Origin of the sequence: Acidiferrimicrobium sp. IK (assembly GCF_025499425.1) — a bacterium.
In the GTDB taxonomy this organism is placed as follows: Bacteria; Actinomycetota; Acidimicrobiia; order Acidimicrobiales; family Palsa-688; genus Acidiferrimicrobium.
Window position 1 is genome coordinate 453,261 of record NZ_JAIMCB010000001.1, and the last position, 57,535, is coordinate 510,795.

Below are 57,535 nucleotides of genomic sequence, written 5' to 3' on the forward strand. Positions count from 1 at the left end.
GCGGCCGGATCCCGGTCCAGTTCAAAGAAGCCCCGAGTGGGCGTTGAGCGCCGCGCCGCCCCCGCCCGACCCCGACGCCGTCCGCGACCCCCACGAAGTTCGAGACCCACACCCAGCTCGAGAACGAAGCCTGCAGCCATGAGCACAACCGACACCAGCAACACCGGCACCGGCGACCCGGCCCCCGACGAACCCAAGCGGGGGTCGCTGGCTGACCGCCTGCTCGGGCGGACCGTCCCCGGCGGCCCGCAGCTGACCAGCATGTTGCAGCACAAGACCTCCGAGGGCGCCCAGGAGCTGCTGGCCCGGGCCCGCACCCAGGCCGCGGAGCTGCGCCGGGAAGGCGGGGTGCTGCGCCTCCCGGAGGGCGCCGCCCTCGACCCCGAGGACATCGACATCGACGTCCCGAGCGACGAGACGATGATCCTCAACATCGGCCCGTCGCACCCCTCCACCCACGGGGTGCTCCGGCTGATGGTGGAGCTCGACGGCGAGACCATCCTGCGCTCCAAGCCGGTGATCGGCTACCTGCACACCGGCATGGAGAAGACCGCCGAGGAGCTGATGTACCACCAGGGGTCGACCAACGTCACCCGGATGGACTACCTCTCGCCGTTCTTCAACGAGCTGGCGTTCTCGCTCAGCGTCGAGAAGCTGCTCGGTGTGGAGGTCCCGCCCCGGGCCACCTGGATCCGGATGCTCATGTGCGAGCTCAACCGGGTCAGCTCCCACTTCCTCTGGATGGCGACCAACGGGTCCGACATCGGCGCCATCAACATGCTGGTGTACGGCTGGCGGGAGCGGGAGATCCTGCTGGCCTTCTTCGAGAAGGTCACCGGCTTGCGGATGAACCACAACTACATCCGCCCCGGCGGCGTCGCCGCCGACCTCCCCGACGGCTGGCGCGACGACGTCGCGGCGATCTGCGAGGCCATCCCGAAGCGGATGGACGAGTACGACAACCTCCTGACCGGCCAGCCGATCCTCCAGCAGCGCCTGCAGGGGGTCGGTGCCCTCGACGCGCAGACCGCCCTCGACCTGGGCTGCACCGGCCCGCTGCTGCGGGGCTCGGGCGTGGCGTGGGACGCCCGGCGCGACACCCCCTACCTGGCCTACGACGAGGTCGACTTCGACGTCATCGTCGGCAGCGAGGGCGACTGCTGGGACCGGTTCGCGGTGCGGATCAACGAGATCCGCGAGTCGATCCGGATCTGCCAGCAGATCCTCGACCGGATGCCGGAAGGCGATTTCCGGGTGCAGGACAAGAAGGTCACCCCGCCGCCGAGAAGCCGCATCGACGAGTCGATGGAGGCGCTCATCCACCACTTCAAGCTCTACACCGAGGGCTTCAAGGTGCCGGTGGGGGAGGCGTACGTGCCGGTGGAGTCGGCCCGCGGCGAGCTGGGCTGCTACATCGTCTCCGACGGCACGTCGCGCCCGTACCGCTGCCACGTGCGGGCCCCGAGCTTCGCCAACCTCCAGTCGTTTTCGACCATGGCCCGGGGCGGGTTCATCGCCGACGCGATCGTCTTGGTGTCGACCATCGACCCGGTCCTGGGCGACGTCGACCGTTGAGCCCCCTCTCGACCGGGCGTCTCGAGCGCTCGTTTGGACCGAACCAGTTCGCCTCGGCAAGGATCGTCTGACGTGGCCAGGTTGACCCCCGCCAATGAGGAACGTGCGCGCCAGCTCATCGCCCTCTACCCCCACCACCGCTCGGCGCTGATCCCGATCCTGCACATCCTGCAGGGCCAGGACGGCTACCTGAGCGAGGACGGCATGCACCACGTCGGCGAGCTGCTGGGCCTCACCGCGGCCGAGGTGCGCGGCACCGCGACGTTCTACGACATGTTCCACGTCGAGCCGGTCGGCAAATACGTGGTGGCGGTGTGCACCAACATCGCCTGCATGCTCCAAGGCGCCTACGAGCTGCTCGAAGCCGCCGAGGACCAGCTCGGCATCGCGCCGGGAGGCACCACCCCCGACGGCATGTTCACCCTCGAAGACGCCGAATGCCTGGCGCTGTGCGGCAACGCTCCGTGCGCCACGGTCAACTGGCGGTTCTTCGGGGACCTCGACCCCGAGCGTTTCGCCCAGCTGACCGAGGACCTGCGCGCCGGACGCCTCGACGCCGAGGTCCCGCCCCACGGGGTGCTGTCGCGGGTGGACCGCAACGTCGGCCTCCGGGCGGCCGGCCAGAGCGTCCACGGCGCCGGGGGGCCTCCGGTACCGGCCCGCTCCGGGCAGAACTCCGCCAGCCCCGAGCCGCTCGCCGTAGAGCCCGACGCCGACGGCGGCCAGCCCGCCGGGCCCCACGACGCCGGCGTGGAGCTTCGCACCACGCTGAGCACCACCGCGGTCATCGCCCACGAGGGCGGCCGGGGCCTGGACCGCACCGGTACCCGCACCACCGCCGCCCCCGACGGCCGCAACCCCCAAGGCAGCGCGGATAGTCAGGGCAGCACCGACAGTCAGGGCCAGGAATGACCATCACCGACGCGCCGCACATCGTCACCCGCCGCCTCGGCACGCCCCGGTCCTGGACCCTCGAGACCTACCTGGCCGACGGCGGCTACCAGGGTCTGCGCAAGGCGCTGTCGATGACGCCCGAGCAGATCCACGAGCAGGTCAACACCGCCAACATCCTCGGGCGGGGCGGCGCCGGCTTCGAGGCCGGCCGCAAGTGGGGGATGCTGGCCAAGCCCACGCCGGTGTACCTGACGATCAACGGCGACGAGAGCGAGCCGGCCACCTTCAAGGACCACATGCTCATTGAGGGCGACCCCCACCAGCTGATCGAGGGGGCGCTCATCTGCGCGTACGCCATCGGCGCGGACCAGGTGTTCCTGTTCGTGCGCGGCGAGTTCCCGCTCGGCATCGAGCGGCTGCAGGCCGCCCTCAACGAGGCGTACGCCTACGGCGCGGTCGGCCGGGACATCTTCGCCAGCGGCTGGAACATCGACGTCGTGGTCCATCCCGGCGCCGGCGCCTACATCTGCGGCGAGGAGACCGCCCTGCTCGAGTCCCTCGAAGGCAAGCGGGGCTACCCCCGGATCAAGCCGCCGTTCTTCCCGGCCGTGGTCGGGCTGTACGGCGCGCCGACGATCGTCAACAACGTCGAGACGGTGTCCAACCTGCCTTGGGTCATGCTCAACGGCGGCGACGCGTTCGCCGCGTTGGGGGAGGGCCGCTCCAAGGGGACCAAGCTGTTGGCGCTCGCCGGGCACGTCAACCGGCCCGGCAACTACGAGCTGGAGTTCGCCAAGGTCAGCTTCCGCGACTTGATCTTCGACCCGTCGCTCGGGGCGGGCATCCGCGACGGCGGGGAGCTGAAAGCGTTCATCCCGGGCGGGGCGTCGTCGCCGTGGCTCGGCCCGGAGCACCTCGACGTGCTCCTCGCCAACGAGAAGATCGCCGAGGTCGGCACCATGGCCGGCTCCGGGTCGGTGGTCCCGATGGACCACACCACCTGCATGGTGCGCGCCGCGTGGCGCATCGTCCGGTTCTTCCACCGGGAGAGCTGCGGGCAGTGCACGCCGTGCCGGGAGGGCGGCGGGTGGCTGGAGAAGATCCTGCAGCGCATCGAGAACGGTCAGGGCCGCGAGTCGGACCTGGACCTGCTCATGGACGTGTGCGACAACATCTCGCCCGGCGTCCGCTGGCCCCCGGCCCAGACGACGATCTGCGTGCTCGGGCCGTCGATGCCGCCGGCGATCTCGTCGGGCATCCGCATGTTCCGCGACGAGTTCCTCGCCCACATCCGCGACGGGCGCTGCCCGTTCCCCCCCGACCGTCTCCCCGGGAAGCTGGCCAGTGTCTGATACGCAACCCCTCGACGCTCAACGACAGGGCGTGACCCAGCGGGTGGAGCTCACCCGCAAGGACCGGCCCTACACCCCCCCGTATGTGACGCAGAGCGCGGTGGGCACCTCCCCGCCGAACCCGCCGGCGACCGGCGAGACGGTCACCTTCACCCTCGACGGCCAGGAGCGCACCGCCGCCAAGGGGACGCTGATCATCACCGCGGCCGACGAGGCCGGCGTGTACATCCCCCGCTTCTGCTACCACCCGCGGATGAAGCCGGTCGGCATGTGCCGGATGTGCCTGGTGGAAGTCACCGGCCCCCGGGGCGCGACGTTGATGCCGGCGTGCTACAACCCCGTCGCGGACGGGATGGTGATCTCCACCACCTCGGAGATGACCAAAAAGGCCCAAGACGGGGTCCTCGAGTTCCTGCTCGTCAACCACCCGCTCGACTGCCCGGTGTGCGACAAGGGCGGGGAGTGCCCGCTGCAGGACCAGACGCTGGCCTACGGGCCCGGCGAGAGCCGCTTCGTCGAGGAGAAGCGCCACTGGGACAAGCCGATCCCGCTCTCGACGCTGGTGTACCTGGACCGGGAGCGCTGCATCCAGTGCGGGCGCTGCGTCCGTTTCGCCGACGAGGTGGCCGGCGACCCGCTGATCGACTTCGCGGAGCGGGGCGACACCACCGAGGTGGCGACGTTCCCGACCGAGCCTTACGCCGACTACTTCTCCGGCAACGTGGTGCAGATCTGCCCGGTGGGGGCGCTCACCGCCAAGCCGTACCGGTTCCGGGCCCGGCCGTGGGACCTCGAGCAGGTGGAGAGCACCTGCACCTCCTGCTCGGTCGGGTGCCGGGTCGCGGCGCAGGCCAGCTCCGACGAGCTGACCCGCTACATCGGCGTCGACGCCGACCCGGTCAACTGGGGCTGGCTGTGCGACAAGGGCCGGTTCGACTTCCAGGCCGTCAACAGCCCCGAGCGGCTGCGGGCGCCGATGATCCGCCAAGGCGACGAGCTGGTCGAGGTGTCGTGGCCCGAGGCGCTGGCCGCCGCAGCCGACGGCCTGGCCGCCGCGGCCCGCATCGGCGACGGCGACCAGGTGGCGGTCATCGGCGGCTCCCGGCTGCCCAACGAGGACGCCTACGCGTGGGCCAAGCTGGCCCGCCTGGCGCTTCGCACCGACCACGTCGACGCGCAGCTCGGCGACGGGCTGCCGGCGGAGACCGTCCTCGGGCTGCCGAAGGCGACCATCGACCAGGCCGCCGCCGCGCCGGTCGTCATCACGCTGTGCGGGGACATCAAAGAGGAGCTGCCGGTCCTGTACCTGCGCCTCCGCGACGCGGCCCAGAAGGGCCAGGCGATCATCGAGCTGTCGCCTTCCAACACCGGGATGACCCGCTACAGCGCGGCGTCGCTGCGCTACCGGCCCGGTCAGGCCGCGGCTTTGGTCCGCTCCGTGCTGGCCGGCGAGGTGCCCGAAGTCAGCGCCCTGCTCGACGCCGCGGCGGGCAAAGCGGCCGGGGGACCGGCGGTCGTCGTGGTCCTCGGACGGCCGTCTCTGGCGGAGACCGGCGAGTCGGTGGCCGAGGCCGCCCGAGCGCTGGCCGGCCTCGAGGGCGTGGCGTTCCTGTCCGGGCTGCGCCGGTCCAACGTGCACGGCGCCCTCGACATGGGCTTGGCCCCCGGCGTGTTGCCCGGCCGGGTCGGTCTCGACCAGGGCCGGGAGTGGTACTCGCAGCACTGGGGCGGGGAGCTTCCCGCGGCCAAGGGCCTCGACACCGCCGGGATCCTCGAGGCCGCGACCCACGGCCGCATCGGCGGTCTGGTGCTGCTCGGCGCCGACCCCCTCACCGACTTCCCCGACGGGGGAGCGGCCCTGCGGGGCATCGCCCAGGCCCGTTTCGTCGTCGCTGTCGACACGTTCCTCACCGACTCGGTCCGCAAGGCTGACGTCGTGTTGCCCGCCGCCACCTACGCCGAGCGGCGCGGGACCTTCACCAACCTGGAGGGCCGGGTGTCGCGGCTGGGCCAGATCGTCACCAGCCCGGGCAGCGCGTGGCCGGACTGGATGATCGCGGTGGAGCTCGCGGCCCGCATGGGGCACGACTTCGGGTGGTCCAGCCTGGAGGACATCTGGGCCGAGATCGAGGCGGTGTCGCCGCTGCACGCCGGGGTCAGCTACGACCTGCTCTCCAGCCGGGAAGGCCGCGACGGGGTGCCGGTGCCGCTCGGCGCCGGCGGGGCGCTGCGCATCGCCCGGCGCCTGGACCCGATGGCCGACCCCGGGATCCAGTCCACCGAGGCGCACCTGATCTCGCCGACGGAGTTCTTCGGCGCCGGCGCCGGCCGGCTGTCGGCGTTCAGCGACGCCCCCGCCGAGGCGGCCACCGGGCCCGGCGGCGACGAAGCCGAGCCGGCGTCGGCCGCCAACGCCCCCACCCCCGAAACGCCCGCTGAGTCAGCGTCCGAGTCCGGACCCGACACCGCCCCGCCGGCTGAGAGCCCCGACGGGCCGCGCCCCGCCATGCTCGCAGCGCCCGCCGCCGGCCCGGCCACCGCGTCATCCTCCGCTCCGGCCGACACCGGCGAGCTGCTCCTCGTTAGCGGCCGGACCCTCTGGGACGGCGGCACCGCGCTGGCCCACTCGCCGTCGCTGGCCGGGCTGCACCCGGCACCGACCGCCCGGATCCATCCCGACGACGTCGCCCGCCTGGAGCTCACCGCCGGCGCCGCGGTCCGGGTCAGCACCGCCCGGGGCTCGCTGGATCTGCCCGTCACCGTCGACCCGAGCCTGGCCCCGGGAACGGTCGCGGTCACCTTCAACCTGCCCGGAGCCAGCGCCGCTTCGCTGATCGACAGCCGCTCGGAGTGCACCGCGGTCACCCTCTCCGTCGTCCCTGCCCGCTCCGTCGACTCCGTAGGAGGTTCCGGCGAATGACCGGCGATCCGCTGTTCGCGCACGGCCTCAACCTGGCGGTGTGGATCATCCTCGTCGTCAAGGTCATCGCGGTGTTCGCCATCGTGATGGTCTCGGTGCTGTTCATGGTCATGTACGAGCGGTGGGCGGTGGCCTGGCTCGGCGTCCGCCACGGACCCAACCGGGCCGGCCCCCGAGGCTCGCTGCAGTCGCTGGCCGACGGCGTGAAGCTGTTCTTCAAAGAGGCGTTCACCCCGGCCCGGGCCGACAAGGTCATCTACAAGGCGGCGCCGTACATCGCGCTGGCCCCGGCCATCCTGGCCATGTCGATCGTGCCTTTCGGCGGGACCATCACCGTCGCCGGCCACACCACCCGCCTGCAGCTGGTCGACCCGCCGTGGGGGATCCTGTTCTTCCTCATGTGCTCGGGGGTGGCGGTCTACGGCATCATGCTCGCCGGTTGGTCGTCGGGAGCGAAGTACTCGCTGCTGGCGTCGGTGCGCGCCAGCGCCCAGATGGTCTCCTACGAGGCGGTGCTCGGCCTGACCATCGCCACCGTCGTGGTCGTCACCGGGTCGGTGCACACCAGCGCCATCGTCGCCGCCCAGCACGGCGGTTTCCTCTGGCACTGGAACATCATCCACACCGCGCTGATCCCCTTCGCCCTGTACTCCATCGCGGCGACCGCGGAGATCACCCGGGCGCCGTTCGACCTGGTCGAGGCCGAGGAGGAGATCTCCGGCGGGTTCAACATGGAGTATTCCTCCATCGGGTTCGCGCTCTTCTACCTGGCCGAGTACGCCAACCTGGTCGTCCAGGCCGCGCTGATCACCACCTTGTGGCTGGGCGGCCCCGACGGGCCCCGCATCGCCGGCAACAGCGTCGGGCCGCTGTGGTTCTTCATCAAGGTGATGGTGCTGCTCTACATCTTCATCTGGATCCGGGCCACCCTGCCCCGCGTCCGCTACGACCAGCTGATGGAGCTGGGCTGGAAGCGGCTCATCCCCGCCTCCCTGGCCATGCTCATGATCGTCGCCGGCTTCCAGGTCGGACGGTGGTGGGGGCTGGCCGCGTTCGGCGGGTCGCTGCTCGGCTTCGCCCTGCTCTTGCGGGCCATCGACGTCGGGCAGGACGCCTCCGCGATGGAGGTCCAGATCAGCGCCGACGCGGAGATCCCGTCGGGCAGAGGAGCGTCCTCATGAGCGGCGTCGACGGGTTCTTCAACTTCTTCAAGGGCTTCTTCGTCACCGGCAAGCTGCCGTTCAAGCCGAAGGTCACCGTCCAGTACCCGGAGGTCAAGCGGCCCAAGCCGGAGCGCTTCCACGGCCGCCACGTCCTCAACCGCTACGAGGACGGCATGGAGAAGTGCATCGGCTGCGAGCTGTGCGCCGGGGTGTGCCCGGCCCGCTGCATCTACGTGCGCGGCGCCGACAACCCGCCCGACGCGCCGGTGTCGCCGGGCGAGCGGTACGGGTTCGTCTACGAGATCAACTTCCTGCGCTGCATCCACTGCGACATGTGCGTGGAGGCGTGCCCGACCGAGGCGATCACCGAGTCGAAGATGTTCGAGTGGTCCTTCGTCAGCCGCCAAGACGCCATCTACACCAAAGCCGAGCTGGTCGTAGACGACGAAGGCAACCCCCGCCAGCTGCCGTGGGAGGACTGGAAGCCAGGCGACGAGCGCAACACCTCGGCGTGGATGCGCGCCACCAGCCCCGCCGGCGTGGCCGCCAAGGAAGGCCAGCCGCTGTGGTCCGGTGAGCTGGGCTACGGCGTGCGCCCGGCCCAGGCCGGCCAGTCCGACCCCGCGGCCGCCGACCACGCCGCCCCGTTCGACAAGGCGGTGCGCGAGCTCGCCGGCAACGCGCTGCGGGGCATCGGAGTCGAAGGCAGCGCCCCCCGGGGCATCGAGAACGCGCCCCAAAAGCCCAAGCACCAGAAGGGAAACAAGAAGTGATCGCCGCCCTCCTGGCCACCCCCCAACCGATGTCGGTTCACCTGGCCCACGCGTCGGCGTGGGCGGTGTTCGCGGTCGGGGCGGTGCTGATCCTCTCCGGCGCGCTCGGCGTGGTCCTGCTACGAAACCCGGTGCACTGCGCGTTGATGCTCGTGATCACCTTGTTCGGGATCGCCCTGGAGTTCATCGACCAGTCCGCCGACTTCCTCGCCGCGGTGCAGATCATCGTCTACGCCGGCGCGGTGGTCATCTTGTTCCTGTTCGTGATCATGTTCCTCGGCGTGGACCGCCGGGAGCGGTTCATGCGAGAGCCGTTCAGGGGCCAGAAGCCCCTGGCGGTGATCCTCGGCCTCATCACGCTGGCGGAGATCTTGGTGCTGTCCCGGGTCGGCAACTGGTCCACCGGCCAGCACGGCGTCGCCGGCGACCTCAACGGGCCGGGCGAGAACATCCAGAAGCTCGGGCAGTCGATCTACACCCGCTACCTTCTCCCCTTCGAGATGACCTCCGCCCTCCTCGTGATCGCCGTGGTCGCCACCGTGGTGCTGGCCCGCCAGCAGAGCCGGGCGCCGAGCGAGCTGACCAAGGACGAGCAGGCCGGTGTGGCTGCCGCGGCGGCCGACAAGGCGGAGGCGAAGCGATGACCGTCCCCGGAGCCTGGTACCTGGTGCTGGCCGCGATCCTCTTCGGGATCGGCGCCACCGGCCTGCTGGTCCGGCGCAACGTGCTGATCATGTTCATGTGCGTCGAGCTCATGCTCAACGCGGTGAGCCTGACGTTCGTGACCTTCGCCAGGATGCTGAACGACATCGGCGGGCAGGCCTCGGTGTTCTTCATTCTGGTGGTGGCGGCCGCCGAGGTCGTGGTCGGCCTCGGCATCATCGTCGCCATCTTCCGCCGCCGGCCCGAGGCGACGGCCGACGACCTCCACATGCTGAAGGGCTGATCGAGCAGTGAACGCGGCATACATCGTCCTCGCCCTGCCCCTGGCCGGAGCGCTGTTGTTGGTCTTCGGCGGCAAACGCCTCGGCGACCCGCTCGCCGGCTGGCTGGCCACCATCCTGTCCTTCGGGTCCTTCGCCGCGGTGCTGGTCACCTGGCTGACCCTCCTCGGCGACAACGCCGCCGGCAACGGGCGCCTGATCGAGAAGAACATCTTCACCTGGCTGCCCGTCGCCGGGCTCCACGTCAACTTCGCGCTGCGCATCGACCCGCTGTCGATGACCATGGCGCTGTTCGTCACCGGCGTCGGCAGCCTCATCCACCTGTACTCCATCGGCTACATGCGCGGCGACCGGGACTACCCGAGGTTCTTCTTCCTGCTGAACCTGTTCCTCGCGTCGATGATCGTCTTGGTCATGGCCAACAGCTACCTGTTCAGCTTCGTCGGCTGGGAAGGCGTCGGTTTCTGCTCCTACGGGCTGGTCGGGTTCTGGTTCGACCGGGAGAGCGCGGCGGTGGCGGCCAAGAAGGCGTTCGTCACCAACCGGGTCGGCGACTTCGGGTTCATGGTCGCCCTGTTCTTGATGTTCAACCACTTCGGTTCGTTCAACTACTCCACCGTGCTCGGCACCGCGTCCAGTGGCCTCCTCGGGGGCCACGCCACCTTGAACGGCACGTTCGCCACCGGCCTGGGACTGATGATCTTCCTCGGCGCGGCCGGCAAGTCGGCGCAGATCCCCCTGTACATGTGGCTGCCCGACGCCATGGAGGGCCCGACGCCGGTCTCCGCCCTGATCCACGCCGCGACCATGGTCACCGCCGGCGTGTACCTGGTGGCCCGCTCCGCCCCGATCCTGCACTTCAGCCACAGCTCGCAGTGGGTCATCGCCTGCATCGGCGCGGCGACCATGTTCTTCGCGGCGACCATCGCCTGCGCCCAAAACGACATCAAGCGGGTGCTGGCCTACTCCACCCTCTCCCAGCTGGGGTACATGTTCATGGCCGAGGGGGCCGGCGACTACACCTCCGGGCTGTACCACATGATCAACCACGCCTTCTTCAAGGCGCTGCTGTTCCTCGGCGCCGGGTCGGTGATCCACGCCCTCCACGACGAGCAGGACATGAAGAAGATGGGCGCGCTGCGCAAGTACCTGCCGATCACCTTCCCGACGTTCATCATCGGGTACCTGGCCCTTTCGGGCATCCCGCCCTTCGACGGCTTCTGGTCCAAGGACGACATCCTGGCGTCCGCCTACCACATGAACTTCTTCCTGTGGCTGGCCGGCGCGGTGACCGCCGGGCTGACCGCCTACTACATGAGCCGCCAGGTGGCGTTGGTGTGGTTCGGCAAGGCCCGCTGGTCCGAGGCTCGAGGCGACAGCGCCCACGCGGCGGTCGGCAACGACCCGGCCGCGGAGGGCTCGACGGTCGCGCCGGGCGGCACCGGGACCGAGGAAGCCGCCCACGCCCCCCACGAGGGGGCGCACGGCGAGCACAGCGGCAGACCCCACGAGTCACCGCCCGTGATGACCCTCCCGCTGATCATCCTCGCGGTCCTCTCGACCATCGGATGGTTGATCAACGCCAACTTCGGCGGCTTCAACCACCTCGAGAAGTTCCTCGAGCCGGTCTTCCCGACGGCCATCGCCCCGGCCATCCACGTGGCCACCAACACGAAGTGGGTGCTCGGCATCATCACCACCGCGCTGGCCTTCATCGGGCTGTTCGCCGGCCTGCGCACGTGGCGCAAGGTCGAGGTCCCCGCCCTCGAGCCGGCGTTCCTGGCGCACGGCTGGTACATCGACGAGGCGCTGGCAGCCACCGTCTCCGGGCCGATCGAGTCCGGCGCCGACGCCATGGCCTACGAGCTCGACGCCCGCGGCGTCGACGGCGCGGTCAACGGCGTCGCCTCCTTGATCACCGGCACCGGCCGCCAGCTGCGCCGGGTCCAGACCGGCTACGTCCGCAACTACGCCCTCGGCCTGGCCGGCGGCCTGGCGGTCATCTTGGCCTACGTCGCCGCACGAGTGGGTGGAGCATGAGCACCCTGAGCTTCCCGATCCTCACCGTCGCCATCTTCTTGCCGCTCCTCGGCGCGGCGGTCGTCGTCCTCCTGCCCCAAGGAAGGGCGTCGCTGGTCCGCCCGGTCGGGCTGGCGTTCGCGGTCGCGGAGCTGGCCGTCGCCGGGACCATCGTCGCCGAGTTCAAGGCTCACGACGCCGGGTTCCAGTTCGTCAGCCAGCACGCCTGGCTCGGGCAGTTCGGCATCGGCTGGAAGGTCGGCGTCGACGGCATCTCGCTGTTCCTCGTGGCCATGACCGCGGTGCTGTTCCCGGTCGCCATGTACGGCCCCAAGCTGGTCGGGGACGCCAAGTCGTTCATGGGGTGGATGCTGCTGCTCGAAGCGGCGCTCATCGGCACGTTCCTGGCGATGGACCTGTTCCTCTTCTTCGTGCTCTTCGAGGTGACCCTCGTCCCCGGCTACTTCCTGATCGCCGGGTGGGGCGGCTTCCGGCGCAACTACGCGGCGATGAAGTTCTTCATCTACACCTTCGCCGGCTCGGCGTTCCTCTTCGTCGGGATCCTGGCGCTGGTGTTCCTCGTCGCTCCCCTCAACGGCGGCCGGGAGACCTTCGACCTGATCACCCTGGCCCGCTACGCCAGCCACCTGCCGACCTCCGACCAGGAGCTGATCTTCGCGGCCATGGCCGTGGCGTTCGCGGTGAAGATGCCGGTCGTCCCGTTCCACACCTGGATGCCCGACGCGTACACCGAGGCGCCGACCGCCGGGTCGATGATCCTCGCCGGCCTGCTGTTCAAGCTCGGCACCTACGGCATCTTGCGCTTCGGGGTGTACCTGCTCCCCAAGGCGGCCATCGACCTGGCGCCGGTGCTTTTGACCCTCGGCGCCGTCGGGATCGTCTACGGCTGCATCGTCGCCGCGGTCCAAAAGGACCTGAAGCGGCTCGTCGCCTACGGCTCGGTCGCCGACGTCGGCTTCATCGTCCTCGGCGTGTTCGCGTTCACCAGCCAGGGCATCTCCGGCAGCGTCTTCGAGATGGTCAACCACGGCCTGACCACCGGCGCGTTGTTCTTCCTCGTCGGGATGCTCCTCGACCGGCGCGGCACGCTTCGCATCTCGGAGCTGGGCGGCATCCAGAAGTCGGCGCCGATCCTCGCCGGCGTGTTCATCGTGGTGGTCATGGCCGCGGTCGGCCTCCCCGGCCTTAACGGCTTCGTCGGCGAGTTCCTGGTGCTGGTCGGTACGTTCATCACCCACCGGTGGTGGGCGGTGGTCGGCACCTCCGGCGTGATCCTCTCCGCGGTGTACCTGCTGTGGGCCTACCAGCGGGTGTTCCAGGGCCGGGCCACCGGCGCCAACGAGCACGTGATCGACATGACGTGGCGGGAGAAGGCGGCCATCGCACCGCTGATCGTCGGGATCGTGTTCCTCGGCGTCTACCCCAAGCCCCTCCTTGACCGGGTGACGCCGGCGGTGTCCAACCTCGTCGCTCACGTCCAGTACGCCGACCCCGGCTTCCACATCCCGAGCAAGGGCGTCGGCACCGTGTACGCGGTGCCCGCCGACCAGAACGTCAACGGTGGTCAGCAGACGCCGACCGGGGTGCAGACCGCCGCCGTCACGCCCGGAACAGGAGGCACCCCGTGATCGGGCTGTTGTCGCACACCCTCGTCGGCCAGACGGTCCAGGCGCCGGCCACCGGCTGCCAGGTCACCCCCGGCAAGGTCACCGGGCTGTGCCAGGCGTTCAACTCCTTGCACATCCCCGTCGAGTACCGCACGATCCTCCCGCTGCTGGTCCTCTCCATCGGCGCACTCGTGCTCCTCGTCATCTCCGCGGTGCTGCCCAAGCGGTCCCGGCCCGGCCTGTACCCGCTGCTGACGGTGATCATCTCCGGCCTGGCCGCCGGCGCGTCGGTGTTCCAGTGGATCGACGTCGGCAACCACGCCGCGACCAAGGCCATCGGCAACCAGATCTTCTACGACCGCTTCAGCGTGCTGTTCATGCTGCTGATCAGCGTGGCCACCCTCTTCGGCGCGCTCCTCTCCGACAGCTACCTGCAGCGGGAAGGCCTCGACGGTGTCGAGGCCTACGTGCTCATGCTGCTGGCGTCGACCGGGGCCATGCTGATGGCCGCGTCGGCCGGGACGATCATGCTGTTCCTCGGCCTGGAGATCATGTCGATCGCCCTGTACGTGATGACCGCCTACCACCGCAGGCGGGCCGCGTCGGGCGAGGGCGGCCTCAAGTACTTCATCCTCGGGTCGTTCTCCTCCGCGATCTTCCTCTACGGCGCGGCCCTGGCGTACGGCGCCACCGGCACCACCCAGTTCGACGAGATGAGCGTCTTCCTGGCCCGCACCACGCTGCCGAACGACGGCATCCTCCTCGGCGGGATGGCCCTTTTGATCGTCGGTCTCGGGTTCAAGGTGGCCGCGGTCCCGTTCCACTTCTGGAGCCCCGACGTCTACGAGGCGGCCCCGACGCCGTTCACCGGGTACATGGCGGCGGTGGCCAAGGCAGCCGGCTTCGCCGGCCTGTTCCGGGTGCTGCTCGAGGGCTTCCACAGCCAGGAGGCCAACTGGCGGCCGGCGATCTGGCTGATCGCGGTGCTGACCCTGCTCGTCGGGTCGGTCCTGGCCATCGCCCAGCGCGACCTCAAGCGGATGATGGCGTACTCGTCGATCAGCCAGGCCGGTTACGTCCTGATCGGCCTGCAGTCGGCCAGCAGCCAGGGGACCGCCGGCGCCTTGTTCTACCTGCTGACCTACACCTTCATCATCGCCGGCACGTTCGCGGTGATCGGCTTGGTGCAAGGGGAGGGAGAGGCCCGCAACGACCTCGGCGCCATCAGAGGCCTGGGCCGGCGACGGCCGGGCCTGGCGCTGGTGATGCTGCTGTTCCTCCTGGCCCAGGCCGGCGTGCCGTTCACGTCGGGGTTCTTGGCCAAGTTCTACGTGATCGCCGCCGCGGTCAACCGGGGCCAGTACGCCCTGGCCATCATCGGCATGCTGGCCGCGGCGATCGCCGCGTTCTTCTACCTGCGGGTCGGGCTGCTCATGTACTCCTCGCCGGAGGTGGACGAGACCAAAGAGCCGACCGACGGCGCCGCCCTGGCCGGCCTGCGGCCGATCCCCGGCTTCGACACCCCCCGCGAGCCGGCGCTGTCCCAGGGGCCCGGCGCGGTGGCGGCCAGCAGCGACGGGGACGGCGCGGTGGCCCTCCTCGCCCCGCCGGAGGGCCGGGTCGAGATCCCCTTCACCGTCGGGATCACCCTGGCGGTGTGCGCGGCGTTCACCATCTTCGCTGGGGTGTCGTCGCCGGTGCTGGACTTCGCCAAGCACGCCACCACCTACTTCTAACCCGGCCCGCTCCCGAAGAGCCCCGACCGGTGGTGCCGCGCGGCCGGCGCCGAAGAGCAGGCCTGGCGGGGCCGGCGACCCGTCGAGGAGAGCATCTGTCGCAAACCCGCGCTGGCGTGCGGGTTTGCGACACCTGCTGATCGCCGCGTCGTCGCGAGCGCGCCAAACTGACCCCGACCCGCCGCCGGGCCGCCGGCCGACCCGCCAGCGGTGATTTCACGTAGCCGTGACCGGCCCGCCATCGTCGGGCCGCTCAGGGGTGCTCGACTGCCGAGGTGGCGACCGACGCGGACGTGATCGTGGTCGGCGCCGGCCACAACGGCCTGGTGTGCGCCGCGTACCTGGCCGCGGCCGGCCTCGACGTGCTGGTCCTCGAACGGCGGGGGGAGGTAGGCGGCTGCGCGTCCACCGTCGACGCGCTCGGCGCCCGGGTCAACGTGTGCAACTGCGACCACTCGATGATCCGGGCCAGCAGGGTGATCGAGGAGCTGGACCTGGCCGCCCACGGGCTGCGCTACGTGGAGATGGACCCGGTCCGCCACTACCTGACGGTCCCCGCCGGCGAGGCGGCCGAGGGCTGGACGATCTTCCGGGACCCCGAACGCACTTTGGCCGGCTTGGGCCTGACCCATCCCCGCCAGGTCGACGCCTACCGGGCCTACCTCGACGCGACCACTCCCGTCGCCCGCCTCCTCCTCGAGGTGACCGCCATCACCCCGACGCCGACGGGCGTCGCCCGGCGCCTGGCCGCCCGCCGGGGGGAGGGCGTCGCCCGGCTGCTGAGGCTGTCGCGCATGGCCGTCGGCGACGCGGTACGCCAGTGGTTCGACAGCGAGGCGCTCGCCGCGCCGGTGTGCGCCACCGGCCCGGCGGTGTGGGGGCTCCCGCCCGGCGCCCCGGGCACCGGCCTGGGCGCGCTCGGCTACGCCCTGGCCCACCTGGCGCCGACCGGCCGGCCGGTCGGGGGGAGCGGGGCGCTCACCGACGCGCTCGGCGCGGCCGTCGTCGCGTCGGGCGGCCGGGTCCGCTGCCACGCCGACGTGGTCCGCATCGACTGCGAGGGCCCGGCGGTGCGCGGCGTGGCTCTCGCCGGCGGCGAGGAGCTCACCGCCCCGGTCGTCGTGTGCGCTGCGGACCCCCGCCAGGCGCTGGTCGGCTGGCTGACCGGGGCGCCGCCCGCCGCCCACCGGATGCTCGCCCGCTGGGCGGCGCGCTCGCACCAGGAAGGCTACGAGTCGAAGCTGGACGCGGTGGTCGACGCCCCGCCGCGCTATCCCGCCGACGACCGGTTCCGGGCCGCGCTCGGGTTGGCCGACCGGGGCGGCGAGACGACCATCATCACCCCCGGTCTGGACGGGATCGCCGCCGCCCACCGGGCCGCGGCGAGCGGCGCGGTCGCCGACCAGCCGATCTTCTTCGCCAACGTCCCGGACCTGGCCGACCCGAGCGTGGCCCCGCCCGGAGGCGGCCACACCTTCAGCCTCGAGGTGCTCTTCACGCCGTGGCAGCTGAAAGGCGGCTGGGACTCCACCGTCGAGCCGGCCCGGTGGCTGGAGGCGTTCGCCCGTCACACCCAGCCCGGGTGGCTGGAGGGGGTGCGACGGTGGCGGGCGGTCACCCCGCCCGACTACGAACGGGACTTCGGGCTCCGCCAGGGTCACGCCCCGTCGTTCCCCGGCGGCCCGCTCGCCGCGCTCGCCGGCCGGGACCGGGAGCTGACCCGCTACCGGACCCCGGTCCGGGGTCTGTTCCTCACCGGCGCGGGCACCTTCCCCGGTGCGGGGGTGTGGGGCGCCAGCGGACGCAACACGGCCCGGGCGGTGGAGGCGGCGCTGCAGCGCCGGCCCCGGGGCCGCCGGCGGCGGCCCCGGGGCAGCCTCGAGGCGGGCTAGGAGCCCGTCGTCCCCGCCGGCAGCTTGATGCTGGTGTCGATGAACTGGTTGGTGAACAGGTCCGACGCGCTGAGCCCGGCCTTCGGGGCTTTGCCGGCCTTGGTGTCGATCGGGGTCAGCTGGGTGATCAGGTTGGAGATCCGCGACGCGTCCTGGCTGCCCATGACCCCGTCGCTGCCGTTGGCGATGATCCCGTCGGCGACTTGGGTCTTGGCCGAGTACGCCGCGACGTTGGCGTCGTACACCCACCCGTTGTTGTACGCGGAGACCAGCTTGACGATCAACGCGTCGGCCGGCCCCGGGTTCTCGGCGTAGTCGACCTGGGCCTGCTGGATGTCGGGGATCAGCTTCTTGAAGCACGCCGCGTACTTGGTGACGTTGGCCGGGAGGGTGGCGAGCGCCTCGGCGTAGGGGTCGTAGCCGGTCGAGGAGATCAGCGCGTACTTGAGGGGCTTGTCCCACTGCGGCAGCTCATGGGCGTAGATGTAGGGCTCGGCGGTGGCGAAGCCCTGCTGCACGTCGGCGCCTCCCGACGCCACGAACTGAGTTGGCGTCGAGTTGTAGGCGGTGTCGAGCTGCCCGGCTTTCAAGATCCCCTTGCCCACCAGGTAGTCGGTGTAGGCCTGCCCGGACTCGACTAGCACCTTGGCGTTGGACTGGCCGATGCTGGCCACCGTCGACAGCTGGGGGTACTTCGACGGGTCCCACATGAACATCAGCGGGCTGTGCTGGCGGGGCGCGACCAGCGCCACTGTCGGCTGGCCCGACGAGTCCCGGATGGCGGCGTCGGTGCTGACGTAGCCGAGCAAGATCGAAGAGTCGGTGTACATCTGGGCGTCGACGTTGTTGTAGCCGATAGCCGGGCCCCCGACGCGCACCTGGATCTTCACGCCGGTGTCTTGCCCCTTGACCATCATCTCCGCGGTGTAGGTCTTCTTGCTGGTGTCGATCGTCCCGTTGGGCCCGAGGGCCAGCTGGTACAGCTCGCTGTGGTCGGCTTCGGGGTCCCAGTCGGTCTGGGTAACGATGGTGCTCGGGCACACACCTTTGAGCGACACCGCGGAGGTCGGCGAGCCGGTGGTGGGCGCCGCGGCGGTCGTCGCGCTCGACGACGTGGTGCTACTCGAGCCGCATCCGGCGACGGCGACGCTCAAGGTGGCGGCGATGCCGGCGACGGCGCGGCGGGAGGGACGATGCATGGAGCTCCTTTTGTCGGTGCTGCTGGGGGTGGGGGAGGGGCGGGTGTGGGTTCAGGCGGCCCGGCCGCGGGCGGAGTCGTACCAGGCGCCGATGACCCGCTTGGAGACCGCGCCGACCATCAAGAACGCGAAGATCCCGAGCAGGGACGACAGGATCACGTCGCCGTACATCTGCGGGGTCTCCAGCCGGTTGAGGTAGGTGTTGATCAAGATCCCGAGACCCGGCTGGCCCTGGGTGAAGAAGAAGTCGCCGACGATGGCCCCGATGACCGACAGGCCAGCGGAGATCCGCAGCCCGGTGAACACGTTGGGGAGCGCGGCCGGGAACTGCAGCTTCCACAGGCGGGTCCACCGGCTGACGCCCTGGAGAGTGAACAGGTCGTGGGGTCCCTCCTCGACGCTTTGCAACCCGAAGAGGGTGTTGGTGATGATCGGGAAGATGGCGATGATCACGCACACCAGCACCCGGCTGCGGAAGTTGTAGCCGAACATGAACCCGATGATCGGGACCAGGGCCAGGATCGGGACCGTCTGAACGACCACCGCCCACGGGAACACCGACCGTTCGATGGCCTTGGCCTGGCTCATGGCGACGGCGATCGCGAACCCGAGCAGGATCGAGATGGCCAGGCCCAGACCGGCCGCCTTCGCGGTCAGCGCCAGCGACTGCAGCAACGGGTGGAGGTTGTTCCACTCGAGGAAGCTGGTGTGGATGACCGTCTGCGGCGGCGGGAGAAGGAACCGCCGGCTCGGCTTCAAGATGACGTAACTGAACAGGTACCAGACCCCGACCACCGCCGCGGAGAGCAAAAGCGGCGGGACGACGACGCCGAGCAGGGACGGGCGTTTCTCCGGGGCGTCGCCGGGAGCCACCGCGACGCCGGGCCCGTCGGGGAGGTCCGGCCCGGCGCCGGGGAGCACCACGGAGGTCACGAGTGGGCCTCCCGGAGGGCGGCGCCGACCTCGCCGGCGATGCGGGCGAACGCCGGGTCGTAGCGCAGCTCCGACGCCCTCGGGTAGCCGAAGGGGACGTCGATGTCCGCGACGATGCGCCCCGGCCGCCCGGACATGACCAGCACCCGGGTGGAGAGGAACACCGCCTCGGCGACGGAGTGGGTGATGAACAACGCCGCGAACCGCCGGTCCGCGAACAGCCGCAGCAGCTCGTCGTTGAGCCGTTCGCGGGTGATCTCGTCGAGCGCGCCGAAGGGCTCGTCGAAGAGGAACACCTCCGGGGCGGTGGTCAGGGCCCGGGCCAGGGACGCCCGCATCTTCATGCCGCCGGACAGGGCCCGGGGGTACTTGTCCTCGAACCCGTTCAGCCCGACGGTGGCGATCGCCGCGCTGGCCGCGGCGCGCGCCTCGGCCTTGGGCACCCCGCGCAGCTCGGCGAGCAGCTCGACGTTGCGCCTCACCGTCCGCCACGGCAGCAACGTGGCGTCTTGGAAGACGTAGCCGAGCTTGCCGGGGGCGACGTCGATGGAGCCGGTCGACGCCTTGGTCAGACCCGACGCCAGCCGCAGCAGGGTGGACTTGCCGCATCCCGACGGGCCGACCACGGCGACGAACTCGCCGGACTCCACCTCGAAGGTGACCGGGTTGAGCGCGACGGTCCCGTCGGGGAACTTCTTGCTGACCCCCTCGAAGCTGACACCGGCGGACGCGGTGACAGGCCGGCGGGTGGCCTCTTGGACGAGCGCCATGGGCGTCATACCTCCAGTGGTTCCGGGACCCCGCAGAGGGTCCGGGTGGTGGTGGTGCGGGCCACGACGTGGCCCCGGTGGACGGTGATGCGGTTGGCGGTCCCGCCGGCGACCGCGTCGGCGAGGTCGCCGCCGGCGAGGGCCAGCAGCTCGGCGGGGGCTCCCGGCGCCAGCCCGCCGGCGGGCAGGCCCATCGCGGCCCGGGCCGCCGCCGAGCAGGCGTGCCACGCCTGGCCCGGTGTCAGGTGGGCGGCCATGACCATGAGGGCCGCGGTCTCGGTCGCGTCGAGGCGGCCCACCGCGCAAAACGGGTCTCTGGCGTTGTCGGCGCCGGCAGCCACCGTGACCCCCGCAGCGCGAAGCGCGCCCACCGCGGTCAGACCCCGAGGCGGCGCGGTGGTCACCCCCCGGGCCTGCAGGTACAGGTTGGTCTGCGGGAGGGCCACCACCGCGACGCCGGACGCGGCGAGGAGGGCGGCCACTTCCTCCTGCACCGCGGGCGGCTGCACGGCCAGGCTGACGCAGTGGCTGGCGGTCACGCCCGCCCCCGGGCCCCGCTCGCCGACCTGGCGGGCCAGGTCCCGCACGGTCAGCACCGCCGGGTCGAGGGTCTCGTCGGTGTGAAGGTCGACGGGGAGGCCGGCGCCGGCCGCGACGTCGAGCACCAAGGCGGTGGCCGCGGCCGGGTCGGGGTCCCGGTACGGGCAGCCGCCGACCACGTCGGCGCCGGCGTCGAGCGCGGCGCCAAGCAGCCGCCGGTTGGCCGCGCCGCCGCTGCCGGTGAGGGGGGTGGCGACCAACGCCACGATCTGCAGGTCGACCAGCGGACGGCACCCGGCGCGCACCTCGACCAGCGCGTCGAGGGCTCTCAGCCCGAGGCCGGCGCCGACGTCGACGTGGGTCCGGATGGCGGTGGTCCCGTTGGCGACCATCGCCTCGACCGCGGTCGTGGCCCGCGCCACCAAGTCGGCGTGGGTCAGCTCCGGCCAGTGGGCGTGCCACGCGGCGATGGCCCCGGCCAGGTCACCGGCCGGGTTGGCCGCGGCCATCGCCGACAGCGCCTTGTCGAGGTGGGCGTGCGGTTCGGCGGGGGCCGGCACGACGACCATGCCGCTGCAGTCCTCGACGATGTCGCCTGCTTCGGGGTCGAGGGCGGGGGCGACCTCGACGATGGTGCCCGCGTCAGGGTCGACGGCGATGTCCGCTGCCGTCCCGTCAGGCAGCACTCCGCCGCTGAGCAGCAGGCGGCGGCCGGCGCCGCTCATGGGGTGACGGCGTCCAATCGCACGCCGATGCGGGGCAAGACGTCCTCGGCCAGCAGGTGGAGCTGGTCGTCGAGCGCCTCCCTGGACAGGCCGGGCAGGTCCGGGAACAGGATCAGGTGGCGCAGGTCCAAAAGCTCCGCCCACCGGCCCAGGGTGTCGGCCACCTGCTCGACCGAGCCGATGGCCATCGCCCCGGCGCCGACGGTCTCCTCCATCGTCGGGCGGTAGTCGAACGCGGAGCCCTCGACGATGGTCTTGAACCGGCCGTATGGGGCCAGGAACTTGACGAACTCGTCGTGGCCGGGACGCCCGGCGCGGGCGGCCTCGGCGGTGGTGCGCGCCGCGTGGACCGGGATCTGGAAGCAGCGCCCCTCGCCGGGCGCCAGCACCCGGCCGGCGTCGGCGGCGGCGTCGGCGAAGCGGTCCCAGTTGGCCTTGACGAAGCCGTAGGGGGCCATCGCGAACACGCCGGTGATGCCCTGGGACGCCACGTAGGTCAGCGTGGCGGGGGAGCTGACCGCCTGGAAGATCTCGATGGGGCCGTGGACCGGTCGGGGCACCAAGGTTAGGTGGGTGACGGTGGCCCCCCGGTCCGGGATGCCCGGCGGCGGGAAGGTGTAGTGCTTGCCGGTGAAGTTGAACTCCTCCTCGGACCACGCCGCCCGGATGACCTCCATGGCCTCCTCGAACATTTCCCGGTTGACCCGGTCGGCTTCCCGGCTCATCGCGTTGTCGCCGCTGGCGACCACCGCGCCCAGGGTTTGCGCCTCGCGGGGCACGGTGCCGCGGCCCACGCCGAACACCAGCCGGCCGCCGGTGAGGATGTCGGCCATCGCGAAGTCCTCGGCCAGGCGCAGCGGGTGCCACTGCGGGACGACGTTGAACAGCTGCCCGAAGCGCAGCCGCTCGGTCAGCCCGGCCAGGTGCACCCCGAAGAGGATGAGGTTGGGGGTGACCTCGTAGCCCTCGTACTGGAAGTGGTGCTCGGTGAGCCACATGGTGTCGTAGCCGAGCGGGTCGGCGGTCGCCGCCCAGTGGCACAAGTTGGCGTAGCCGGCGGCCACGGCGTCGTTGGTGGCCCGGCGGTCGGTCGGGGCTGGCGCCCCGGCGCCGGCGTCGGACATCGGCACCATGCCGTAGAAGTGAAGGTCGATCCGCACGGCCTTTGATGCTCACGACGTAACGTTTCCAAACAGCGCACCACGTGTTGCCATCAGGTAAAGGCCGAGCTCCGCAGAGTTCATGTTCCGGCAACGTGACCGGCCTCGGGGCGGGGCAGCATGCAGTGATGGGCGCGTTGCTGCAGTCGGGACAAGGGGACCGGCCGGGGATCTACGTCCCCGCCGGTGTCGACACCGTGTCGTGGGGATGGGTGGCGGGACCGGATGCCGCGCCTATCGCCAAGGTCCAACCTGACGAGATCCTTACAATCGACACGGTCAGCCACGAAGGGCTGCTCGGTGATCAAGGCCGCGATCCAGTCGAGTTCTTCGGGGGTTTCGGGGTGGGGGCCGACATGGTCCTCGCCGACGCGGCAGCCATCGCGGCCTCCGGCATTCCCCACGACCAGCGCCGCGACGGGCCGCACGTGGTCACCGGGCCGGTGTGGGTCGAGGGGGCCGAACCCGGCGACGTCGTCACCGTGGAGGTCCTCGACCTGCGCCTGCGGGTCTCTTACGGCGTGATCTCCAACCGCCACGCCAAAGGCGCGCTTCCCGGCGAGATGCCCGAGGCCGATCCCGACAGCGGCGCCCCGGTCCCGCTGGTCACCCGGTTCGCGGCGGTGGCTCCCGGCGGGGGGTCTGCGGTGGTGCGGGCCCCGTCGGGACCGGGCCTGGCCCTGCCGCTGCGCCCGTTCATGGGCCTGGTCGCGGTGGCCCCCGCCACCGGCCCGGCCCACTCGACGCCGCCCGGCCCCCACGGCGGCAACCTCGACGTGCGCCCGCTCGGCACGGGCAGCCGGCTGCACCTTCCGGTGCGGGCAGAAGGGGCCCTGCTGCAGATGGGCGACCCCCACTTCGCTCAAGGCGACGGGGAGGTGGCCCTCACCGCGCTGGAAGGGTCGCTGCGGGCGGTGGTGCGCGTCGCTTTGCGCAAGGCGGCCTCCCCGTCTTGGGACCTGCCCTACGGCGAGACCGACGACGCGTGGCTGCTGCTCGGGTTGCACGAGGACCTCGACGAGGCGGTGCGCATAGCCACCCGGGCGGCGGTGGCCCTGGTCGTGGAGCGCACCGGCGTCGACCGGGCCACCGCCTACGCCTGGCTGAGCGCGGCCGGGGACCTTTCGGTGTCGCAGGTCGTCGACGGCGTCAAGGGGGTCCACTTCTCGGTCCCCAAGGCGTGGCTGGAGGCGGTCGGGTGAACCTCGACGAGCACGCCCGCGCGAACCTCGACGAGCAGGTCCGGGCCGCGGCAGGACTGGCCGAGCGGCTGCGGGCGTTGCGGGTCGGGCCGCGGCTGCTGGCGCCGGGGGCGCCGGAGGGCCCGCTCGCCGGGACCGGCATCGTGGTCAAAGACCTCATCGACGTGGCGGGCGTGGCCACCGGCGCCGGGAACCCGCAGTGGCTCGCCGACGCGCCGGTCCCGAAGGCCCACGCCCCGGCCGTGACCCGCCTGGTCGAGGCCGGGGCGTCGGTGGTCGGGAAGTCCCACACCGACGAGCTGGCCTTCAGCCTGTCGGGCACCAACATCCACTACGGCACCCCCGCCAACCCGGCGGCGCCCGGCCGGGTGCCCGGCGGCTCGTCGAGCGGGTCGGCGTCCGCGGTCGCCGGCGGCCTGGTGCCCGCCGCGCTCGCCACCGACACCGGCGGGTCCATCCGGGTGCCGGCGTCGTACTGCGGCGTCTGGGGGTTGCGGCCCACTCACGGCCGGGTGCCGCTGGCGGGGGTGGTCGAGTTCGCCCCGTCGTTCGGCACCGTCGGCGTCCTCGCCGCCACCGGCTCGATGCTGGAAACGGCCGGCCTGGCCCTGCTCCAGGGGGCCGCCGCGGCGGTCCCCGACGTGCTCGTCGTCGCCGACGACCTCCTCGCCGAGGCCGACCCTGCCGCGGCGGCGGCGGTGGCCGACGCCGCCCGCCGGCTGGCCGCCTCGCTCGGCGTCGAGCTGCGCCGCGGCGAGCTGAGCGCCGGGCGGCTCGGGGCTTGGCTCGGCGCGTTCCGGGGCCGGCAGTTCGTCGAGGCGTGGCGATCGCACGGCGGGTGGATCGAGCGGCGCCGCCCCCTGCTCGGTCCGGGGATCGCCGCCCGGTTCGCGGAGGCGTCCGCCACCGACCCCGCCGCGTGGGAGCCGGCCGGGGCGGCCGGCGAGGAGGTCCGCGCCGCGCTGGCCGGGCTGGTGCCAGCCGGCGGGGCGCTGGTCCTGCCGTCGGCCGCGACGGTGGCGCCGCCGGTCGACTTGGAAGGGCCGGCCAAAGACGACCTTCGGCTGCGGACCCTGCGCCTCACCTGCGTCGCCGGTCTGGGCGGCCTGCCCGCGGTCAGCCTGCCCCTCGCGGCCGTCGGGGGCCTGCCGCTCGGGGTGTGCCTGCTCGCAGGGCGCGGCGACGACGAACGGCTGCTGGCCGCCGCCCGCGCCGCGGGGACGGCGGCGCGCCCGCCGCAGGCGGGCCAGTGAGCCGGGCCGCCGCCGAAGCGGCCCCGGGCATGCTCGGCGCGACCGCGGCCGACATCGCCGCCGCGGTCCGGGCCGGGAAGGTGCCGGCGGCCACCGTCGCCGAAGCCCACCTGGAGCGCATCGGCGGCCCTGGCGCGTCGCTCAACGCGGTGGTCGCCTCGGACCGGGACGCCGCGTTGGCGGCCGCCGCCGCGGTCGACGAGGCGGTGGCCGCCGGCGTCGACCCGGGCCCGCTGGCCGGCGTCCCGATGACGGTCAAGGAGGCGTTCGCGGTCGCCGGGATGCCCGCCACCGCAGGGATGCCGGAACGGGCGGGGATGGTGGCATCGCGCGACGCCCCCGCGGTGGCGGCGTTGCGGGCCGCGGGAGCGGTGATCCTCGGCGTCACCAACCTCCCCCGCCAGCTCGCCGACTTGCAGACCGACAACCCGGTGTACGGCACGACCCGCAACCCGTGGGACCCGCAGCGCAGCCCGGGCGGGTCGAGCGGCGGGTCCGCGGCGGCGGTGGCCGCCGGGCTGGTCGCCGCCGACCTGGGCAGCGACCTGTCGGGGTCGATCCGGGTGCCGGCGTCGTGGTGCGGCGTGTACGGGCTGCGGCCGAGCAACGGGCTGGTGTCCAAGCGGGGGCACCTGCCGTGGCCCCTAGACGGGCTGCTCGAGCCGCCGACCTCGGTGGTGGGGCCGCTGGCCCGCAGCGTCGCCGACCTCCGGCTGGTCCTCGCCGCGCTCACCGCCCCCAACGCGAAGCCGCTCACCGCCCGCACCGCGACGCCGCCGGCTCCCCCGGCAGGGGCGCTTCGCGTCGGGGTGTGGGCGGAGCATCCCGGGGCCCCCGTCGGTGCCGAGACCGCCGCGGTCTTGGACGCCGCGGCCGGCGCGTTGAGCGCGGCGGGAGCGACTGTCGCCGCGGTGACGCCGCCGCTCGACGCCGGGGCGCTGGAGCTGGGCTGGCGGCTGATCCACGCCGAGATCACCCACGGCCTCACCGCCGAGCAGTGGGACACCGCCGGCGGGGCGCTGCGCCAAACCGTCCGTGATCACCTCGACGACGCCGAGGCCAGGCTGCAGCTGAGCGCCCGGTGGGACGCCGCGATGCAAGGGTGGGACGCCCTGCTCTGCCCGGCGGTCGCGGTCGCGGCCCGGCCGCATGACCCGTCGCCTCGGACGGGTCGGACGGTGATCATCGACGGGGAGGAGCGACCCTTCGACGACCTGGCCGCCTGGAGCGTGCTGGCGTCGGTCGGGCACATGCCGTCGGTGACCTTCCCGGCCGGCCTGGGCGGCGAGTCAGGGCTGCCGGTCGGCCTGCAGCTCATAGGCCGGTGGCGGCGCGACGCCGAGCTGCTCGCGGTGGCCGCCGCGGTAGACGCGGTGATCGGCGGTTACGTCCCGCCGCCGGGATGGTTCGCGTCGCTTTGAGCCCGCGGGGGACCCCGGCCGATGAACTCGCGCTGGACGCAGCGTCGTAGCTGGCAGACGATTGACCCGGACGCCGAAGCGTCCTCGACCAAGGAGGCCGTCTCATGGCGCGCGTCAGCACCTACCTCAACTTCGACGGGCAGGCCGAGGAGGCCTTCGCGTTCTACGCGAAGGTGTTCGGCACCGAGCCCACCATGATCAGCCGGTTCTCTGAGATGCCCCCCGGCGGGCCCGGCGAGATCCCCGAAGGGGACCGGGACGAGGTGATGCACGCCGAGCTGCCGATAGCCGGCGGCCACCTCCTCATGGCCACCGACATGCTCTCGTCGATGGGCCAGCAGACCCGGATCGGCAACAACACGACCCTCTGCGTGGACGTCGACAGCAGGGACGAGGCCGATCACGTCTACGGCATGCTGGCGGAGGGAGGCTCCGAGGGTTCCCCGATGGCCGATATGCCGTGGGGTTCGTACTGGGGCGTGATCTTGGACCGCTACGGCATCCGCTGGATGGTCAACCACACCCCATCGACGTGAACCGAACGCCTGCCGGTCAGCCGCCCCGGGCGGCGATGGCGCGCAGGCGGGCGTGGACCTCACGGGTCGCGTCCGCCTGCAGCGGGCCGCTCGATCCGGTCCCGTCGGCGACGCGCCGGCCGCCGACGTAGACCGCCTTCAAATTGCGCAGCCCGCAGGCCAGGACGTAGCTGCCGTAGTCGTCCCACACCGGGCCGGTGTCGGGGGCGCGGGGGTCCACGACCAAGAAGTCGGCGTACTTGCCGACCTCCAGGCTGCCGACGTCGGCGTCGACGCCGAGCGCCTCGGCCGAGCCGCGAGTGTGCAGCTCGAGCATGTCGGCCACTGGCATCGCCGCGGGGTCGTGGGTGGCGGCGCGCAGCAGGTAGACGCCCATGCGCATGTTCATCCACGGGTCGGAGCAGTCGGTGCATGCCTGGTCGTCGAGGCCGACCCCGACGCGCATCCCGGCGGCCCGGATGGCGGGGATGTCGGCCACCCCCGACGCCAGGCGCCCGTTGGACGCCGGCTGCCAGCTCATCGCGCACCCCGCCGCCGCGGCCTCGTCGATCATCGCCGGGGTGGCCTGCACGAAATGGCCGAAGATCAGGTCGGGACCGAACGCCCCGGCGTCGCGGTACCACGCGAACTTCGAGCGTTGCAGGTCGAGCTGCTCGCGGGTCTCGAGGAAGTGCGGCTGGTTGCGCAGACCGAACCGGCGCATCGCCTCGACCTCGATGCTCGCCGCTTGCGGCCCGGCGGCCCACTGCACCGCGCCGGATATCGCGTCCCCCAGGTACCCGGGGGCCTCCCGGTGCTTGGCCCCCAACGACAGGACCTCCTCCAGGCGGTCCAGGACCTCGGCTCGGGTGCCGACCGCCTCGTCGAGCATCACGCTGTTGACGAAGCGGATGCCGGCGTCGACCTTGGCGGTTATCTGCGCGCCGAGGTGCTCGACGGGCTTGAGGCTGCCGCCGTAGCCGCCGGCGCCGGCGGTCGCCGCGTTGAAGTCGAGCCGGCCGGAGGTGAAGTCGTAGGCGGTGGTGATCCCGTTGCCGAGGAAGTCGAGGGCGCCGTGCACGGTCAGCCAGTACAGGTCGTCGGGGGTGGCGTGGCGGGTGTGGGCGGTCATCGCCTCGACCCACCCGTAGAGGGTCTGGTCCATGCCGAGCCCCCGCGACCCGCTGGTGAACAGGTGGCTGTGCGACGACACGAACCCGGGGGCCACGAACGAACCGCCGACGTCGAGGACCGCCCCGTCCGCGGCGGCTCCCGGCGGCGGCGCGCCGGGCCCGACGGCGCTGATCCGCCCGGACCCGTCGACCGACAGCCAACCGTCGAACGGCGCCGGGCGGCCCGCCGCCATGGTCAAGATCCGGGCGCCGGTGACGGTCAGCACGGTCCCGCCGCCGGCACTGTCAGCGCGGGGCAGGTCGGGCTCCGGGGAAGGAGAAGCGGCTGATCTCCTCCATGATCGGCGCCAGTCGTCCCACCGCGCCCTCGAACAGCTGCTTTCCGAGCTCGGCGGTGGCCAGCGTCGGGTCGCCGATGACACCGCTCGGCGCGATGTCGTTGGAGCTCCATCCGAAAGACACCTCCCCGCCGAAGCCGATGTGGTCGTAGCCGCCCAGCCAGTCGGGGATCGACCGCTCGGCGCGCCCCAAGTCGACCAGGTCGGGCCGCAGGTGCATGACCATCGACGTCTCGCCGGCGGCGCCGTGGATGGCGAAGCCGCCCTCGGCGTCGTGGCGGCCGGTGCCGCCCTGATCGACGGGCATCGACGGGTGGACCAGGAACGTCATCAGCCCGTGGCGGACCCGGATCTCCCGGCACGCCACCCGCAGCAGCGCCGAGTTGCCGCCGTGCCCGTTGACGAACACCAGCCTCGGGACCCCGGCCCGGGCCAGCGACGCCCCGACGTCGTCGAGGACGGCGAGGAGCGTCTCGGCCCGCAGAGTAACGGTCCCCGGCGCCCACAGATGCTCGGAGGACAGGGCGTAGGAGAGGGTGGGGAGGAGCTGTAGCGGCACACCGCGGGCCTCGTCGATGACCGCTTCGCTCACCGCCTCGGCGATGATCGCGTCGGTGGCGAGGGGCAGGTGCGGGCCGTGGTGCTCCACCGCCCCGATGGGCTGGACGGCGACCATCCCCGCGCCGGCGCTGCCGGCGTCGGGCCCACACAGATCGGTGAAACGGCGGATCGGCACGTCGGGGGACGCTAAGGGCCGGGTGTTGCCTGACCGTCTCGTCACCTTGAACGCCGGGTTACACCGCGGTCGCGGCTCGCTTCCCGGCGCGGCGCTGCTCGGCGTGAGGCCCGGCGACCACCGGCGGGTAGCGGGGCGGGGACCCGTCGGCGGGCGCGCAGGATGCGACGCACTCGATCACCGCGTCCCACGCCGGCATCACGAAGTACGGGATCGAGATCCGACCCTGGCTGGCGTCGGCGCCCTGCGGGTTCACCACCCGGTGCGGGGTGGCCACCCACCGGTCGTTGGTCAGCCGGTTGGTCAGGTCACCCAGGTTGACCACGAAGGTCCCGGGCCGGTGCGGGACCGGCAGCCACCCGTCCCGGCGGGAGCGGACCTCGAGGCCGCCCGGCGCGGCGTCTTGGTAGAGGATGGTGAGCAGCGAGAAGTCGACGTGGCGGCTGGCGCGCACCTGCCCCGGGGCGGGCGGCTCGGCCTGCGGCGGGTACCAGTTGGCCGCCAGGTTGGACAGGTGCCCGTCGACGAGATGGTGCAGCGACCCCGTCGGCAGGTCGAGGGCCAGCGCGAGGACGTCCAGCAGGCGCAGCGCCAGGGCCTCCATCGCCGCGTAGTAGTCCCGCCAGGCGGCCTCGAACCCCGCCGGACGGTCCGGCCACAGGTTGGGGGCCTGCGCGGTCGCGACGTCCATCGGCAGCCCGGCGGCCAGCGCCGCGGCCAGGTCGTCGTGGCGGTTGGCGTGGTACATCTCCCGCAGGTCGGGGTGGGCGCCGCCGCCGACGCCGTCGTCGCGGCCCCGGTCGATGCTGGCGAAGCCGCAGAAGCGGTCCCAGCCCTCGGGCGTGCAGCGCTGCTTCTCTTCCAGTGGCAGCGCGAAGAACTTCGCGCTCGCCGCGTACATCCTGGCGATCACCTCGGCGTCCACGCCGTGGCCTTCGACGACCAAAAAGCCGGTCTCCTCGCAGGCAGCGGCGACCTCGGCGACCAGCTCCGCCCGCCCGGCCGGCCCGGCGTCGAGGAGCGCCAGGTCCACCACCGGGATCGACGCCTCCACCGGGATCGGCGCCGCGACCGGGATCGGCGCCGCGACCGGGCTGGAAGCGCCGCCCAGCCCGGCCCACGTGCCGGCCGCGATCTCCGCGTAGATGCGGCGCATCTCCACCGTCGGGCGGTCCACCTTGATGTGCACGTTGGCGCCCAGCGCGAAGGAGTAGGGCACCTCGATGCCCTCCAGGAGCGCCTTGTCCTCCCAGGTGATCCGCCGGTCGAAGGCCACCACCTCCGCCGCCGGCGCCTCGTCCTCGGTGTCGTTTCGCACCGCCCACTGCACCAGCCGCAACCGGCCCGGCCCGACCGGCGTCGCCGCGGTGACGATCTCATGGACCTTCCCGTTGGGGTAGGTGGAGCGCAGTACCCGCAGGAACGGGGCGTGCCACTCGGTCACCGTGGAGCGCACCGTGCGGGCCCCCGCCTCGCCGGTGACCGCCTGCGCGAAGTCCGGGTTGGCCACCGACACGTCGGAGCTGATCACCATCCCGTAGGCGGTGCGGGCCACGTCGGGGACCGCCACGTCCGGGCGCGAGGTGTCGCCGAACGTGGCCCGGTGCACGAACACCGTGTGGGCCGGGTCGAAGCTGTTCTCCATCAGCCGGGCCGGGGCGCTGGCCCACTCCTCGTCGAACTGGCGGATGACCCGCCACCCTTCCTCCCCGGCGTGGGTGATGTCGGGGACGCCCGCAGCGGGGAAGTCCGACAGGCACACCCACACCACGCCGTAGCGGACCTCCGCCGCCACCGCGTCGACGGCGAAGCGGGGCGGGAAGGCGGTCAGCCCCGGCGTTTGGGGGACCCGCGCGGCAGGCCCGGCCGCGTCGAACTGCCAGCCGTGATACGGGCACACGATGCGCCCGTCGCAGGTCCAGCCCTGCGACAGCGGGGCGTCGCGGTGCGGGCAGCGGTCCCGGGCCGCGCCGACCTCGCCGCGTCCTGCGTCCCAGAGGACCAGCCGCTCGCCGAGGACGGTACGCGCCAGCGGGCCGCCGGGCAGGTCCTCGGCGAAGCACACCGGGTACCAAAACCGGCGCCACACCTCCTGCGAGAGATCCATCACACCGACGGCAGCCTCGATGCCAACGCTCATTAGCCCATGCTCCACCGCCGGTGTTACGCCGCGGTTTCCGCACCGCCCCGACCCCCGGGGTTTCTCGCGGCTGTAACACTCGCCGCCCCGGCCCGTCCCTACACTCCCCGGCGTGCCCCTAATCGGCGCCAGCCCCCGCAACGCGTGGCGGGCCACCGACGGGCGCATCGATCTGCGCCGGGCCCGGCGCGCCGGCGCGCCGGGCTGGGACCTCGACGCGGCCCCCCAACCCCTGACGCTGGACCCCGACCGCACCGGGATCTTGGTGGTCGACATGCAAAACGACTTCTGCCATCCCGACGGGTGGCTGGCGTCCATCGGCGTGGACGTCACCCCGGCCAGGGCACCGATCGGACCGCTCCTGGACCTCCTGCCGCGGCTGCGGGCCGCGGGGATGCCGGTCGTCTGGGTGGACTGGGGCAACCGGCCGGACCGGGCCAACCTGGCGCCCAACGTGCTCCACGTCTACGACCCCGACGGGGCCTCCACCGGCATCGGCGCCGAGCTGGCCGGGGCCGGCCCGGTGCTGCAGGCCGGCAGCTGGAACGCCGCGGTCGTCGACGAGCTGACCCCCGACCCCGGCGACATCACCGTGGACAAGTACCGGATGAGCGGGTTTTGGGACACGCCGCTCGACTCCATACTCCGAAACCTGGACCTGACCACCCTGCTGTTCGCCGGCGTCAACGCCGATCAGTGCGTGCTGGCGACCCTCGCCGACGCGGCGTGCGCCGGCTACGACTGCGTGATGGTGACCGACTGCTGCGCGACCACGTCGCCGGGCTTCTGCTGGGACGCGACGGTCTACAACGTCCGGCAGTGCTTCGGTTTCACCACGACAGCCGCCGAGTTGGGGAAAGCGGCCGGGTGAGCCGACCGCCCTACACGCTCGCGCCGTCGGCCCCGCTGACCGCCCACCACATCAGCCCTGGCGACACCGTCAAGCTGGCCGTGCTCGCCGGTCCCGCCGACGGTCTTGACCACTCGGTGATATTCGAGATCTGGGAGCCCGGCGGGGCCCAGCCGCCCAACTCCCATTCGGCGTCGGTGGAAACGTTCTTGTTCCTCGCCGGGGACGGCCTCGCCCAAAGCGACGGCCAAGAGGCCGCGGTCGGCGCCGGGCAGCTGCTGGTCCTGCCGGCGGGCACCACCCATCGGATCCTCAACACCGGCCCGGGTCGGCTCTACGCCATCACCACCATGATCCCCGACGCCGGGTTCGCGGCGATGATCACCGCCGGGCCGGAGGCGCCCCTCGACGCGGAGGACCTAGCCGTGCTGCGCCGGTCACCCGGGGACCGCGACGGCAACCACGGCGATGTCGTCTCGAGGTCGTCCTGACTGGAACTCGACCACCTCGCGCAAGATCCCCTCGGCCACGGCGTCCGCCGAACCGGGATGCTCGGCCAGCCACGCGACCAGCCGCTCGTCGTCGTAGAACTCGCCCTCAGGGCTGCGGGCCTCGGTCACGCCGTCGGTGTAGACGACCACGACGTCACCCGGGCGCAGCTCGATGGTGGTGTCGGAGAACTCCGGCTCGTCGACCAGACCGACGAGCGAACCCGGCCGACCGAACCCGACCGGAGGCTCCGACCGGCGGATCAACAAAGGGAGCGGGTGGCCGCCGCAGCTGACCGTCGCCGTCCACCGCCGGTCCTGGAGGCGGAGACGCAAGACCGTGACGGTGCAAAACCGGTCGCTGCCGTGGTGGAGGAGCACCTCGTTGAGCGTGGCCAGCGCCCCCGACGGCAGGGACTGGCGGACGGCGGCCGCCCGGACGGTGTAGCGAGCCAGCGAGGTGACCACCGCGGCCTCCACGCCCTTGCCGCACACGTCGCCTATGACCAGGCACCAGTCGTTGGCGCTGACCTCGAACGCGTCGTAGAAGTCACCGCCGATCTCCGCGCCGCTGCCCGCCGGCCGGTAACCGGCGGCCAGCTCGAGACCGGGGATGCGGGGGTGGGCAGGCGGGATGAAGCTCTGCTGGAGGGTGCGGGCCAAAGCGACGGCGTGAGCCTCCGACTCCTCGGCTCGCTGCCGTTCCCGCAGCAGCTCGCGTTCGTACTCCCGCCGCTGGGTGGCGTCGAACACCGCGGTGCGGATCGCGCTCGGCCGACCAGAGCCGTCCAGCTCGACGACCGAGTTGACCAGGACCGGCAGGCGGCTCCCGTCGGCACACACCACGTCGAGGGCGATCTCCCGGGCGCTGCCGTGCATCTGCAAGAGGGGGGCGTAGTGCGTCTCGTGGTAGATCCGGCCGCCGGCGGTGAGCAGATCGACGAACCGGCGGGCCCCGACCAGATGACCCCGGTGGTAGCCGGTGAGGGTGAGGAACGTCTGGTTGACCTTAGCGATCAGGCCGTCGGCGGTGGTCGTCAGATAGCCGCAAGGGGCCCGGTCGTAGAGCCGCTCGGGGTCGTCACCGGCCAACGCCCCGAGGAAATCCTCCAGCGCATGGTTCGAGTCCGCGTCGCCCGAAGCCGGTCGGCTAGTCGCTGACAAACTCGGCGATCGCAGCCGCGGTGGCATCCGGGGCGCTCAGGTTGGGGCAGTGTCCGGTGGCGTCGAGCAACACCAGACGGCTCCCGGCGATGGCGTCGGCCACGTACTGTCCCACAGCGACCGGGGCGATGACGTCTTGTCGGCACTGCAACACCAGCGTCGGCTGCGACACCTTGGCCAGGTCGGCCCGGTTGTCGGACATGAACGTCACCCGGGCGAACTGGCGGGCGATCCGGGGATCGGTCCGACAGAAGCTCTCGGTGAGCTCGTCCCCGAGCTCCGGCCGCTCACCGTTTCCCATGATCACCGGCGCCATCGCGCTGGACCATCCCAGGTAGTTGCTCTCCAGCGAGTCGAGCAGCTCGGCGATGTCCGCCTTGCTGAAACCCCCCACATAGGTACCGTCATCTATGTAGCGCGGCGACGGGGCGACCAGGACCAGCTTGGCGAAGCGTTCCGGTTCGGCGACCGCGGCCAGGACCCCGATCATTCCCGACACCGAATGGCCGACGAACACGACGTCACGGAGGTCCATTTCCCGGCAGAGGAGCAGCAGGTCGTCGGCGTACCCGGCCAGCGAGTCGTAGCGGACCGGGTCATAGGCGCCGAGGTCCGAGCCGCCCGCCCCGACGTGGTCGTAGAGAACCACCCGGAACCGGTCCTCGAAGCGAGGCGCGACGTGCCGCCACATGTGCTGGTCGCAGCCGAACCCGTGGGCGAAGACCATCGGCTGAGCGTCCGCCTGCCCCAAATCCGCCACATTGAACCGCGCTTTGACATCCACCGTCTCGGAGGCTACCCGCAGCGAGACCCGGCTCAGGCCATCGCGGCGAGCTGGCGGCGCAGACCGGTGACCAGGTCGCCGGCGCCCATGGTGTGGCGGGCGGCGCCGTACACCGCGAAGTCGGGGCGGACCAGGATCACCGCGGCGCCCAGCTCCCGGAACCATTCCGGGTACGGCGCCGGTGCATCGGAGCAGTCCAGCGACCGGCCGCCGAGGTCGGCGAACCACGCCGCCGCGTCGGCGCCGAGCAGCCGGCCCGGGTCGCCGTCGCGGCCGTAGAGCACCCAGCCCCGCCCGATGACCGCGTCGAGGTGCCCGTGGCGGCCGCCGGCGGTGATCTGCCCCTGCACCGACAGGGTCCCCGCGGCGGGGTCCCCGGCCCGCAGCAGGCCCGGGCCGAGCGCCGGCAGGGGAGGCGGGGCGATCGGCCCCGAGCGCTTCGCGGCCGCGACCATGTCACGGTCCCGGGCGGCGGCCGCGTCGGGGTCGGAGACGCAGATGACCCGGCCCAGCTCGACGGAGAAGTCGATCTCGGTGCGGGTTTGGGGCCGCCGCTCGCTGGCGTAGGTGTCGAGGAGGGCGGCGGGAGCGCCGGCTAGGACCATGTCGAGCTTCCACGCCAGGTTGGACGCGTCGCGAAGCCCGGCGCAGAGCCCCTGCCCGGCGAAAGGCGGCATCTGGTGAGCCGCGTCACCGGCCAGCAAGAACCGCCCCTTTCTCCACTCCTCGGCGACGCGCGCGTCGAATCGGTACAGGGCGTGACGCTCGAGGCGGGCGCTGCCGGCGTCGAGCTGCCAGGCGGCCAGCAGCCGCCACGCGGTCGCCTCCGACGCCAGCTCGTCGGGGTCCTCGCCCGGCAGGCGCATGAACTCGAATCGGCGCCGGCCCGGGCCACCTGACACCGCCGTGGTCGGCCGGGCCGGGTCGCAGACCTGCACGTTGCAAGGGATCCAGTGGCGCGGCTGGTCCTCGACGACGTCGACGACCAGCCAGTCGAAGGAGTAGCCGGCGTCGGCCGACGCAATCCCGAGTAGGGAGCGGACCGTGCTGTTGGCCCCGTCGCAGCCCACGACCCACCCTCCGCCCAGCTCGGCCAGGTCGCTGACCTGCCGACCTCGGCGGACCTCCACCGAAGGCAGCGCCGCCAGCCGCTCGGCTAGGAGCGCCTCGAGCGCCGGCTGCGAGAACATCAGCGACTCGGGCCACCCCGAACGCCCGAGCGGCCCGTCGGGCTGCAACCGGAGCAGGACCTGCCCGGCCGGGTTGCGCCACTCGTAGGCGTCCATCACCTCGGTGTCGGGCGCCAGCGCCTCCATGACCCCGGCCGCGTCGAGGATCCGGGCGCCTTGATGGTCGAGGTGCACGGCGCGGGGCTGCGCGACCGGTCGCGGCTGCTTGTCGAGGACCACCACCCGCCGGCCCCGGCCGCCGAGAAGAGCGGCCAGGGTCATCCCGACCGGCCCGGCGCCGACGACGGTGACCTCCGGGTCGGGGCCGGTCACAGCTGACGGCCCCGGCTCACCAGCATGGCGACGTCGACCAGCGCGACGACCAGCGACGCCCGGAACAGCAGCGCCTCCCGGCCTCGCCGGTAGGCGACGACGCCGCCGGCGACGAGAGCGGCGGCTACCGGCAGGCCCGCCGCGGTCCAGCCGACCCGGCCCGGACCGAACGCGACGACCGCCGACGCGGCGAGCATCAAAGCGGCGGCGCCGGCCACGGTGCGGGTGCGCCCCAGGCGGTGGGGCAGGCCGCGCACGCCGGTGGCGGCGTCGTCGTCGAGGTCGGGGACCACGTTGGCCAGGTGAGCCCCGACCCCGAGCAGCGCGGCGGCGGTCAGCGCCCACCACTGCGGGGCCGGGTGACCGGCCCGGCCGAGGGAGATGAACGCGACGAGCAGAGCGAAGCTCGCCGCGTACGGCGCCCACGACCACACCGTGCTCTTCAGCCGGGCGTTGTAACCCCAAGCCAGCGCCACCGCGACGACGTGCGCGCCGCCGGCCCGCCACCCGGAGAGAAACGACAGCGGCACGCACGCGGCCGCCGCCCCGAACGCCGCCAGGCCGACGGTGCTCCGCCCGAGCCCGCCGCCGACGAGCGGCTTGTCGGACCGGCGGGCGGCTCGGTCCCGTTCGGCGTCGAGCCAGTCGTTGTGCCACCCGACCGACAGCTGCCCGGCGAGGACCGCGGCGCCGACCGCGACCACCCCCGGTGCGGCGCGTCCCGACGACGCGGCCAGGACCACGCTCAGCGCGGTGACCGCGGCGGTCGGCTCCGGGTGGCAGGCCCGCAGCAGGGTCAGCGCCGCCGGCGGCCCTCCCGTGGACTGCTGCGCTCGTCCCGACCCCATGGCGGTCACCATAGGTGGAGGACTGTGGTTGGGTGGCTGGTGTGCCCTTGCCCACGTTGCGGGCCCGCAACGATCCCCGCCAATACGACGACCTCGCCGACGCGTGGTGGGATCCGAGGGGCGCCTTCGCCATGCTGCACTGGCTGGCCGAGGCGCGCGCCGGGCTGGTCCCCGCCGCGGCCCGCCCCGGGGCGGTCCTCGTCGACCTGGGTTGCGGGGGAGGGCTCCTCGCCCCGCACCTGGCCGCCAAGGGGTACCACCACGTCGGGGTGGACGTGACCGGCTCCGCGCTGCGCCGGGCCCGGGACCACGGGGTGACCGTCGTGCGCGCCGACGCCGCGACGGTCCCGCTTCGCGACGAGGTCGCCGACGTCGTGTGCGCCGGGGAGATCCTCGAGCACGTCACCGACCCCGCCGCGGTGGTCGCCGAGGCGTGCCGGCTGCTTCGCCCCGGCGGCCGGCTGGTCGTCGACACCATCGCCGCGACCAGGCTGGCCACCCTCGTCGCCGTGGAGATCGCCGAGCGGGTCCCGGGCGCGGCGCCGGCGGGCATCCACGACCCGGCGCTGTTCGTCGACCGCGACGCTTTGGTCCGGGCCTGCGCGGCGCACGGCGTCGAGCTGCGGCTGCGGGGTCTGCGGCCCCGGTGGCGGGAGCTGGCCGGGTGGGCCGCGGGCCGCCGGCCGGCGGTGACGATGGTGCCGGTGTGGACCACCGCGGTGCTGTTCCAAGGGTGGGGCACCAAGGGGGTCGGGCGGTGAGCACCGCGGCACCGTCTCCGGCGGTCGGCGTCGCCGCCCCGGCCTGGGAGCGGCCGGCGCCGGCGGTGGTCACCGGCAGCGGGCAGGCGTTCCCGGCCGGGCGCAGCCAGCAGGAGTACTGGGACGGGTTCTACGGGCCGCGCGCCGGCGACAACCGCTGGACCCGGGCGGTGTTCCTCGGCGCCGGCTGCGGCCGGCGCCACACCGCGGTCGACCCGACCGTCGAGGACATCTCCGGGTGGTCGACGGGGGAGCGGATGGCCCGCTACCTGGCCGAAGCGCTGCCGCTGGCGGCCGCCGCGGCGGGCGACGCCCTCGACGGGGCCGGGCTGGCCGCCGGCGACCTCGGGCTTTTGGCGGTGGTGTCGTGCACCGGGTACACCACCCCGGGCCTCGACATCCGCCTCGCCGAGCTGCTCGGCGCCGACCCGTCGCTGCAGCGCCTCCTGATCGGTCACATGGGCTGCTACGCGGCGCTGCCCGGGCTGGGAGCGGTGAGCGACGCGGTGGTAGCCCGCGGCCGCCCCGCGCTGCTCGTGTGCGTCGAGGTGGCGTCGCTGCACGTCCAGCCGCCCAGCGCGGACATGGAGCAGACCGTCGCCCACGCGTTGTTCTCCGACGGCGCCGCCGCGGTGGTCGTCGAGCCCGGCGGAGGCGCCGGCGGCCCGGCCTCGGGTCTGGAGGTGATCGACGTGGTGGCCCGCACCGACGTGGCCACCGCCGACCACATGCGCTGGGACATCACCGACCTCGGCTTCCGGATGGGTCTGTCGCGGCGGGTCCCCGACGTCCTCGCCCGCCACGTCGGGCCTCTCGTGGACGACCTGCTCGTCCGCAACGGCCTCGGGCGCGGCGACGTCGACGGCTGGGCGGTGCACCCCGGCGGCCCGAGGATCCTCGACGTCGTCGAGGAGCAGCTGGGTCTCGGCCCCGGCGCCCTCGACCCGTCCCGCCGGGTGCTCGCCGAGCACGGCAACTGCTCGTCGGCGACGGTGCTGGTGGTCCTCGAGGAGCTGCGGAGGGCCGCGCCGCTGGCGCCGGGGGAGGCGGTGGTGGCGTTGGCGTTCGGGCCCGGCCTGACCCTCTACGGCGTGCTGCTCAAGGCGGTGTAGGCGCCCCGCGGGAGCGACCCGGGGCCGGTATGGAACCAACCGGGCCGGCTGTGCGTCTTCATCACTGTGAGCCGCCCCGACCGCTGCCCTCCCCGCCCTCAGCGCGCCGCCCCGCCCCGCGCGGTCTGTAACCCCGGCCGCGCCCTCGGTAGGGTGAACGGCGTGCGGAAGGTCTGCAGCGCGGGGAGGTCCCGACGGTGGTAGCAGTCGATGTGGTAGTCCTGGCAGCAGTCGCGCTCTTGGGGTTCTTGGTCCTCGGGTTGCTTCGCTCCAACGCCGAGCTGACCCGGGCGATGCACAGCCTCGGCGTGGACCTCAGTCCCGACGCGCCCGCGGGCAGCGGCGCGGCGGGTGCTTCGGCGGGTGGTGTGGCCACCCCGGTGGCCCTCCAAGCCCGCCCGACGCCCGCCCGCCCGGACCCGACCGCGGTGCCCGACCTCGCCGGCGTGACCCCCTCAGGCGACGCGGTGGCGATCGCTGTGACCGGGGTCCGTCACGACACGCTGGTCGCGTTCTTGACCTCCGGCTGCTCGACGTGCCGGGGGATCTGGGACGTACTCAAGCAGGGCGTCCCCGATGTCCCGGGTGGCGCCCGCCTGGTGGTGGTCACCCGCGGCAGCGAGGCCGAGTCGCCCGGGGTGGTCGCCGGCCTGGCCGGGACCCACGTCCCCGTCGTCATGTCGAGCGACGTGTGGAGCGGCTACGACGTGCCCTACGCCCCGTACTTCGTGTACGTGTCGGGCCCCGCGGCCAGGGTCGTCGGGGAGGGCACCGCGGCGACCTGGGACGCGGTGCGGACTTTGGTGGCCAACGCGGTGGCCGACGGCACCACCAACCCCGTCGCCCAGCCGGACCTCGGCGAGCGGTGGGCCAAGTCGTCCGCCGACGCGGACCGCGAGCAGCGCATCGACCGGGAGCTGGCTGCGGCCGGGATCCTGCCCGGCGACCCCCGGCTGCGCCCCACGTCGATCACCCAGCCCGCGGGCCCCGAGCCCGGCGAGATTCGCCGGTGACAGCAGTCGCGACGGCCGCCGTGGTGGCGGCCGGGGTCAGCATCGCGGTCGTGGCCGGGCTGCGCTCGACCTGGTCGCCGTGAGGTGAGTCGATGCTGACCAGCATCAGCCCGCTCGGGGAGCGGGCCAGGCACAACCGATGGTCGATCACCGTGGCGTGGTACGTCGCGGCTTCGGTGGCCGCTGCCGCCGCGATGGGGACCGTCCTCGGCGCGGCCGGCTCCGCGCTGGCCGGCGTCGCGGGGGCACCGGCGCGCGCCGGCGTCCTCGGGGCGCTCGCCGCGCTGGCCGTGGTGATCGACGGGACCGGCGCGCCGGTGCCCGGACCCCGCCGGCAGGTCGACGAGGACTGGCTCAACCGGTACCGGGGCTGGGTGTACGGAGCCGGGTTCGGGGCGCAGCTGGGAGCCGGCGTCACGACCATCGTCACCACCGCGACCGTCTGGCTGTACCTGGCCGCCGCGCTCCTGTCGGGGTCGTGGCTGCCGGGCGCGATGATCGGCGCCACGTTCGGGCTGGTCAGGGCGTTGCCTCTGGTCGGCGCGGGCCGGGTGCGTTCGTTCGCCGGGCTGCAACGCCGTCACGGCGCGCTGGTGCGCATGGCGCCGGTCGCGACGGGAGTCACCGTCGGAGCCACCGCCGTCGCGGCGGTCGGGCTCGGGGTCGTCGCCGCTGTCGCGGCCGTCGCAGGAGGGTTTTCATGAAGATCACGTCACACGGGCTGTCGGTGACCCCGCCGCCGGGGTGGGACGCTTCCATCTACCTGAGGCCGCCGGGACCGGGAGAGGTCACCCGCCCGGTGCTGCACGCGGCGACGGTCCCGCTGCCGGCCGGGCGAGGCGACTACGGAAGCGGGCTGGTAGAAACGCTCGGCGCCACCGACGTGTTCGTCGCGCTGCTCGACTTCGGGACCGACAACGCCGACACCGCGCTGTTCGCGTCGACGGCCATGCCCGGGCTGACCCCCGACATGTACCGCCCGAAGGCGATGCAACGGGTCATCGCCGGGCAGGCCGGCGTGCAGCGGTTCTTCACCGCCGGCGGCCGGGCGTTCTGCCTGTACTCGGTGATCGGCTCGTACGCCGCGGCCCAGTCGCTTTGCGCCCGCGCCAACCAGGTGCTCGGGTCCCTCGAGGTGCAGGCGGTCGGCGGGTGAGCGCCGGAGCCCCCGCGGTGGCCGGGCTGTTCGCGGCCGGGTCGCTGCTCCTCGCCGGCGCCGGCGTGGCCAAGGTCCGCCGGCCCGCCGACAGCTCCATCGCGCTTCGAGCCGCCGGCTTGCCGGCGACGCCGGGGCGGGTGCGGGCCGTGGCCGCCGCCGAGACCGCGGTCGGCGTCGCCGCGCTGGTCGCCCCCGGGCCGGTCCCGGCGCTGCTGGTGGCGCTGTCGTTCGCCGGGTTCGCGGTGTTCGTGGCCGTCGCGCTCCGCCGGCGGCTTCCCCTGGCCTCCTGCGGCTGCTTCGGCCGTCCCGACACGCCCCCGTCGTGGGCGCATGTCGTGGTCAACGTGGTCGCCGCCGGGTCCGCCCTGGCGTGGGCTTTCAGCCAGTCGAGGTCGCTGCCGTCCACCCTCGCCGGCCAGGCGTGGCGGGCCGTGCCGCTCGCCGCGGGCTCGCTGGTGGTGTGCGCCATGGCCGCCATCGTCCTCACCAACCCGCTGGCGCAGGCGCGCCACCAAGGATCGGGAGATCGCCAGTGACAGTCGTCGAACGCATGGGGGGGTGGCTGGTCGGGCGGACGTCGCGGCGCAGCTTCCTGGCCCGCAGCACCATGGTCGCCACCGCGGCGTCGATCGGGCCGGTCGACTTCCTGCTGCGGCCGGCCACCGCGTACGCCTTCGTCTGCGAGTGCGCCAGCTCCAACTGCTCGTGCAGCCAGGCGTGCTGCGACGGCTACACCCAGTTTTGCTGCACCATCGACGGCGGGGTGAACGCCTGCCCTCCCGGCAGCTTCGCCGGCGGCTGGTGGAAAGCCGACGGCTCGGCGTACTGCGCCGGCGCCCGGTACTACATCGACTGCATGGGGGAGTGCCACGGCTGCTCCTGCTCGGGGGGCTTCCAGTTCTGCGGCTGCGACGGCCTCACCTGCGAGTGCGCGCTAGGCGACTGCAACAACCGTCACGTCGGCTGCACCGAGTTCCGCTACGGCCAGTGCCACACCGAGATCGCCTGCTCCGGGCGGATCCTGTGCCGGGTGGTCAGCTGCACCCCGCCGTGGGAGCTGGACCCCACCTGCTCGACGGTGTCGCAGGTCGACGAGTCGACCGCCAACCACTACGCCCCCTGCCAGGACGGCCCGACGTCGTTCGCCCCGCCGGCCCCCCCGGCGGTGGTGGCGATGGCCTCGACCAGCACCGGCAACGGCTACTGGCTGGTCGACGTCACCGGCGTGGTCACCGCCTACGGCGACGCGGCCACCTACGGCGACCTGGCCGGCAAGACCCTCAACAAGCCGATCGTCGGGATGGCCGCGACGCCGGACGGGAAGGGCTACTGGCTGGTGGCCTCCGACGGCGGGATCTTCGAGTTCGGCGACGCCGCCTTCCACGGCTCGACCGGCAACGTGCATCTCAACCAGCCGATCGTCGGGATGAGCACCGACCCCGCGACGGGCGGCTACTGGCTGGTGGCCTCCGACGGCGGGATCTTCGACTTCGACACGCCTTTTGACGGCTCGACCGGCAACGTCACGCTGAACAAGCCGGTGGTCGGCATGGCCGCGATGCACTCCGGCGCCGGCTACTGGCTGGTCGCGTCCGACGGCGGGATCTTCGAGTTCGGCGACGCGCCGTTCCTCGGCTCGACGGGCAACGTCACGCTCAACCAGCCCGTCGTCGGCATGGCCGCCACCCCGACAGACAAGGGTTACTGGCTGGTCGCCGCGGACGGCGGGATCTTCGAGTTCGGCGACGCCGGGTTCTTCGGCTCGACGGGCAACGTGAAGCTGAACAAGCCGATCGTGGGCATGGCCGCCACTCCGGGCGGACAGGGCTACTGGCTGGTCGCGTCCGACGGCGGGGTGTTCAACTTCGGCGACGCCACCTTCCACGGGTCGCGGGGGTAACGCCGGAGGGTCCCCGGGGGGAGGGCGGCAGGGCAGCGGAAGGGCGTCGCGGCGGCCCCGCCGGTCAGGTCTGCAGCGGGGCGGCGGCCGCGTCGCCCTCGTCGCCCTCCGCCTCGGGCAGCAACCCGCTCTGCCAGGACTTCTTCGTCGACTCGTGGGTCTGGCGGGCCTCTTGGATGTCGCCTTCCAGCTTCTTCAGGCGCTCCTCGTCCGCCGCGATGCGCGCCGCGTCTTCCTTCTGGCTCGGCGCGTTCGGCTCCCTCGGTGCATCAGCCATACCGTCACGCTACCCACCAACGCCGCCGGCGACCCGCGGCCGTCCGCCCCGGTGTCACCCGAGCCCGAACCCGCTGGCGGGATCGACCGGTTCGGGCCAGTCGCCCACGACCACATCGGTGACCTCAGCCCAGCTCGGGCCGGCCCGGCACCAGTCGATCAAAGCGGCGACCGCGGCCGGCTCGCCGGCGGCCACGACCTCGACACGGCCGTCGGGGAGGTTACGGACCAAGCCGGCGACGCCGAGGCGGCCGGCGACGCGGGCGCACGCAGCCCGGAACCCGACGCCTTGCACCCGCCCCGACACCAGCACGTGCTTGGCGACCGGCCCGCTCATCGCCGGGAGCGGTCGGCTCCCGCCCCGGCCGGCGCAGCGTCAGGACCGGCCGCCGGCTGAGCGCCGGCCGCCGGCTCGGGACGGCCAGCCGGCTCGGGACCGGTCCCGGCGTCGGGGCGGTCCGCCGGCTCCTGGGCGGTGACCGGCGCGGGGGTCACCTGCAACCCCGCCACCTGGCGGGCGGCGGAGGGCTGCAACCAGCGCCCGATGACGGGCAGCTCCCAGAACGACTCCGCCCGGGCCACCGCGATGGCGGTGGCCAGCGCGTTCTCCGGGGCGTCGTAGACCGCGTAGCGCGGCTGCCAGTCCGGATCGAACTTGGCGTTGAACTTCCAGAGCGACTCGATCTGCATCGAGTCCCCCATGCGCCGCAGCAGCCACGCCTGCACCCGCTGCGACACCCCCTCGCCGGCCTCCCCGGCGAGCACCGCGCGCATCGTCGCGAAGTTGAGGCCCAGGCTGGTGCCTCCGTGTTCCTTCACGTACTTGATGGTCTCCACCACCGCGAAGTCGATGAGGCCGTTGGGGTGCTCGCCGTCGTCGCGGCGCATCAAGTCGAGGGAGTAGCCGCCGATGCCCGGCGCCGGCACGTACTGGCAGAACGCGACCGGCGGCCCCGGCGTCCCCTCGGGGCCGTCGGGCGGCGGCGGCCCGTGGACCACCGCGAGCAGCAAGCCGTCGTCGGCCGGGTCGAAGACCCGCCCGAGGGTCATCGAGAACCCTCGCTCCACGTCCCCCCGGCGGCTTTTGGTCATCACCTGTTCCAGCGCGGCGCGAAGCGGAGGGTCGAGGTGGGCCGGGTCGTGGAAGCTGATCGTGTAGCCGTACTTCGCGACCCGGTTGACCGCCTGGCGCAGCCCCTTGAACCGGCCGCCTTCCAGGGTGAAGCGGCCGGTGCGCACCACGCCCTCGTCACCGACGTACAAGTCGTGCATGCCGGTGGCCCGGTAGATGGGGAGCCACTCCTCGCCGGCGCCGAGACCGCCCAGGGCCCAGCCGTGCTCGTCGACGAACGCCCTAAACGCCCGCCACGCCTCTTCCCGCTCGGCGACCGGGCCGATCGGGTCGGGCGACACCAGGCACACCGTGCCGTAGACCGCGTAGGCGACGACGGTGTCCCCCCAGAAGAAGAACTCCTTGTCCGGGCGCAGCGCGAAGTAGTCCAAGGTCCCCGACCCGTGCCGGGCCACCACCGCCCGGGCCCGTTCCAGGCCTCCGGTGGACTCGCCCGGCGCCAGCCGCCGGCGGTGGGCGACCACCGGGCGGAACAGCAACACCAGCGCAGCCGCGACCAGGCCGAGCGCGGCGGCGACCATCGCCGGGGTGAAGAACCGGTCGATCATCGTCGGGAGGGAGACGTGGCGGACCCCGATGAGACGCTCGACTGACGCCTGCAGGGCCCGGTCCCACGACAACCGGTGGATCACGTGGTGGTGGCGGGTGGCGTTCACCCACGTGCCCAGCTCCAACCCGAGCGTCCCGGCCACGATGACCAGCACGAAGACCGCCACCAACGTGCCGTAACCCTTGCGCAGCGGGGGGATGTCGGTCGCCGCCTCGAACTCCCGTCGCTGCACCCACAGGTAGGTCGCGACGGCGAGAGCGACGGCCGCCTCCTCGACGTCGACGCCCTTGATCAGGTGCAGGGCCGCGGCCACCACGAGCAGGATCTGGGTGACCGCCCACGCCCGTCGCTGGCCTCGCCGGACGCCTCGGGCGAGGATCAGCAAGGCGATGCCGGCCAGAGCGTCGAGGGCTGCCGCGGTCTCGGGGACCGCGACGGGGAACATCCGCCGCAGCAGCTGCAGACGGTCGTTGACCGGGTCCGACAGCGATGACACCAGCGTCGCGAACCCGGCGATGGCGACGATCGCGCCGGCGATGCGCCGGGTCCGCCGACGGCGGGGGAGTTCCGACACCGGCGGCGGCCACGACTCGCCGTGGGGGAAGGTGGCGACGACCTCGGGTCGCAGTTCCTTGGACGCCGCGGTGTCGGGACCGCGGTCGGCGACGATGCGCTCCAAGACGCTGGCGCCGGGCAGGTCGACGCGTCCGTAGATCAGCCGCACGTGCAGCTCGGCGCCGGCCTCCAGCTCCACCCACGCGGCCTGGCGGTGAGCGAGGAACACCGCCGGAAGCCCCAGACCGGGCATCCGGGCGCTGACCTCGGAGACCACCTCGCTGATACAGCCGGCGTTGGCGTAGAAGCCGGGGCCGAGCATGGTCATCTCCGGGCGGCAGGTGTGGGCGGTGATCAGCCCGGAGTGCCCGGCGCTGATCAGCTCACGCGCCGCGGCCCGCGCCGCGTGGTTGGGGTCGCGTCCGCTGGTCCCGAGGGTCACCGCGGACAGCCCCCGCCAGGTGCCGCGGATCGTCGCGGCCGCCAGCCCGGCGAGGAGGACCACCTCGAGCGCGACCGCGGCGACCTCGAGGCCGACGCGCCACCCGATGGCGTAGTGGGCTCGGCGCACGACCAGGGCGGGCAGGCCGAGCACGAACGCCAGCACGACGGGAAGCACCAGCAGCCACGCCCGCCGCCCGAGCTGGTGGTACGCCAGCCGGGAGGCCACGAAGCGGGGAAAGGAGGCCGGGTCGTCGAGGCGGTCGATTCCCGCCAGCCACCCCGCGCCGGCCGGGGTGGCGCCGTTTTGGTCGAGGACGGAGGGAAGGATGTCGGCCCTCAGGTGCTGGGCGAGGGGGGTCTCCCCGGCGTTGCACGGGTCGCAGAACGCGGCCAGGGGATCGACGCGCTGCCCAGGCTCGACGCGCACCAGGCGGACGCCGCTGCCGGTGGTCAGGCGTAGCTCTGCCGCCAGGGCCATCTCGGCTCCTAGCTGGCGGGCCAGGACCTTCTGCGCCGGGGTCGACCACGCCAGGTGAGGGTCGCGGTCTCCGGGGAGGACTACCATCCTGCGCCCGGCGCCGGCCGAGAACGCCTTGCAGGCGCCGACCAGGCGGGGGTGGGCAGCCAGCACAGCGGCGCCGTCACCGACCGGCCCGCGGGCGTTGTCGAACAGGTTCCCGTTGACCACCAGCACCCCCGGACCGGTCCACGCTTCGATGGCCTGGACCACCTCGAGCACCGCCGCTGACATCGCCGCGCTCGGGTCCCGGCCCAGGTGCAGGTCGGAGAGGACCAACGCCCGGCCCCCGACGGGCACGTCGATCTCGATCACCGCGGCCAACGCGGCGTCGGCGCGGTCGGCTGCGGTCGGGGCTGCAGGAGAGGGATCGGTCATGGATGGTGCCGCCTGCCGCAGGGTTCGGATCGATCCGTACGCAGGCGGTCTCCTACGGTACTTGCTGACCGGATCAACGGGGGGTAGCAGTGCTGGCAGGCGAGGACGGCGGACACCGGGTGGCGGCGACGCTGGCCGGGCACGCTCGGCGCATGGGTCCCCTGCCGTGGTCGGCGCTCGGGCCGAGACCCCCCATCGCCGAGCCGCCGGAGATGGCCGGGTGGCTGGCCGGGACCCTCGACGGGCTGTGGAGGGAGCTGGGCGAACCCGACCCGTGGGTGGTGGTCGACGCCGGCGCCGGCGACGGCGCCCGGGCCCCGGCGGTCCTCGGGCAGGACCCGGCGTGCGCGCCGGCGCTGCGGTGGCTGCTCGTCGAGGACAGCCCCGGCGCCGAGGCCTCCCAGCGCGCCGCCCTGCAGCGCGCCGCCCTGCAGCGCGTCACGTCGCGGCGGGCCGGTCTGGCGCCGGTCGGCCACGAGGGCGGGCGGGCCGGCCCCGACGGGCCGGTGCTGGAGGACCCGGCCCTGGTGCTCGGCCCGGCGGTCGCCGGCGACGACCCGGACGAGGCGCCGGCATCCCCGCCCGGCATCGGACCGCTGGTCGCGTCGCTGCGCGAGCTGCCTGGCGGTCTTTCGGTCGCGGCGGTGGTGGCCGTCGGCTGGTTGGGGCGGCTCCCCGCCGACCGCTTCGAGTGGCGGGCCGGCAAGTGGTGGGAGATCCGCCTGGCCGCCGGGCGCGGCGACGTGCTCGACGAGATGCTGGTCGACGCCGGCGGTCGAGGCCCCGACCGCCCGGCGAGCGCGGACGGCGAGCGGGTGTTCGTCCCGGTGTCGGCCCGCCGGTGGCTGGCGGCAGCCCGCCGGGTCGCGTCCGCCGGGACGGTCCTCGCCGTCGACCTGTTTTCCCCGGACCGGCTGCCGCTCGACGGGCTGGGCGCCGCGCCGCGGCACACCGGCGCGTTGCCGGGCCGCCTCGCCCCGTTTATCGCCGCCCAGTGGGACATGCGGGACTAGAAAGGGTGCATGGCTGACGCACCCGGGGGAATCGAAGCCTTCTACCTGGAAAACCGGTTGTTCCCACCGCCCGATTCGGTCAAGGCGGGCGCATGGATCACCGGCGCCGAAGAGTACGAGGAGGCGGAGCGCGACTGGCAGGGATACTGGGCCCGCCAGGCCGCCGACCTGCTCGACTGGTCGCGCGAGTGGGACACGATCCTCGAGTGGGACCGGCCCTTCGCCAAGTGGTTCGTGGGCGGCAAGCTCAACGTCTCGGTCAACTGCGTCGACCGGCACGTGGCCAACGGGCTAGGCGAGCGCGTCGCCTACCACTGGGTGGGGGAGCCCGGCGACACCCGCACCATCACCTACGCCGACTTGCTGGCCGACGTCGAGCGCTTCGCCAACGTCTTGAAGGGCTACGGCGTCACCAAGGGCGACCGGGTCGCCATTTACATGCCGATGATCCCCGAGCTTCCCGTCGCCATGCTGGCCTGCACCCGGATCGGCGCGGCCCACTCGGTGGTGTTCGGCGGTTTCTCCTCCGACGCCCTCCGGGACCGGATCAACGACGCCGAGGCCAAGGTCCTCATCACCGCCGACGGCGGCTACCGCAAGGGCAAGGCCAACCTGCTCAAGCCGGCCGCCGACGTGGCCCTGGCCGCCTGCCCGTCGATCACCGACGTGGTGGTCGTCAAGCGGGTCGGCGACCCGCCGGAGGGAGCCGAGGCCCCCGCCGAGGTGGCGATGGAAGACGGGCGGGACCACTGGTGGCACGAGGCGATGGCCTCCGCGGAGGCGACCTGCGAACCGGAGGCGATGGACAGCGAGGACCTGCTGTACCTCCTCTACACGTCGGGGACCACCGCCAAGCCCAAGGGCATCATGCACACCACCGGGGGCTACCTGACGCAGGTGGCCTACACCCACAAGTACGTGTTCGACCTCCACGCGGAGCGCGACGTGTACTGGTGCGCGGCGGACATCGGCTGGGTCACCGGTCACAGCTACATCGTCTACGGGCCGCTCGCCAACGGCGCCACCAGCGTCTTGTACGAGGGAGCACCGGACCATCCCGACAAGGACCGGTGGTGGCAGATCATCGAGGACTACAAGGTCTCGATCCTCTACTGCGCACCGACCGCGATCCGGGCGTGCATGAAGTGGGGGACGCAGTACCCCGCCTCCCACGACCTGTCGTCGCTGCGGATCCTCGGCTCGGTCGGCGAGCCGATCAACCCCGAGGCGTGGATCTGGTACCACACCAACATCGGCGGGGAGCGCTGCCCGATCGTCGACACGTGGTGGCAGACCGAGACCGGGGCCATCATGATCTCGCCGCTGCCGGGGGCCACGACGACCAAGCCGGGGTCGGCGACGTTCCCGCTGCCGGGGATCTCCGCGCAGGTCGTCGACGAGATGGGCAAACCGGTGGAGGTGGGCGGCGGGTACCTGACCATCGACCGGCCGTGGCCGGCGATGCTGCGGGGCATCTACAAAGACCCGGAGCGCTACCAGCAGACCTACTGGTCCCGGTTCGGGGACCGCTACTTCGCCGGAGACGGCGCCAAGGTCGACGACGACGGGTACCTGTGGCTGCTCGGCCGGGTCGATGACGTCATGAACGTCTCCGGCCACCGGGTGTCGACCACCGAGGTCGAGTCCGCGCTCGTCGACCACCAGTCGGTCGCGGAGGCCGCGGTCGTCGGAGCCAAGGACGAGACGACCGGGCAGGCGATCGTGGCGTTCGTCACGCTGAAAAGCGAGTTCACCCCCGGCGAGTCCCACGGCGAGGACCTGCGGCAGTGGGTGGCGGAGAAGATCGGCAAGTTCGGCCGGCCGAAGACCATCATCTTCACCGACGACCTGCCGAAGACCCGCTCCGGCAAGATCATGCGCCGGCTGCTGCGCGACGTCGCGGAGGGCCGCGACCTGGGCGACACCACCACCCTCGCCGACCCCGGCGTGGTGGAGGAGATCCGCACCCGCTCGCAGGTCGCGCCGACCGAGGAGTAAGCCCGGCCGCTACCGGCCGGGGCCGGCCAGCGCCGCCCGGGCCCGCTCGGAGACCGCCGCGGCCGCCAACCGGCCCAGCTCGGCGTCCTCAAGACGGACCTGCTCGCGGTACCCGCCGGCCGCGGCGTCGACGCATCGCGGCCCGCCGGCGCCGGCGGCCCACAGCAGCGTCGCCAGCGACCACAGCCGCGGCCCGGTACCGGCGCCGGCCCAGTCGACGAGGACCGCCTCGCCGCTCGGTGCTCCTTGACAGTCGTGGTGCCGGAGAAGGGCGTCACCAGCCTCGAGGCTTGGGTGCTCGCCCGGCGGTGTGGGGGCGACGTCGCGGGCCAGACGGTCGTCCGCGTCGGGGTCGCCGAAGGGGGCGGGGATCCGCTCGAAGCCGGTTCCTGGAGGTCAGTGGGCTTGGCCGGGGACGAATTCCGGCGTTGGGCTTGAACCGGCCCGATCGGGACCCCGGCCGCTTGGCTGGCGCCGCGGCGGTTGTGGCACCCTTCGACGGGTGAGCCAGTCCGTCAGCCCGCCGTGGGACAACTACCGGTGGCGGGAGGGTCCCGTCCCCGCCGGCCGGGCCGTCGTGTTCGACCTCGACGGGGTCCTCTCCGACGCCGCCAGCCGCCAGCACTACCTGGAGGGGCGCTGGCGGGACTGGGACGCGTTCTTCGAGGCGTGCGGCGACGACCCGCTCATCGAGGACGTAGCCCAGCTGCTCAACCTGCTCGACCCGTCGCTGGCGGTGGTGCTCCTCACCGCCCGCCCCGCCCGCGTCGCCCCCCAGACCCTGGCCTGGCTGCACCGCTACAAGCTGCGGTGGGATCTGCTGATCATGCGGGACTTCGGTGACTACGGCGCGGCCCGCGAGTTCAAACGCCGCTCCGTGGCGGAGCTGCGGGACCTGGGTTTCGACCTTGAGCTCAGCTTCGAGGACGACCGGCGCAACGTGGAGATGTTCCGCGAGGAGGGCATCCACTGCGTGTACATCCACTCCGGCTACTACGACTGAATCCGCGGGCCGTTTCCGATTCGCCTTCCCGATCCCGTCGCGGCTCTGTCGGGTCCTACGGGTGGGTGCCGAGGGTCATGAACCCTCCGCCGCCGATCCAGTCGGTGCGCACGACCTGCCCGGTGTAAGGGGCGTTGACCATGTGGCCCCCGCCCAGGTACATGGCCACGTGCTCGACCGACGCCGGGTCGGCGGTGTTGGTCGCCCAGTACACCAGGTCGCCGGCCACCAGGTTGGCCATCGGGACCTTCGCGCCGTCGATGTACTGGTCGGCGGCCACTCGGGGGATGGCGACGCCGGCGGAGCGCCACGCCTCCATCACCAGGCCGGAGCAGTCGAAGCCGCCGACGCCGGTCCCACCCCACAGGTAGGGGACGCCGAGCTGGGCCATGGCCCACTCGACCGACGCGTCACCGGCGCTTTGGATGGTATGCATCACGGCCAGCACCGGCGGCGCCTGCCCGACTGCGGAGCCGAACGGGTGGATGTCGCCGTCGTGGGCGACCTCCCAGTAGCCGCTGCCCGAGCGGTCCGGCACGATCTGGGACACGGTCTGCCCGAGCGCGGTACCGCCGAGCGAGCCGTAGAACCCGGCGTCGCCGAAGTTGAACACTCCGCCGTCGGCGCCGATCATCCAGTACCCCTTCCGGTCCGCGGTGGGCGCCAGCGACACGATCGGGCTGCTCAGCCGGACGTTCCCCGTCGAGCCGTAGAACCCGGCGTCGCCGAAGGAGAACACGCCGCCGTCGCCGGCGAAGAGCCAGTAGCCCTTACCGTCGGGGGTGGCGGCCATGCCGACGATCGGCTTGTTCAGGTGGACGTTGCCGGTGGAGCCGAAGAAGCCGGCGTCGCCGAAGTTGAACACGCCGCCGTCGCCGGCGAAGAGCCAGTAGCCCTTGCCGTCGGGGGTGGCGGCCATGCCGACGATCGGCTTGTTCAGGTGGACGTTGCCGGTGGAGCCGAAGAAGTGCGCGTCGCCGAACTCGAAGATCCCGCCGTCGCCGGCCACCAGCCAGTAGCCGTGGGCGTCGGGGGTGAGGGTCACGCCGATGACCTGGGCGTTCAACCGCACGCCGGCCAGCGACCCGTAGTCGGTGGCTCCCCCGAGCGGCCACACCGCGCCGGTGGGGCTGACCTCGTAGTACGGGGTCGGGTTCTCGTAGGGGGAGGGCGCAGCCTCGGCGTGCAGCGACGCGGTGCTCACCGTCGCCGGCCCGCCGCCCCCACCAGCCCACCCCGGCCCGCCGGCCGCTGCGCCCGTCGCAGCCGGAGCGCCCGCCGGCGCCGGAGCCGCCAGAGCCGCGGGCGGGGCCAGCGCCGCCGCGCCGAGCATGGTCGTGGATGCCAGGGCGGCCAGGACGGCCGCCGAGCGTCGAATAGATGTCCGCACGGGGGATCTATCGGCATTCGGGCGGGACGGCTGAAACGCGGAGACGCCGGCCGAAACCGGACCGCCCGGCGGGGCGCTTCTTGGCTGCTTCTCAGCCTGATCGGGAACACTGGTGGTGCCGCTGTGCACCAGCGGCGGGAGAAAGGGACCTCATGCTCATCAACAGGGTCAAGACCGCTGCCATCCTGGCCGTCCTCGGTGCCCTATTCATCCTGATCGGCGGGGCCATCGGCCGCGGCCCCGGGCTGGTAATCGGCCTCCTGCTCGGGCTGGCCGTCACCGGCGGCTCCTACTGGTTCTCCGACACCGTCGCCATCAAGGCGTCGCGGGCGCAGCCCGTCACCGAAGCCCAGATGCCCGAGTACTACGCCATCGTCAGGGAGCTGTGCCAGCGCGGCGGGTGGCCGATGCCGCGCCTGTATGTCACCCCCGACCAGCAGCCCAACGCGTTCGCGACCGGGCGCAACCCCGAGCACGCCGCGGTGGCGGTGACCGCCGGGATCCTCCAGATCGTGAGCTGGGACGAGCTGCGCGGGGTGCTGGCCCACGAGATGAGCCACGTCGGCAACCGCGACATCCTGATCTCCTCGGTGGCCGCCGCGGTCGCCATGGCGATCACGTTCCTGGCTCGGATGGCCGCGTTCGCCAGCTTGTTCGGCGGCGAGCGCCAAGACGAGGGGCAGAACGTCTTCGAGACCCTGGCCCTCATCATCCTGGCGCCGCTGGCCGCCGCGTTGTTGCAGATGGCCCTCTCCCGCAGCCGGGAGTTCGACGCCGATCTCTCCGGCGCCCGCCTGATCGGCGACGGCGAACCCCTGGCCCGGGCCCTCGAGAAGCTCGACCGGGCCGCCGGCCAGATCCCGATGCCGACCGCCCGCCCGGAGATGGCCGGCATGTACATCGTCAACCCGCTGCGGCGCCGCCAGGTCAACTTCGCGAAGTGGTTCGCGGATCACCCTCCCACCGCGGAGCGCGTCGCCCGGTTGCGGTCACGCGAGTGGGCCCGGAGCTGACAGCCTGAGCCTGACGACCGAGGCCCGCCCGCCGCCCGGCTGGCGGCGGGCTCGGGTCTGGGGCAGAGCCGGCGGTCAGTCCCGGAAGTTCTCGAACTGCAGCGGCAGGCCGAAGTCCTCTTCCTTCAAGCCGGCGATGACGGCCTGGAGGTCGTCGCGCTTCTTGCCGGTGACCCGCACCTGGTCGCCCTGGGTGGAGGACTGGATCCCCTTCGGGCCGTGCTCCTTCACCCACTTGTTGATGGCCCGGGTGTTGTCGGCGCTCAGCCCGGCCTTCAAGGTGATGACCTGCCGGGACGCCCCCTTGGAGGCCTCCTGGACCTTCCCGAACTCGAGGGCCTTGAGCGACACCTTGCGCTTCACCAGCTTCTCCTCGAGCAGCTGGACGAGGGCTCGGAGCCGGTCCTCGGTCTCCGACTGGAGGGTGATCTCCAGGTCCTTGTGGTCGATGCTCGAGTCGGTGTTCTTGAAGTCGAAGCGGGTGGCCAGCTCCCTGCGGGCCTGGTCGACGGCGTTGCTTACCTCCGCCTGGTCGACCTTGGACACGATGTCGAAGGTGGGCATGCGCTCAGGGTAGTGCCGGGGCCGAACCCGGCACCGTGGACACGGCCCGGCGCAGCGCCATCCACGCCACCGCCCCGCCGGCGGCCACGAGGAGGCTGGCCACGACCAGCGCCGAGATCGCCAACGTCGACGAGCGCGCCGAGGTGCAGCGCCGCAAGCGGATCGCCCTGGCGTCGCTGCCCCTCCGCCGCTACCCCCACATCGCGGCGTCGGCGGATTACCTGACCGACTGCGACTCCGCCGACTCCTATTTCGAGGAGGGGCTCGCCCTGGTCCTGGCCGGCGTCCAGCACCAGGCGGCGGCGCCCGCCGGCTGACCGCCGGGCCGGCGCATAGCGTGAAGGCGATGCTGCTGCCCGGACTGGCCCCCTCCGCCCCCGACCGCCCCGACGCGCTGGTAGTCGGGGAGCGGGCCATGTCGACATCGGAGCTGGTGGCCGCCGCCGACAGCCTCGCCGGCCGCCTGACCGGCGCGCCGGCGGTGGCGGTCCATGCCACCCCGAGCATCGAGACGGTCGTCGCGACCCTCGCCGGGCTGGCCGCCGGGGTGCCGGTGGTCCCCCTGCCCGCCGACGCCGGGCCCCTCGAGGCCCACCACATCCTCACCGACTCCGGGGCCGTCGTGGTCCTGGCCAGTCCCGACGCCGAGGTGTCGTGGGACGGGACCCACCTACCCGGCGGGGGCGAGGTCGAGATCGCCCCGGTGGACGTCCTGGCCCTCCTCCGCTCGGAAGGCTCCGCCCCCGCCCCGCGCCCGGTGGACGACGCCGCGGTGGCCATGATCCTCTACACGTCGGGGACGACCGGCCTCCCCAAAGGCGTCCCGATCCGGCGGCGGGCGCTGGCCGCCGGCCTCGACGGCCTCGCCGCGGCCTGGGCCTGGGGGCCAGACGACACCACCGTGCACGGCCTGCCGCTGTGGCACGTCCACGGCCTGGTCCTCGGGGTCCTCGGCCCGCTGCGCCTCGGAGGGAAGGTCCGTCACACCGCCAAGCCGACCCCGGCCGCCTACGCCGCCGCGGTCGGCGCGGTCGCCGGCGGGGGCGGCTCCGCGGTGGTGTTCGGGGTACCGACCATCTGGTCCCGTCTGGCCGCGGAGCCCGCCGCGCTGGCGGCGCTGCGCCCGGCCCGGCTGCTGGTCTCGGGCAGCGCCGCGCTGCCCGGCCCGGTGTGGGAGGCCGTCGGCGCCGGCGCCGGGCAGGCTCCCATCGAGCGCTACGGGATGACCGAGACGCTCATCACCCTGAGCGCCCGGGCCGAAGGCGAGCGGCGGGCCGGGTGGGTCGGCGTGCCCCTCGACGGGGTGGAAACCCGACTGGTCGACGACGCCGGTGACCCCGTCGACCACGACGGCGAGTCGGTCGGCACCTTGGAGGTCCGGGGGCCGACGGTGATGGACGGCTACCTGCACCGCCCCGACGCCACCGCCGAGGTGTTCACCGCCGACGGGTGGCTGCGCACCGGTGACGTGGCGTGCATCGACCGGGGCGGGTGGCATCGGGTGGTCGGCCGGCGCAGCACCGACTTGATCAAGACCGGCGGCTACCGGGTAGGCGCCGGGGAGGTCGAAGCGGCGCTGCTCGGTCATCCGGCGGTGCTGGAGGCGGCGGTGATCGGCGAGCCCGACGCCGACCTGGGGCAGGCCATCGTCGCCTACGTCGTGGCCGGGGACGTCAGCCCCCAGGAGCTCATCGACCACGTCGGACGCGGTCTCTCCGCCCACAAACGGCCCCGCCGGGTGGAGCTGGTCGACTCCCTGCCCCGCAACGCGATGGGCAAGGTCCAAAAGGCCCTGATCAACCCGCCGGCCTGATCCCGCCTGATCCCGCCTAATCCCTGCGGCCGGTCGCGCCTTTCGCCGGTTGCCCGGCCGGGCCGGGCAGGATGGGCCGGTGGACCTAGAACTGCGCGGGAAGCGGGCGGTGGTGACCGGGGCCAGCAGGGGGATCGGGCGCGCCGTCGCCGCCGCCCTCCTCCGCGAGGGAGTGTCGTGCGTGCTGGGCGCCCGGCGGGAGGAGCCGCTGCGCGACGCCGCGTCCGGACTGGCTGCCGCCGCCCCCGAGGGCGTCGCGGTGGTGCCGGTGGTGGTCGACACCGGGAGCGAAGCGTCGATCACCGCGTTCGTCGACGCGGCCGTCGCCGCTCTCGGCGGCGTCGACATCCTGGTCAACGCCGCCGCGGCACCGAGCGGGCAACAGGCCCCGCCCAAGGTGGTCGAGGTGACCGGACCGCGGTTCTACGCCGACTTCGACGTGAAGGTGCTCGGCTACCTGCGCACCATCGCTGCGGTCGCCCCGCACATGGCGGCTCAGCGCTTCGGCCGTATCGTCAACGTCGACGGACTTGGGACCCGGATGACCGGGTCGGTGATGGGGTCGATGCGCAACGCGGCGGTCGCCGCGTTGACCAAGAACGCCGCCGACGAGCTCGGCGGCGCGGGGATCACGGTGACCGCCGTCAGCCCCGGCATGGTCCGCACCGAGGCCACCCCGGGGGTCCTCGCGGCCCGGGCGGCGGCCGCCGGGACCACCGTCGCGGACATCGAAGCCGCGATCGGCGAAGGGTACGCGATCGGCCGGATGGTCACCGCGGAGGAGGTGGCGTGGGTAGTGACGATGCTGGCCTCGCCGCGCAGCATCGCCATCACCGGCGACGTGGTCGCCTGCGGCGGCGGCGTCAAAGGATCGATCTACTACTGACCGGGGCCAGCTGCTGGCACTCGGCATCGAAGGAGACACCATGTCGGACTCAGGACACGGCTCGGAGACGGGAACCGTCGATTGGACCCGGACCCGCCTCGGGCCGGTAGGGGTGTGGACCGGGCTGCTGCGAGCCGCCACCATCAGCGAGGAACGGGCCGCGGTCAGCCGCATCGAGGACCTCGGCTACGGGTCGCTTTGGACCGGGGAGCTGATCGGGGGCAAGGAGGCGTTCTCCCACGCCGCGATCGTCCTGGCCGCGTCGACGACCCTGGTCGCCGGCACCGGCATCGCCAACCTGTGGGCTCGCCACCCCGCGGCCATGCAGGGAGGAGCGTCCACGATCGGGGCGGCGTGGCCGGGCCGCTTCGTGCTCGGCGTCGGGGTCAGCCACGCCCCGATCGTCGACGGTTCCGGCCAGCGCTACGTCAAGCCCCTCGAGCGCATGGCTCGCTACCTCGACGCGATGGACGCCGCCGCCGCCGACGCGCCGGTCACCAGCGTGGCGGTACCGAGGGTGCTCGCCGCGCTGCGCCCCAAGATGCTCGAGCTCGCCCGGGACCGCGCCGACGGCGCCCACCCCTACTTCGTGCCGCCCGAGCACACCCCCGCTGCCCGGGAGGCGCTCGGCCCGGACAAGCTGCTCATCCCGGAGCAGGCGGTGGTGTTGAGCACCGACCCGGCCGAGGCCCGCCGCGTCGCCCGACGCCACATGCACAACTACCTGCTCCTCCCCAACTACGTCAACAACCTCAAGCACCTCGGCTACAGCGACGAGGACGTCTCGGGCGGCGGCAGCGATCGGCTGGTCGACGCCATCGTCGCGTGGGGCGACGAGGCCGACATCGCGGAGCGGGTCACGCTGCTGCGCGACAGCGGCGCCGACCACGTGCTGCTCCAGCCCCTCGCCACCGACCTGGCCGGGGCGCTGCCCCAGCTCGAAGCCTTGGCCCCCGCCGTGCTCGGCTGAGCGCTCCCCGGGCGCTGGCCGCTCGACTGGGACCGGGACCGGATCACCGGCTACGCTTGTCGGCTCCAAGGGTCGGTGCCCGAGTGGCCAAAGGGAGCAGACTGTAAATCTGCCGGCGCAGCCTTCGGAGGTTCAAATCCTCCCCGGCCCACGCCTACAAAGACGAAGGTGGGAGGCCCAGAGGGCCTCCCACCTTCGCGTCGGGGCTGCGGGTGCTGTGCGATTCGGCGAGCCGTTGGTCAGCTCTGGCGCGATCCGGTGGAAATGGCGTGTTGACCACCACCGGAGCTGATCTGGATCTTGCGGGGTTTGGCCGATTCCGCGACCGGGATGGTCAAGGTGAGCACACCTTGGTCGTAGCGGGCGTCGATGTGGTCGGCCTCGAGGTTGTCGCTCAAGAGCAGCTGACGGCTGTAGCGACCTTGGGGGCGCTCCGCCATCAGGACCTGGTCTTCGTCGCCGGGCGCCCAGTGACGCTCCGCGGTGACCGA

Annotated in this window: 52 protein-coding genes and 1 tRNA gene (2 of these 53 only partly in view); 35 read left to right on the plus strand and 18 right to left on the minus strand. The window is 72.8% G+C overall.

All coding sequences use genetic code 11. The features are described from left to right. From K6U06_RS02220 to K6U06_RS02280, 13 genes are all read left to right on the plus strand, one after another. A protein-coding gene (locus tag K6U06_RS02220) for an NADH-quinone oxidoreductase subunit C (protein ID WP_262320252.1) crosses the window boundary here: on the plus strand, positions 1–47 show its final stretch. The gene continues 505 nt to the left of window position 1, outside the view; only the last 47 of its 552 coding nucleotides appear in the window; the start codon falls outside the window, past its left edge; its stop codon occupies positions 45–47. A 214-nt stretch (positions 48–261) separates the two neighbouring features. Continuing rightward, on the plus strand, positions 262–1,575 hold the full coding sequence (nuoD, locus tag K6U06_RS02225) for an NADH dehydrogenase (quinone) subunit D (protein WP_410050966.1): 1,314 nt from the start codon (positions 262–264) through the stop codon (positions 1,573–1,575). A 72-nt stretch (positions 1,576–1,647) separates the two neighbouring features. Beyond that, positions 1,648–2,487, plus strand: a complete 840-nt coding sequence (nuoE, locus tag K6U06_RS02230) for an NADH-quinone oxidoreductase subunit NuoE (protein ID WP_262320254.1) — start codon at positions 1,648–1,650, stop codon at positions 2,485–2,487. Beyond that, positions 2,484–3,821: an NADH-quinone oxidoreductase subunit NuoF gene (gene nuoF, locus K6U06_RS02235; RefSeq protein WP_262320255.1), complete on the plus strand. Its 1,338-nt coding sequence runs from the start codon at positions 2,484–2,486 to the stop codon at positions 3,819–3,821. The genes nuoE and nuoF overlap by 4 nt, the downstream gene beginning before the upstream one ends. Next, complete coding sequence (gene nuoG / locus K6U06_RS02240; RefSeq protein WP_262320256.1) at positions 3,814–6,741, plus strand: NADH-quinone oxidoreductase subunit NuoG; 2,928 nt, start codon at positions 3,814–3,816, stop codon at positions 6,739–6,741. Before nuoF ends, nuoG begins: the two co-directional genes overlap by 8 nt. Further along, complete coding sequence (locus K6U06_RS02245) at positions 6,738–7,922, plus strand: complex I subunit 1/NuoH family protein (RefSeq protein WP_262320257.1); 1,185 nt, start codon at positions 6,738–6,740, stop codon at positions 7,920–7,922. Before nuoG ends, K6U06_RS02245 begins: the two co-directional genes overlap by 4 nt. Further along, entirely contained in the window at positions 7,919–8,677 is a 759-nt protein-coding gene (nuoI, locus tag K6U06_RS02250) for an NADH-quinone oxidoreductase subunit NuoI (RefSeq protein WP_262320258.1), read from the plus strand. The genes K6U06_RS02245 and nuoI overlap by 4 nt, the downstream gene beginning before the upstream one ends. Next, the gene (locus K6U06_RS02255) at positions 8,674–9,321 is read left to right on the plus strand and encodes an NADH-quinone oxidoreductase subunit J (protein ID WP_262320259.1); all 648 of its coding nucleotides are present in this window, start codon (positions 8,674–8,676) and stop codon (positions 9,319–9,321) included. The genes nuoI and K6U06_RS02255 overlap by 4 nt, the downstream gene beginning before the upstream one ends. Next, a complete protein-coding gene (nuoK, locus tag K6U06_RS02260; RefSeq protein ID WP_262320260.1) occupies positions 9,318–9,623 on the plus strand; it encodes an NADH-quinone oxidoreductase subunit NuoK in 306 nt (101 codons plus the stop codon). The genes K6U06_RS02255 and nuoK overlap by 4 nt, the downstream gene beginning before the upstream one ends. Before the next feature lie 7 nt (positions 9,624–9,630). Beyond that, positions 9,631–11,661, plus strand: a complete 2,031-nt coding sequence (nuoL, locus tag K6U06_RS02265; protein WP_262320261.1) for an NADH-quinone oxidoreductase subunit L — start codon at positions 9,631–9,633, stop codon at positions 11,659–11,661. After that, positions 11,658–13,289, plus strand: a complete 1,632-nt coding sequence (locus K6U06_RS02270) for a NuoM family protein (protein WP_262320262.1) — start codon at positions 11,658–11,660, stop codon at positions 13,287–13,289. Before nuoL ends, K6U06_RS02270 begins: the two co-directional genes overlap by 4 nt. Further along, positions 13,286–15,004: an NADH-quinone oxidoreductase subunit N gene (locus K6U06_RS02275; RefSeq protein WP_262320263.1), complete on the plus strand. Its 1,719-nt coding sequence runs from the start codon at positions 13,286–13,288 to the stop codon at positions 15,002–15,004. Before K6U06_RS02270 ends, K6U06_RS02275 begins: the two co-directional genes overlap by 4 nt. 275 nt (positions 15,005–15,279) lie before the next feature. Then, positions 15,280–16,896, plus strand: a complete 1,617-nt coding sequence (locus K6U06_RS02280; protein WP_262320264.1) for a phytoene desaturase family protein — start codon at positions 15,280–15,282, stop codon at positions 16,894–16,896. On the opposite strand, the gene K6U06_RS02285 is transcribed toward K6U06_RS02280, so the two are convergent. From K6U06_RS02285 to K6U06_RS02305, 5 genes are read right to left on the minus strand one after another with little or no spacing between them, the layout of a single operon-like run. Beyond that, entirely contained in the window at positions 16,893–18,095 is a 1,203-nt protein-coding gene (locus K6U06_RS02285; protein ID WP_262320265.1) for a hypothetical protein, read from the minus strand. The genes K6U06_RS02280 and K6U06_RS02285 overlap by 4 nt on opposite strands. Positions 18,096–18,146: 51 nt before the next feature. Further along, entirely contained in the window at positions 18,147–19,028 is an 882-nt protein-coding gene (locus K6U06_RS02290) for an ABC transporter permease (protein ID WP_262320266.1), read from the minus strand. Further along, the gene (locus tag K6U06_RS02295) at positions 19,025–19,807 is read right to left on the minus strand and encodes an ABC transporter ATP-binding protein (RefSeq protein ID WP_410050951.1); all 783 of its coding nucleotides are present in this window, start codon (positions 19,805–19,807) and stop codon (positions 19,025–19,027) included. Before K6U06_RS02295 ends, K6U06_RS02290 begins: the two co-directional genes overlap by 4 nt. Further along, positions 19,804–21,063, minus strand: coding sequence for an amidohydrolase family protein (locus K6U06_RS02300; RefSeq protein ID WP_262320268.1), 1,260 nt, complete (start codon positions 21,061–21,063; stop codon positions 19,804–19,806). Before K6U06_RS02300 ends, K6U06_RS02295 begins: the two co-directional genes overlap by 4 nt. Further along, on the minus strand, positions 21,060–22,223 hold the full coding sequence (locus K6U06_RS02305; protein WP_262320269.1) for an LLM class flavin-dependent oxidoreductase: 1,164 nt from the start codon (positions 22,221–22,223) through the stop codon (positions 21,060–21,062). The genes K6U06_RS02300 and K6U06_RS02305 overlap by 4 nt, the downstream gene beginning before the upstream one ends. Positions 22,224–22,351: 128 nt before the next feature. Here K6U06_RS02305 and K6U06_RS02310 point away from each other — a divergent pair, with 128 nt between their 5' ends. The 4 genes from K6U06_RS02310 (at position 22,352) to K6U06_RS02325 (ending at position 26,635) form a co-directional block, all read left to right on the plus strand. Continuing rightward, positions 22,352–23,425 (plus strand): acetamidase/formamidase family protein, encoded by a 1,074-nt coding sequence (locus K6U06_RS02310; RefSeq protein ID WP_262320270.1) that lies wholly within the window; start codon positions 22,352–22,354, stop codon positions 23,423–23,425. Further along, positions 23,422–24,678 carry an amidase gene (locus K6U06_RS02315; protein WP_262320271.1) on the plus strand — a complete coding sequence of 419 codons (1,257 nt, stop codon included), beginning with the start codon at positions 23,422–23,424 and terminating at the stop codon, positions 24,676–24,678. Before K6U06_RS02310 ends, K6U06_RS02315 begins: the two co-directional genes overlap by 4 nt. Continuing rightward, the gene (locus K6U06_RS02320) at positions 24,675–26,099 is read left to right on the plus strand and encodes an amidase family protein (RefSeq protein WP_262320272.1); all 1,425 of its coding nucleotides are present in this window, start codon (positions 24,675–24,677) and stop codon (positions 26,097–26,099) included. Before K6U06_RS02315 ends, K6U06_RS02320 begins: the two co-directional genes overlap by 4 nt. 104 nt (positions 26,100–26,203) lie before the next feature. Next, positions 26,204–26,635: a VOC family protein gene (locus K6U06_RS02325; protein WP_262320273.1), complete on the plus strand. Its 432-nt coding sequence runs from the start codon at positions 26,204–26,206 to the stop codon at positions 26,633–26,635. A gap of 16 nt (positions 26,636–26,651) precedes the next feature. On the opposite strand, the gene K6U06_RS02330 is transcribed toward K6U06_RS02325, so the two are convergent. The 3 genes from K6U06_RS02330 to K6U06_RS02340 are packed head-to-tail and all read right to left on the minus strand — an operon-like array spanning position 26,652 to position 30,961. After that, a complete protein-coding gene (locus tag K6U06_RS02330; RefSeq protein ID WP_262320274.1) occupies positions 26,652–28,013 on the minus strand; it encodes an amidohydrolase family protein in 1,362 nt (453 codons plus the stop codon). Positions 28,014–28,032: 19 nt separating this feature from the next. Then, entirely contained in the window at positions 28,033–28,821 is a 789-nt protein-coding gene (locus K6U06_RS02335; RefSeq protein ID WP_262320275.1) for a creatininase family protein, read from the minus strand. Between the two features lie 58 nt (positions 28,822–28,879). Continuing rightward, complete coding sequence (locus K6U06_RS02340; protein ID WP_262320276.1) at positions 28,880–30,961, minus strand: 2-oxoglutarate and iron-dependent oxygenase domain-containing protein; 2,082 nt, start codon at positions 30,959–30,961, stop codon at positions 28,880–28,882. Positions 30,962–31,073: 112 nt separating this feature from the next. Between K6U06_RS02340 and K6U06_RS02345 the strand changes: the two genes are divergently transcribed. Further along, the gene (locus K6U06_RS02345) at positions 31,074–31,832 is read left to right on the plus strand and encodes a cysteine hydrolase family protein (RefSeq protein WP_262320277.1); all 759 of its coding nucleotides are present in this window, start codon (positions 31,074–31,076) and stop codon (positions 31,830–31,832) included. Next, entirely contained in the window at positions 31,829–32,302 is a 474-nt protein-coding gene (locus K6U06_RS02350) for a cupin domain-containing protein (RefSeq protein ID WP_262320278.1), read from the plus strand. The genes K6U06_RS02345 and K6U06_RS02350 overlap by 4 nt, the downstream gene beginning before the upstream one ends. Here the strand turns inward: K6U06_RS02350 and K6U06_RS02355 are convergent. Genes K6U06_RS02355 through K6U06_RS02370 form a run of 4 tightly spaced genes read right to left on the minus strand, consistent with a single transcriptional unit; the run spans position 32,249 to position 36,597 of the window. Then, complete coding sequence (locus K6U06_RS02355) at positions 32,249–33,463, minus strand: PP2C family protein-serine/threonine phosphatase (protein WP_262320279.1); 1,215 nt, start codon at positions 33,461–33,463, stop codon at positions 32,249–32,251. The genes K6U06_RS02350 and K6U06_RS02355 overlap by 54 nt on opposite strands. Beyond that, positions 33,450–34,247, minus strand: a complete 798-nt coding sequence (locus K6U06_RS02360; protein ID WP_262320280.1) for an alpha/beta fold hydrolase — start codon at positions 34,245–34,247, stop codon at positions 33,450–33,452. The genes K6U06_RS02355 and K6U06_RS02360 overlap by 14 nt, the downstream gene beginning before the upstream one ends. 32 nt (positions 34,248–34,279) lie before the next feature. Beyond that, complete coding sequence (locus tag K6U06_RS02365) at positions 34,280–35,749, minus strand: bifunctional 3-(3-hydroxy-phenyl)propionate/3-hydroxycinnamic acid hydroxylase (protein WP_262320281.1); 1,470 nt, start codon at positions 35,747–35,749, stop codon at positions 34,280–34,282. Continuing rightward, a complete protein-coding gene (locus K6U06_RS02370; protein WP_262320282.1) occupies positions 35,746–36,597 on the minus strand; it encodes a UbiA family prenyltransferase in 852 nt (283 codons plus the stop codon). Before K6U06_RS02370 ends, K6U06_RS02365 begins: the two co-directional genes overlap by 4 nt. 32 nt (positions 36,598–36,629) lie before the next feature. Here K6U06_RS02370 and ubiG point away from each other — a divergent pair, with 32 nt between their 5' ends. The 7 genes from ubiG to K6U06_RS02405 all read left to right on the plus strand — a co-directional run bounded on the left by ubiG (position 36,630) and on the right by K6U06_RS02405 (position 42,542). After that, the gene (gene ubiG, locus K6U06_RS02375; RefSeq protein WP_410050952.1) at positions 36,630–37,358 is read left to right on the plus strand and encodes a bifunctional 2-polyprenyl-6-hydroxyphenol methylase/3-demethylubiquinol 3-O-methyltransferase UbiG; all 729 of its coding nucleotides are present in this window, start codon (positions 36,630–36,632) and stop codon (positions 37,356–37,358) included. Positions 37,359–37,423: 65 nt separating this feature from the next. Next, positions 37,424–38,470, plus strand: coding sequence for a type III polyketide synthase (locus K6U06_RS02380; RefSeq protein ID WP_410050967.1), 1,047 nt, complete (start codon positions 37,424–37,426; stop codon positions 38,468–38,470). A 197-nt stretch (positions 38,471–38,667) separates the two neighbouring features. Beyond that, positions 38,668–39,483: a hypothetical protein gene (locus K6U06_RS02385; RefSeq protein WP_262320285.1), complete on the plus strand. Its 816-nt coding sequence runs from the start codon at positions 38,668–38,670 to the stop codon at positions 39,481–39,483. 92 nt (positions 39,484–39,575) lie between these two features. Beyond that, a complete protein-coding gene (locus K6U06_RS02390) occupies positions 39,576–40,187 on the plus strand; it encodes a hypothetical protein (RefSeq protein ID WP_262320286.1) in 612 nt (203 codons plus the stop codon). Further along, the gene (locus K6U06_RS02395) at positions 40,184–40,639 is read left to right on the plus strand and encodes a hypothetical protein (protein WP_262320287.1); all 456 of its coding nucleotides are present in this window, start codon (positions 40,184–40,186) and stop codon (positions 40,637–40,639) included. Before K6U06_RS02390 ends, K6U06_RS02395 begins: the two co-directional genes overlap by 4 nt. Beyond that, a complete protein-coding gene (locus K6U06_RS02400; protein WP_262320288.1) occupies positions 40,636–41,178 on the plus strand; it encodes a MauE/DoxX family redox-associated membrane protein in 543 nt (180 codons plus the stop codon). The genes K6U06_RS02395 and K6U06_RS02400 overlap by 4 nt, the downstream gene beginning before the upstream one ends. After that, the gene (locus K6U06_RS02405) at positions 41,175–42,542 is read left to right on the plus strand and encodes a hypothetical protein (RefSeq protein WP_262320289.1); all 1,368 of its coding nucleotides are present in this window, start codon (positions 41,175–41,177) and stop codon (positions 42,540–42,542) included. Before K6U06_RS02400 ends, K6U06_RS02405 begins: the two co-directional genes overlap by 4 nt. Positions 42,543–42,606: 64 nt before the next feature. Here K6U06_RS02405 and K6U06_RS02410 read toward each other — a convergent pair whose 3' ends face one another. From K6U06_RS02410 to K6U06_RS02420, 3 genes are read right to left on the minus strand one after another with little or no spacing between them, the layout of a single operon-like run. Next, positions 42,607–42,819 carry a hypothetical protein gene (locus K6U06_RS02410; protein ID WP_262320290.1) on the minus strand — a complete coding sequence of 71 codons (213 nt, stop codon included), beginning with the start codon at positions 42,817–42,819 and terminating at the stop codon, positions 42,607–42,609. 54 nt (positions 42,820–42,873) lie between these two features. Then, positions 42,874–43,155 carry an acylphosphatase gene (locus K6U06_RS02415; RefSeq protein WP_262320291.1) on the minus strand — a complete coding sequence of 94 codons (282 nt, stop codon included), beginning with the start codon at positions 43,153–43,155 and terminating at the stop codon, positions 42,874–42,876. After that, positions 43,152–46,394, minus strand: coding sequence for a phosphatidylglycerol lysyltransferase domain-containing protein (locus K6U06_RS02420; protein WP_262320292.1), 3,243 nt, complete (start codon positions 46,392–46,394; stop codon positions 43,152–43,154). The genes K6U06_RS02415 and K6U06_RS02420 overlap by 4 nt, the downstream gene beginning before the upstream one ends. A gap of 89 nt (positions 46,395–46,483) precedes the next feature. On the opposite strand from K6U06_RS02420, the gene K6U06_RS02425 reads away from it, so the two are divergent. The 3 genes from K6U06_RS02425 (at position 46,484) to K6U06_RS02435 (ending at position 50,408) form a co-directional block, all read left to right on the plus strand. After that, on the plus strand, positions 46,484–47,407 hold the full coding sequence (locus tag K6U06_RS02425; protein ID WP_262320293.1) for an SAM-dependent methyltransferase: 924 nt from the start codon (positions 46,484–46,486) through the stop codon (positions 47,405–47,407). 9 nt (positions 47,408–47,416) lie between these two features. Next, entirely contained in the window at positions 47,417–49,405 is a 1,989-nt protein-coding gene (acs, locus tag K6U06_RS02430; protein WP_262320294.1) for an acetate--CoA ligase, read from the plus strand. 502 nt (positions 49,406–49,907) lie between these two features. Then, positions 49,908–50,408 carry a hypothetical protein gene (locus K6U06_RS02435; protein ID WP_262320295.1) on the plus strand — a complete coding sequence of 167 codons (501 nt, stop codon included), beginning with the start codon at positions 49,908–49,910 and terminating at the stop codon, positions 50,406–50,408. 55 nt (positions 50,409–50,463) lie between these two features. Here K6U06_RS02435 and K6U06_RS02440 read toward each other — a convergent pair whose 3' ends face one another. After that, positions 50,464–51,798 carry a C40 family peptidase gene (locus tag K6U06_RS02440; RefSeq protein ID WP_262320296.1) on the minus strand — a complete coding sequence of 445 codons (1,335 nt, stop codon included), beginning with the start codon at positions 51,796–51,798 and terminating at the stop codon, positions 50,464–50,466. Positions 51,799–51,950: 152 nt separating this feature from the next. Here K6U06_RS02440 and K6U06_RS02445 point away from each other — a divergent pair, with 152 nt between their 5' ends. Then, positions 51,951–52,811, plus strand: coding sequence for a M48 family metalloprotease (locus tag K6U06_RS02445; protein ID WP_262320297.1), 861 nt, complete (start codon positions 51,951–51,953; stop codon positions 52,809–52,811). Positions 52,812–52,886: 75 nt separating this feature from the next. Here K6U06_RS02445 and K6U06_RS02450 read toward each other — a convergent pair whose 3' ends face one another. Continuing rightward, positions 52,887–53,375, minus strand: coding sequence for a YajQ family cyclic di-GMP-binding protein (locus tag K6U06_RS02450; protein WP_262320298.1), 489 nt, complete (start codon positions 53,373–53,375; stop codon positions 52,887–52,889). A 35-nt stretch (positions 53,376–53,410) separates the two neighbouring features. Between K6U06_RS02450 and K6U06_RS02455 the strand changes: the two genes are divergently transcribed. The 5 genes from K6U06_RS02455 to K6U06_RS02475 all read left to right on the plus strand — a co-directional run bounded on the left by K6U06_RS02455 (position 53,411) and on the right by K6U06_RS02475 (position 57,195). Continuing rightward, positions 53,411–53,692 carry a TetR/AcrR family transcriptional regulator C-terminal domain-containing protein gene (locus K6U06_RS02455; protein WP_262320299.1) on the plus strand — a complete coding sequence of 94 codons (282 nt, stop codon included), beginning with the start codon at positions 53,411–53,413 and terminating at the stop codon, positions 53,690–53,692. A 29-nt stretch (positions 53,693–53,721) separates the two neighbouring features. Further along, entirely contained in the window at positions 53,722–55,188 is a 1,467-nt protein-coding gene (locus K6U06_RS02460; RefSeq protein ID WP_262320300.1) for an AMP-binding protein, read from the plus strand. Positions 55,189–55,267: 79 nt separating this feature from the next. Beyond that, entirely contained in the window at positions 55,268–56,074 is an 807-nt protein-coding gene (locus K6U06_RS02465; protein WP_262320301.1) for an SDR family NAD(P)-dependent oxidoreductase, read from the plus strand. Between the two features lie 40 nt (positions 56,075–56,114). Beyond that, complete coding sequence (locus K6U06_RS02470; RefSeq protein WP_262320302.1) at positions 56,115–57,044, plus strand: TIGR03620 family F420-dependent LLM class oxidoreductase; 930 nt, start codon at positions 56,115–56,117, stop codon at positions 57,042–57,044. 69 nt (positions 57,045–57,113) lie between these two features. Then, a tRNA-Tyr gene (locus K6U06_RS02475) sits at positions 57,114–57,195 on the plus strand. Positions 57,196–57,283: 88 nt separating this feature from the next. On the opposite strand, the gene K6U06_RS02480 is transcribed toward K6U06_RS02475, so the two are convergent. Then, positions 57,284–57,535: the 3' portion of an Hsp20/alpha crystallin family protein gene (locus K6U06_RS02480; RefSeq protein ID WP_262320303.1), read on the minus strand. 201 nt of this gene lie beyond the right edge of the window; 252 of the gene's 453 nt are visible here — the last part of the coding sequence; its start codon lies off the right edge, out of view; its stop codon occupies positions 57,284–57,286.

What these genes read in the sequence shown, in the direction of transcription:
- nuoD (WP_410050966.1), top strand. Translation starts at nt 262, where the DNA reads ATGTTGCAGCACAAGACCTCCGAGGGCGCCCAGGAGCTGCTGGCCCGG.
- nuoF (WP_262320255.1), top strand. Translation starts at nt 2,484, where the DNA reads ATGACCATCACCGACGCGCCGCACATCGTCACCCGCCGCCTCGGCACG.
- K6U06_RS02245 (WP_262320257.1), top strand. Translation starts at nt 6,738, where the DNA reads ATGACCGGCGATCCGCTGTTCGCGCACGGCCTCAACCTGGCGGTGTGG.
- nuoI (WP_262320258.1), top strand. Translation starts at nt 7,919, where the DNA reads ATGAGCGGCGTCGACGGGTTCTTCAACTTCTTCAAGGGCTTCTTCGTC.
- nuoK (WP_262320260.1), top strand. Translation starts at nt 9,318, where the DNA reads ATGACCGTCCCCGGAGCCTGGTACCTGGTGCTGGCCGCGATCCTCTTC.
- K6U06_RS02270 (WP_262320262.1), top strand. Translation starts at nt 11,658, where the DNA reads ATGAGCACCCTGAGCTTCCCGATCCTCACCGTCGCCATCTTCTTGCCG.
- K6U06_RS02285 (WP_262320265.1), bottom strand. Translation starts at nt 18,095, where the DNA reads ATGCATCGTCCCTCCCGCCGCGCCGTCGCCGGCATCGCCGCCACCTTG.
- K6U06_RS02295 (WP_410050951.1), bottom strand. Translation starts at nt 19,807, where the DNA reads ATGACGCCCATGGCGCTCGTCCAAGAGGCCACCCGCCGGCCTGTCACC.
- K6U06_RS02300 (WP_262320268.1), bottom strand. Translation starts at nt 21,063, where the DNA reads ATGAGCGGCGCCGGCCGCCGCCTGCTGCTCAGCGGCGGAGTGCTGCCT.
- K6U06_RS02310 (WP_262320270.1), top strand. Translation starts at nt 22,352, where the DNA reads ATGGGCGCGTTGCTGCAGTCGGGACAAGGGGACCGGCCGGGGATCTAC.
- K6U06_RS02325 (WP_262320273.1), top strand. Translation starts at nt 26,204, where the DNA reads ATGGCGCGCGTCAGCACCTACCTCAACTTCGACGGGCAGGCCGAGGAG.
- K6U06_RS02340 (WP_262320276.1), bottom strand. Translation starts at nt 30,961, where the DNA reads ATGAGCGTTGGCATCGAGGCTGCCGTCGGTGTGATGGATCTCTCGCAG.
- K6U06_RS02370 (WP_262320282.1), bottom strand. Translation starts at nt 36,597, where the DNA reads ATGGGGTCGGGACGAGCGCAGCAGTCCACGGGAGGGCCGCCGGCGGCG.
- K6U06_RS02390 (WP_262320286.1), top strand. Translation starts at nt 39,576, where the DNA reads ATGCTGACCAGCATCAGCCCGCTCGGGGAGCGGGCCAGGCACAACCGA.
- K6U06_RS02395 (WP_262320287.1), top strand. Translation starts at nt 40,184, where the DNA reads ATGAAGATCACGTCACACGGGCTGTCGGTGACCCCGCCGCCGGGGTGG.
- K6U06_RS02410 (WP_262320290.1), bottom strand. Translation starts at nt 42,819, where the DNA reads ATGGCTGATGCACCGAGGGAGCCGAACGCGCCGAGCCAGAAGGAAGAC.
- K6U06_RS02415 (WP_262320291.1), bottom strand. Translation starts at nt 43,155, where the DNA reads ATGAGCGGGCCGGTCGCCAAGCACGTGCTGGTGTCGGGGCGGGTGCAA.
- K6U06_RS02420 (WP_262320292.1), bottom strand. Translation starts at nt 46,394, where the DNA reads ATGACCGATCCCTCTCCTGCAGCCCCGACCGCAGCCGACCGCGCCGAC.
- acs (WP_262320294.1), top strand. Translation starts at nt 47,417, where the DNA reads ATGGCTGACGCACCCGGGGGAATCGAAGCCTTCTACCTGGAAAACCGG.
- K6U06_RS02445 (WP_262320297.1), top strand. Translation starts at nt 51,951, where the DNA reads ATGCTCATCAACAGGGTCAAGACCGCTGCCATCCTGGCCGTCCTCGGT.
- K6U06_RS02450 (WP_262320298.1), bottom strand. Translation starts at nt 53,375, where the DNA reads ATGCCCACCTTCGACATCGTGTCCAAGGTCGACCAGGCGGAGGTAAGC.
- K6U06_RS02460 (WP_262320300.1), top strand. Translation starts at nt 53,722, where the DNA reads ATGCTGCTGCCCGGACTGGCCCCCTCCGCCCCCGACCGCCCCGACGCG.
- K6U06_RS02470 (WP_262320302.1), top strand. Translation starts at nt 56,115, where the DNA reads ATGTCGGACTCAGGACACGGCTCGGAGACGGGAACCGTCGATTGGACC.